Below are 57,671 nucleotides of genomic sequence, written 5' to 3'. Positions count from 1 at the left end.
ATTTATTACAATCAAAATTTAAGCAATAGGAATAACGCTGAAGATGTAGTTATTAATGATGTTAAAATGAAATATTCTAACGATATAAATATCGATGTTCGTAAAAGCGAAACAGGTAATGCTTATATCGAAATTAAAAGAACATCTGAAGGTAAAAAACGAAATAAAGCAAATGATAACGCTAAAGAAATTAACTATAATTTTAACATAACAAACAATACAATTATTTTTGATGCCTTCTTTTTAAGTGCTTATAAAAACATTTGGAAAGATGAAGAAATTAAAGCAACTGTTTATATTCCTGAAGGTACAACAGTTTATTTTGAAAATTCTTCTCGTAAATTTATTGATGATATTAAAAACACTCAAGATATTTATGACCGTGATATGGCAAATCATCATTTTAAAATGACTTCAAGAGGTTTTGAATGTCGTGATTGTAATTCTTCTAATAATTTCGATGATGGTGATGATGATGACAATTCTAACAGCAAAAATGAAAACAATAATGAAGAGATAAGTTTTTTGTTCGATAGTACCATTAATGATACAAAAGCAGAACTTATTATCACCAAAGAAACCACTAAAAATGAGCTTAATAAATTAGCTATTTGGTTTAAAAATAAAAAAGGAATTGATATTGATTTCTCAGAATCTAGCTTTTATGATGATGGAAAAATTAAAACATATTTACTACAAGTAAATTGTAATGACGGTTTTAAAGGAAAATCAAGCGATTCTAAAAGTATGGTAATCGGTAACGGAAAACATGGTTTTATTAGAAGTTATGGAGAAAATGATAGTCTGAATTTTAAAATTTGGTAATTTAAAATTATGGATACTATTTTTGACTTCTTCTTTAAAGGAAACTTTTTTATAAAATTTATAACATTATTATATGATTTAATTTCAAATTTATTTTAACTAAAAAAGCCAAAACATTACTGTTTTGGCTTTTTTATGTTTAATAACATAATTTTTAATCGTTACTATTTTATTTATAATCGTTTATATTTATCAAAAAAATAACAAAAGGATGTGTGCATTGCTACTCACATTCTTTTATTTGCTTTATCAAGAAAATTAATAAAATGAAAAAACAAATAGTTAGTGCTTTTAAAAAATCATTTAATTTTGATAAAAACCAATCCTCACGAGGTATTGGTATTGAATGTGAAATACCTATTGTTGATAAAAAAGGAAATGCAGTTTCTTTACCTATTATACAACAAATGTTTACTTATCTAGCAAGCCTAGGTTTTGAATTAGAAAAAGATGAATTTTCGGACTTATTTATCACTGCAAAAAAAACAAATAAAAAAAGCTCATCAAAATATAAATTCTGTACAGATTTAATTACTACAGATACTGGATACAGTATTATTGAAGTTGTTTTAGCTCCTCAAAATAATTTACAAGCTATTGAATCAAAGCTTATGAATTTATTGTTTTTATTAACTACTTTTTTTGATAGTCAGAATTGCTTGATGCTTGGCTATGGCATTCAACCACTTACCTACCCTTCTCGAAAAATGCAAATGCCTCAAGAACGGTATTCTTTTTTTGAAAAATTTTCAGCAAATAATATCATTCCAAAAAATAAAGGAACTGATTCTTCTTTTCTTAACATTACAGCTTCAAGTCAATGTCATATTGAAATAAGTGCAAATGATGCTATTACAGCAACCAACGTTTTAAATGCTTTTTCAGGCTTACAAATTGCGTTACACGCTAATTCACCAATATGGGGAGGCTCAATTGATACTAAACATAAAGCCAAAAGAGAAATAGTTTGGGATTTTTGTTTTCCTGATAGATTAAATCAAATTGGAATTCCTCCTGTATTTGATTCAAAAGAAATGTACATTGAATATTTACTTAATTTTAAACCCTTACTTATTAAGCGAAATCAAAAATACTATCAAGTTTTAAATAAAAATACATTTAATGATTTTTTAGAAAATACAACACCAACAATTGGCTATTCATTAAAAGGTGAAAAAATAAGAATTACACCAAATATTAATGATGTACAAGAATTAATTCCTTTTAGTTGGTTTAATGCTCGTTTAGTTCCTAAATATGGAACTATTGAAAGCCGAATGTGTTGCCAACAACCTTTAAGTGAAATGTTAACACCTGTTGCTTTAACTTTAGGATTAATTGAAAATTTAGAAGCTAGTAAAAAATTAATGGAAAAATATCCTATTGAAAAATGGAAAGATATAAGAAATAATACAGCTCAAAATACCTTAAATACTTTTATTGATGGAGAAAGTATTATTCCACTTCTTTTACAACTTGTTGATATTGCTAATGAAGGCTTAAAGAAAAGAAATTTACAAGAAGAAATATTTTTACAACCTTTATATAAAAGAATAAAAGAACGTAAATCTCCTGCTGACTTAGCTATTCAAGTTTTTAAAAACAAAGGAATAAATGGACTTATCGAGTATACTTCTTTTAAAAAAGAAGCTTTTAGTTCAAAGCATCAAAATTTATATAAGAATACTTTAAAAAGCGTAATTAACAATGACTAATCAAAATATAGTATCTCCTTCAAAAAAAATAGGTCAATTAAAAGACAATGATATTTTATTAGAAAAAATACCTGACCATATTTATAATAATATGATAAATATCTTTACTGATAAATATCATTTTAAAAATGGTGAGCAAATGAGAATTAGCAACTATTTTGTAAAAATTAGTCGCTCACTTTCAGATACTTTTGTTCAATTTATCGATGAAGTAACAAATCAATTAAATGACAATAAATATCCTAAAATACCAACACCTAATGGATTTAAACCTCATTCTGAAAATTTACTTGACGAAGAATTAAATAATGGATTTTCTTTAGGAAGTTTTGATATGGCTGTTTCAAATAATGGTTTAGAAAATATTGAATTTCAATCCGTAGCGACCTATCCTATTAGTGCCGCTAAACTTAACCAACATTTATTAGATAATTTAAATTTAGAAAACGCCTTTATTTTTGCAGATAATCCTAAAACAAATTGGGATGATTTTATTGAGATGTATAACACATTAATTACTGGAAATCAAAAAGATGGAATCGTACTTGTAGATAGAAAAATTAAAGAACAAAAAACTAATTTCGAATTTTTTGCAACTCAAAAAGAACTTAAAAATCCTATTGCAATAGTAGATATGGAAGATATCTATGAAGATAACGAAACACTTTTTTACACAAATAATTCGCAAAAATCTCCTGTAAAAATTAATCGATTCTATAACCGTATATTATTAGCTGAAGCTTTATTTGAGGATAATTATCCTGAAAATAACAATAAATGGAAATTTCGTTTTGATAAAAAATATAAATCTCTAAAATTTGTTAATCACCCAATAAAGCAATTTGATATTTCTAAACGACTTTCTCCGTTTATAAATCATCCTTGTAATCCTGGTTGTTTTCAATTATCGGAAGTTGTTGATGATTTTAAAAAAGGTAACTTAAAATATGAAGATTATGTTTGGAAACATAAATGGGGAGCTGCAGGACACAAACTTATTTTAGAACCAAATAAAGAAATTTTAGAAAGTTTATCTGATTTTTGGGAAGATTATATCGCACAAAAAAAAGTGAATTTTAAAATTTTTAAAACCGATGATAATCAAGAGAAAATAGTAGAACTACGTTTTATGACTGCTATCCAAAATAAAAAAACAATTATTGTTCCTATGGCTAGAATAGGTCAGGCTGTTAAAAATGAAAAAGGAGATACTATCTTTAAAATTCATTTTGGTGATAATAATAAAGAAGGTTACGGTTTTAGTCCTGTAATTATTTTTGATGATAAAAAATAAAGGAATTAAGTATTAAAAAACTAAATAAGAAATGAAATTCCCTAAAAAAGGAGCCCTTTCATTAGCAATAGCAACCTCTGGAATGATATTGCTTTTGGCAGGAATTAAATCAGAAATATTAACACATACCGCTTGGCACATAGCACTTGCAGGTTTTGAAGCGGCTGTTGTTGGTGGCTGTGCCGATTGGTTTGCTGTAAAAGCATTATTTGCCGAAATCCCAATACCTTTTATAAAAAAACATACTAATATTATTGTAAAATCAAGAACTAAAATTTCTAACGGAATTATTGATTTAGTTTCTAATGAATGGTTATCAAAAGAAAGTTTATCTGAAAAAATAAATTCAGTTGCTATTGCTGATAAAATATTAGATACTTTAAAAGATGATAAAAATGTTTCAAAAATCATTCATTTTTTACAAGATATACTTTTAAACATCTCAAAAAACACCAACTTTTCAGAACTTGCTCCTTATTTAGAAAAAATATTTAAAAAAGAATTAGACACAATTGAAATTGGAAAACCTTTGGGTGTTTGGCTACAAAAAGCACTAAAAAATAAAGAACATTCAGAATTATGGACAGTTGCTTTATCTAGTATTTCTAAAACTATTAATAATAATGAAACACGTGAAATGCTACTTAAAAATGTAACTAAACAATCTGAAAATATCAAAAAAGAAAGCACTTTTAAACTTTTAGCTGTAAATACAGCTCAAAAATTAGGCGGATTAAATAATGAATCTATAACTGATAAATTGATAAAATCAATAAATGATTTATTAACAGAAATAACTAAAGATAAACAACATCCGTTACGTAAAAAGTTAGATAATGAATTACTTGATTTTGCTAAAAAATTAGAAATTGGAAATCCAAATGCACTTGCTTCAGTTAAAAATATACAAAAAAAATTAATCGGTAATATTGAATCAAAAAGTATTGTTGCTAAATTATTAAATTCAACACAAAATAAATTAGAAACAGAATTAAGTGATAATAATAGTACTCTTATTCAATTTATCAAACAAAAAGGAATTCAAATTATAAATGATATTTCTAAAAACACCAAACTTATTGAAAAAGCAAATCAAAATTTAAAATCAGTATTTATTTCTATAATCAATAAAAATCATCATTTAATTGCAAATACTGTTTCCGATAGTTTAGAAAAATTAAATAATGAAGATTTAGTAAAACAAATAGAAGATAAAGTTGGTGATGACTTACAATATATTCGACTTAATGGCGCAATTGTTGGAGGTGTCGTTGGAATGATATTATATATCATAAAAACAACTGTTTTAAGTTTGTAATTTTTACAACAAAACAAATTACTTATTTTTGCTTAATGAAACAACTATTTTATTTATTAGTATTTTGTTCTTTTATTGCTAACGCACAAAAAAAAACACCTCTAAAAGAACAACAAAAACTTCCTAAAAATTTTTCGTATTTAAAAGATATAGCGCCTACTATTCAAAAAGAACTTCGATATTGTGCTGACAATAATTTTTTAGGAGCATCTGTAAATGGTTATGACGAAAGTATTGTTATTTGCACTACAAAAACAGCAATAGCTTTAAAAAAAGTACAAGCAGAGTTATTAAAAAAAGAATTGAGTCTTAAAATATTTGATGCTTATCGTCCGCAAACTGCGGTGAATCATTTTGTAAAATGGGCGCGTGTTATGAACGATACTTTAATGAAAGAAGAATATTATCCGAGTATCAATAAAAGACATTTATTTAAAAAAGGATATATTTCTTCGAGATCGGGACATTCTCGTGGTAGTACAGTCGATTTAACAATTATCGATTTAAAAACTAGAAATGAATTAGATATGGGAAGTCCTTTTGATTTCTTCGGAATTTCTTCACATATTTCTTATCAAAAATTAACTAAAAAACAAAAAGAAAATAGGCAATTATTACAATCTGTAATGCGCAAACATAATTTTAGACCCTACTCTAAAGAATGGTGGCATTTTACTTTAAGATTCGAGCCTTTTCCTAAAACTTATTTTAGTTTTCCTGTTAAATAAAAGATGTTATTTTCTTTGGCGTATTTTAGTTTTTAAAAAAGATAAAAAGTCTTTTAATTTTAGATAATTACAAAAAAACAGCAAAAATGCCTAGCCCCGATTGTAGCAATTGTTTGAGCTCTTTTTTATTTTTTTATTTTGAAAAATAAAAAAAGCGAGTGCGAAAAGCGGGAAATTGCTTCAAATAAATATGTTTTAACGATTTATTGAGAAATACAAAAAACAACGGCATTATATTTGTTCAGATTTCTTTTGATATGATAAAACAAACGATACATTTTTTTATAGTAATTTTTGCAGTAAGTATAAGCTCGCATGGTTTTGCACAACTTGATGCTTCTTTTGGAAATAATAAAAATAATACAGGTTCTTTTGAAAGCATCCCTTCCACTGCTAAAGAAGTTCAAAAACCAAAATCATTAGAATTTAAAAATAATGACGGTTTTAAAACGGCACATAATCAGCAACAAAAAGAATTTCAGAAAAAACAAGCCGAAAAAGATTTTGAAAATAAAGGTATTTTAACCAAAGCCAAACAAGCTGAAGAACAATATTTAAGTGCTTTTCAAAGAATAAAAGGAATGTATGAATATCCTATTATCGATCAAGATTTAGGAAGTTTTAGTACAAAAGATAAAACTGTTACGATTATTTGTCGCGATTTTCAATATCCTGATGGCGATAAAGTAACCATTTTGGTTAATAATATTTCTGTTGTTAGCAACTTAATTCTTAAACAAAGCTATCAATCTTTTAATATTCCTTTGGACGAAGGAATTAACACCATTGAAATTCTAGCCTTAAATCAAGGTTCTTCAGGACCAAATACCGCTGGATTTAAAATCTACAATGCTAGTGGTATGCTTATTTCTGCCAATCAATGGAATTTAGCCACAGGTGCAAAAGCATCAATTATAATAGCCAAACAAAAACAATAATTTAAAGAGTTTTAGAAATAAAAAAGCATTAATGCAATTTTTAACAAGAACTTTTTTAAAATTACTAAAAACTACTTACTTTTGTAGCTACGTTTTAAGAAAGACGCAACAAACAAACTTTAAATAAACAACTAATATATAATGAATAAAATCACCAAAGAAACCTATATCAACTGGTATAGAGACATGCTTTTCTGGAGAAAGTTTGAAGATAAGTTAGCAGCTGTTTACATTCAACAGAAGGTAAGAGGTTTTTTACACTTATATAACGGTCAAGAGGCTGTTTTAGCAGGTGCATTGCACGCTATGGATTTATCTAAGGATAAAATGATTACTGCATACCGTAACCATGTACAACCAATCGGTATGGGTGAAGATCCTAAACGTGTAATGGCTGAATTATATGGTAAAGTTACTGGTACCTCTAAAGGTATGGGTGGTTCAATGCATATTTTTTCTAAAGAATTTCGTTTTTATGGTGGTCACGGAATCGTTGGTGGTCAAATTCCATTAGGAGCTGGATTAGCTTTTGGTGATAAATATAAAGGAAATGATGCCGTAACATTATGTTGTTTTGGTGATGGTGCTGCTCGTCAGGGTTCATTACATGAAACATTTAACATGGCAATGACTTGGAAATTACCAGTAGTATTTATTGTTGAAAACAATGGATATGCTATGGGAACTTCTGTTGAAAGAACTGCAAATCATACTGATATCTGGAAACTAGGTTTAGGATACGAAATGCCTTGTGCTCCTGTTGATGGAATGAATCCTATTAAGGTTGCCGAAGCTATGGACGAAGCTATTCAAAGAGCTCGTCGTGGTGAAGGTCCAACTTTCTTAGAAATGAAAACTTACCGTTATAGAGGTCACTCAATGTCTGATGCACAACATTATCGTACAAAAGATGAAGTTGCTGAGTACAGAAAAATTGATCCTATTACACAAGTATTAGATATCATTAAAGAAAACAACTATGCTTCTGATGCTGAAATCGAAGCAATAAAGAAAGAAGTAAAAGAGTCGGTAAGTGAATGTGAAAAATTTGCTGAAGAATCTCCATATCCAGAAGTAAGTCAATTACACGATATGGTATACGAACAAGAAGATTATCCATTTATAAAATCTAAGTAAACCATGGCTACAATTATAAACATGCCTCGCTTAAGCGATACAATGGAAGAAGGAGTTGTTGCTTCTTGGTTAAAAAATGTAGGTGACAGAATTGAAGAAGGTGATATTTTAGCTGAAATCGAAACTGACAAAGCTACTATGGAATTTGAGTCTTTTCATGAAGGTGTTTTATTACACATTGGTGTTCAAGAAGGTGGATCTGCTCCTGTTGATACTTTATTAGCTATTGTTGGTGAACAAGGTGAAGATATTTCTGCTTTATTAAGCGGAGATACTGCTCCTGCACAAGTTGAAGAAGCTCCTAAAACTGAAACAACTTCTAACGAAGAAGTGACTGTAAAAAGTGAAGCAGTAGCAATGCCAGCAGGCGCTATTGTAATTAATATGCCACGTTTGAGTGATACCATGGAAGAAGGAACTGTTGCTTCTTGGTTGAAAAAAGTAGGTGACACTGTTGAAGAAGGTGATATTTTAGCTGAAATCGAAACTGATAAAGCTACTATGGAATTCGAATCTTTTAACGAAGGTGTTTTATTACACATTGGTGTTCAAGAAGGCGAAGCTGCTCCTGTAGATACTTTACTTGCTATTATTGGTAAAGAAGGTACAGATGTTGCTACCGTACTTGCTGCATTAAATTCAGGGAATACAGTTTCTACTGATACAAAATCAGAAGAAAAAACAGCTACTAAAAAAGAAGAAACTCCTAAAGAAGAAGTTAAAATAGCTACTACTGAAACAGTAACTACAACAACTTCTGGAGGAAGAATATTTGCTTCTCCATTAGCTAAAAAAATAGCAAAAGATAAAGGAATTAAATTAACAGCAATTAAAGGTTCTGGTGAAAACGGACGTATTGTTAAAAAGGATGTAGAAAACTACACACCTGCTGCTGTTAAAGTTGAAGCTCCTGTTAGTAATTCATCAGCAACCGCAACTAATTTTGCTATTGCTGGAGAAGAAAACACATCAGAAGTTAAAAATTCTCAAATGCGTAAAGCAATTGCGAAAGCATTAAAAAATTCTAAATTTGATGCGCCTCACTTCTACTTAAATATTGAAGTAGATATGGATAATGCAATGGCTTCTCGTAAAATAATTAATGCCGTTCCTGATACAAAAGTGTCATTTAACGACATGGTTGTAAAAGCCTGTGCGATGGCATTAAAAAAACATCCGAATGTAAATACTAGCTGGACGGATAATACGACATTATTCCACAGTCATGTTCATATTGGTGTTGCTGTTGCTGTTGATGAAGGTTTAGTAGTGCCTGTTGTAAAACATACAGATGCTTTAAGTTTAACTCAAATTGGTGCTTCGGTACGTGATTTAGCTGGTAAAGCTAGAAACAAGAAAATTGCTCCTGCTGAAATGCAAGGAAGTACTTTTACGGTTTCTAACTTAGGAATGTTTGGTATCGAAAGTTTTACTTCGATTATCAATCAGCCTAATTCTGCTATTTTATCTGTTGGTGCAATTGTACAAAAACCAGTTGTTAAAGACGGTCAAATTGTTGTTGGAAATACGATGAAATTAACTTTAGCCTGTGACCACAGAACGGTTGATGGTGCAGTTGGTGCTCAGTTCTTACAAACATTAAAAACTTTTGTTGAAAACCCTGTTACAATGTTAGCATAAATTTTTAACTTACATATATATAAAAGCTCGAGAAATATCTCGAGCTTTTTTTATTTACAAATATTCTTTGCTTGTACAATATGTCGTTGATTATGATTAATTACAAATCGAAAAGTATCTCCTAACCTAAATTTTAAAATAGGTAATGTTATAGCTGTTTTTATCTTTGTCAGATTTTTATTTTCTGCTAACTCAAGTAATTGTAATAATTCTTTTTGAAGTATAATAAAACGTTCTAAAACAACTTTTTTATCTAATTTTGAATAAATAGGATTCTTACTTTTAAAAGTATTCATTGTTTTCATTCCTTCTTTAGGCAACATATCTAAAGCAAATTTATTTCCTAAAAATCCAGCTTTAAAAACTGTTGATTTTTGATGTTTAGATTTCTCTATTCTTTTTCTGATTTCATTATTGTAAAATTCTGAATATAAATTCAAATGCTCTAAACATTCTAAAACAGACCACGATTTTGCTGTTTTTTTATATTGTAACTCTTCTGTAGTATTATTTTTTAAAGATTCTACATAATTAATATGAGAAACTACAGTTTGTTTTAATTCTGATAATAATTCTTTGGTATTAAAAAAGCTCATGTTTGAAATTTAATTCAAATATGAGCTTTTTTATAAAAATAAATATTGATGCTAATCAATATTTTTTAATATCCTAGATAATGTTTCTGGCGCCATTCTTAAATAAGACGCAATATATTTTTGAGGTATCTCTTGAAATACTTGCGGACTTCTTTTAAATACACGTTCAAAACGTTTTTGAAGAGAATAAGTAATTAAATCAATTTCTCTTTCTATTTGTTGATACATAAAATCATTTAAAAAAATATTCCAAACATCTTGATATTCTTTTTTAGAATTTATAAAATGCATAAAATTTATTTTTGAAATTACTTTCAAACTACATTTTTTAAGCGCTTGTATGTAAAAAGAAGTTGGTTTTTCAGTTAAAAAACAATCAAATGCTGTAATTATAGAATCTTTATATCCAAATCTAATGGTATGTTCTTCATTATCATCATCAATAAAAACTCGTAAACTTCCTTCTTTTACTAAATACAAATTGGTATTTAAATCTCCTTTATTTATCAGAAAATCATTTCTTTTAAGTGTTATTTCTTTATCCCATTCATCTTCTAATTTTTCTAAAAAAAAATGATAAAGAATTCTTCAAAACAAACTATTTTCTAATTAAAATTTACAACTATTAAACTGTACGCATTTTATCTATTAAATAAAAATCAGCTAAAACTAAAGCAGCTAAAGCCTCTACAATTGGTACAGCTCTTGGCACAACACAAGGATCATGACGACCTTTACCTTGAATTTCAGTTAATTCATTTTCTGAATTAATTGTTTGTTGATTTCTCATAATAGTAGCAACAGGCTTAAAAGCTACACTAAAATATACATCCATACCGTTTGAAATTCCTCCTTGAATTCCTCCAGATAAATTAGATTGCGTTGTTCCATCTTGATTAAAAACATCATTATGTTCTGAACCTTTCATTTTAGCACCGTTAAAACCACTTCCAAATTCAAAACCTTTAACAGCATTAATAGAAAGCATTGCTTTACCTAATTCTGCATGAAGTTTATGAAAAATAGGTTCTCCTAAACCAACAGGCATATTTTGTATAACACAAGTAATAGTACCTCCAATAGTATCACCAGCTTTACGGATTTCATGAATTTTATCAATCATTATCTCTGCCGATTTTTCATCAGGACAACGAACAATATTACTTTCAATTTTAGATAAATCTAACTCTTGGTATGGTTTATCAATAAAAATATCTCCTACTGATGATGTATAAGCATCAATACTAATATGTTTTATTAATTGTTTTGCTAATGCACCAGCAACTACCCAATTTGCAGTTTCACGTGCCGAAGTTCTACCTCCACCTCTATGATCTCTAACACCGTATTTTTTATCATATGTATAATCGGCATGTGAAGGACGATATACGTTTGTATTATGATTATAATCTTTACTTTTCTGATTGGTATTTTTTATAACAAAGCCAATAGAAGCACCTGTTGTTTTACCTTCAAAAACTCCTGATAAAAATTCAACCGTATCAGGTTCTTTACGCTGAGTTACAATTTTAGATTGCCCTGGTTTACGACGATCTAATTCTTGCTGAATAGCATCAAAATCTACTTCCATTCCTGCAGGAAAACCATCAATAACACCTCCTATTGCGGTTCCGTGTGACTCACCAAAAGTGGTTACTTTTAAAATATTTCCAAATGAATTAAACATGCTTCTTAATTTTACAACGAAAGTAATTTAAAATTTATAATTCTCTTAAAAAAAACACCAAAAACTAGTCAAATATGTATAAATATAACACTAATAGTATCTTTTGTATATCTATCTAAAATTAAAAATAAATGTTTTTATTCACATAACTTACTGATAAATAAAAAAATACAGTTCAAAAAAGTAAATAACAAATATTTTAATTAAAAAAACACAATTTTTATTTTTCAGAACTAAAAAAAGGTTGTAAATTTGCAACCGCATTTAGATTTATTTTAAATGTCTGTCTGGAGAAATGGCAGAGTGGTCGAATGCGGCGGTCTTGAAAACCGTTGTACTGCAAGGTACCGGGGGTTCGAATCCCTCTTTCTCCGCAAAAACCGAAACATTTATTTGTTTCGGTTTTTTTTGTGATAAAAATTAAACTAATATAAGGTCATATTAAAATTTATAAAAAAAGATTAAGTTAATTTGTTTTAATCAAAAAAAAGGTTGTAAATTTGCAACCGCATTTAGATTTATTTAAATGTCTGTCTGGAGAAATGGCAGAGTGGTCGAATGCGGCGGTCTTGAAAACCGTTGTACTGCAAGGTACCGGGGGTTCGAATCCCTCTTTCTCCGCAAAAACCGAAACATTTATTTGTTTCGGTTTTTTTATGCTCTTTTATTTTTAATAACTTAGCTTAGCTCATATTATATAAAGCCAAATATATTATGTCCTTTTTACTAATTATTTTCTTATTATTTATAATATTTCTCTTTTTTGCTATTAAATTAAAAGCATCAGCGGGTAGTATTATTAGTGCTATCATTCATTTAATCGCCTTTATTCCTTTTTTGTTTTGCTTGCTAGTTAGTGCTGAACATAACATAGCAATAGACCCAATAGACCAAGGCTATACTCCACTTGGGCAAAAAAACCTACTCACTGTTTTTGTTTTTTATATCTTATATGTTGTTTCTAAAATTTTAATTTGGAAAAAAAGCAAAACACTACCACCACTTACATGGGTTATTGCTACTATTTTTGTAATTATTGGTGTTATTTTAAACATTTTTATCATCCTTCAAACATCGTATTCAAATGATATGTTTGAATTCAATTCAGCATCACTTATTAATACCTCAACAAACAATAATACAATAACGTTGTTTTTATTTTATCCACTAATATCTAGTCTTAGTGCTATTTACATATTGGCTAAAAGCTTTAATATGGTTGCTAATCATTTTAATGAATATCAATACAAAAACTCGACATTAAATTATTTACATAAAACACTTTTCAAAATAAAATCATATCCTTTACTAATACTATTATTAATTTTCCCTGTTTTTTGTGTGATAACCATCATTTTAATGCTATTTGGGCAAGATGCTGACAGCATGATAAAAGTATTTACAGATACTACAACTTGGCGTTTTTCTCAACAATCACATCCACCAGCATTAGACCATAAAGGACACTATTTATGTACTATTGCAGCATGTGGAAATCCAACTATTGTAAAACCTATAAGAATAGGAAAAAGGCATGGAAAACCAATTGTAATAAATAGGCAATTAATGATTGCAAATGCTTTTGAAGATGTTATTCAGGTTCACTATCCGAAAATACATCATTTTATTCGTAAAAATTATGATACTTATGGTTATAACTTATCGAAAGTTATAAATACAACTTTAAAATCTGATATAACTTATATATTAATGAAACCACTAGAATGGTTATTTATCATTTTTCTATATCTATTTTGTACGAAACCAGAAGAGTTAATCAAAAGGCAATACAGATAAAATCTCTAAAAAACGAACACTTTTACATACTAATTATCAACAACTTAATATGAAAACATACCTAAAATTAACATTCTACATATCATTAATAGCTGTTTTATATAGTTGTAAAACCACAAAACCGATAGTAAAAGAAGTACCAAAAAATGACTATATTGAAACTAATATTACATTTAATAACTCATTAGATATTTCGCTTAAAAACTCAAAAAATCAATTAATAATAGAAAATTCTATTATTAATAAATTATCTGAAGAATTGATATTTAAAGATATTGCTCCAAGTTATTATATGAATATTGAAGGTATTTATACTATTCCTAAAAATATTAAGCAAATTACAAGTTCAACAACATATGATTTATACGATTACTATTTTGATAAAAAAGGCAGATTAGACTCTTTATATTCTAAAAGAAATGGCTCGTATAAAATTAATTATAATCAGAATGGTTTAATTGACTACATTAAAAATACTAAAGCCTACAAAAACTCTAAAAAGATAAAATCAACAAAATACTTAACATACTTTGCTACAGATAAAAATACGATTACAAAATATGAAACTAATAAAAAGAACTTAATAGTATCTAATAATAAATTTAGTCATAAATTTATTTATAATAATCAAGGAGAAATTATTAAAACAAATTACTTGGATTCAATGTTCTAACGCAACAAAGCGTTGTTAATTTTTGATGGTACTAAGCTATGTTTTTTATTTCAATATCCATCATTTCTTTAGGAGTTTTGTACGCTATAATTTTCCGAGGTCTATTGTTTAATTTTTGTTGAATAATTTGTAGTTGATTTTGGCTAATTTCATTAAAATTAGTACCCTTAGGCAGATATCGTCTAATGAGTCCATTTGTGTTTTCATTGGTGCCTCTTTCCCACGAAGAATATGGATGTGCAAAGTAAATTTTCATACCTGTTTTTTGTGTTATTTTTTGATGCCTTGCCATTTCAATTCCGTTGTCATATGTCATTGATTTTTTATAAATAGGATTTAATTTATTCAATATTTTACTAAACTGATTGGCAACTTCCATCGCTTTTTTCGATTTTAGTTTGATGATTAAAGTGAACCTTGTTTTGCGTTCAACAATTGTTCCGATAGCACTTTTATGGTCTTTTCCAATGATTAAGTCACCTTCCCAATGTCCAACTTCATCTCTAAGTTCAATATGCTTAGGTCTGTTGTCAATACTAACTTGATTGATTATTTTAGAGCCACCACCACGTTTTTTTTTATGAGGTCTCCGCCTTGTTTTTTTACGAACTAGAAGTTTTATTAATTTTTTATTTAAACTAGCTTGTGGTCTGGTGTAAATGTGTCTATAGATAGCTTCATGTGAAATAGACATTATTGGGTTGTTTGGATATAACTCTTTGAGTCTTCCTGAAATTTGTTCAGGAGTCCAGTTAGATAAAAGTCCTTTATAAACAAAAAATTTGAGTAGGGAATAGGTGCTTATTTTATCAAGGTTTCTTTTGTTCACATAATCATCTTTAGCGTTCCAATGTGCTAATTCAGCATCATATTTATCTTCTTTATTTTGTACCCATTTAGAGACTTCTCTAAAGATTGTTGAACGTGCTCTTTTTAATGTTTTAGCGATATAAGATTTAGACTTTTTTTCATTTAAAAGAGTCTGAATAATAACTCTTTCTTTTAGAGTTAAACGTCTATGCTTTTTTATTTCCATTTTACAAATCTATAATTTTAGATTTGTTGCGTTAAGTTATTGAATGGAGCTTATAATGAACCTATTGATAGTAACTTTATTGAATATTATACATTTAATAAAAATCTGTCAACTATAAAATTAATAAAAGCAATAGCTGGTACATATTTCTTTATTAAAGGATATAAATTAGATAATAATGGTAAAATTATAAATACTTATTTTACAAATTATGATATGGATTTAAATTCCAATTCGATAAAACTAGATGAAATTTTATACAAAGATGACGCTCCTGCTTTACTAACTAAATACGATAAAAACAAACGTGTTTTAGTAATTGAAAATGACAAAATCAAACATTTATATAAATATTATTAATCATTTATTCTTTCAAAAAAAAGAAAATAAAAAAGCTACATTACCTAAGTAATATAGCTTTTTTTTTTAAAAATAATGACGCTTATATTTTTTACTTCTTAAAAAGTTTAGCACTACCTTTAAAACCTTTTATTACTATTTTAGGTTCACCATATATTGCTATTTTACTTTTATCCTGAGCATATAAAGTTAAACTTTTATCTGTATATATAGAAGCATCTGCACTATCTGAAGTATATATATCTACTTCAGAAATTTTCATTCCTACAGCTTTCATATCGGCAGATTCTATTAAACTAAGTGTTGCTTTTTTAGCAGTTCCATCTAAACTTAAATCTGCTGATTTCATTAATTTAGCTGTAATATCATCACTTAAAACACCTGCTTTTAACCTTGCTTTGTCTGACATTAAAAAAGTTGTATTAGTCGCTTTTATTTTCAATATTCCTTTTGATTTCTGAAGCATATTTACAGTAACTTCTTCTGCTTTTAAATCTAATTCAAATTCACTTGAATTATAACTATCAATATGTATTACTTTTGAATTAAATATTCCTTCTCCTTTTATTTTAGCACCATTTTTTAATGTAATTTTTTCAAGATTTATAACATCTAATGATATTTTAAGTTTTTTTCTCCTTGATATTTTATGTGTTGTTGCTATTTTAAGAACACTATCTATTACTCTAAAATGAATAACTTCATGTAAATTTTCATCTGCAATTAGTGTATAACTATTTTTATCAGCCTGATTCATACTTAATTCTAATGCATCATCAATTTCAATTTTATTAAATGCTTTATCAATAGAATTACTCGTTGTTATTACTTGTTTATTTCCTTTAATTTTCTGTTTATTCTGAGCAAGTACTACTGTACTTACCATAACTGAAAATACTACTAAAATTATTTTTTTCATGATATTAATTTTATATTACACATAAGGTTATTAAACCATATTTAAGACCCCTAAACCATTGTTTAGTCACTAACTTTACATCTTTAAACAATAGTATTCTTATTTAAAAACACATAAAAAAACCTAATGCTTTTACACACTAGGTTTTATTGACTTTAAATATTATTATAAAACAGATACTACATTACCTTCTTCTTTTTTTATTTTTAGGTGTGCTGTATTTTTTAGTTTCTTTTGTATCAGTTTTAGACCCGCCATTATTTTGACCGTCTTTTGTATTTACTCTAGGTGCTCTATAGTTTTTATTTTTTCGTTGATTAAAAGGTACTTTTTCATCTAATTGATTTTTAGACCTTTTTGTATCTCTTCCAGCTATTTTAGGAGCTCTATAGTTCTTATTTTTTCGTTGATTAAAAGGCACAGCATCATCAAAAGTATTTTTAGTTGCTTCTGCTCCTTTATTCTTTTTCCATGAATTATTTTCAGGTAATAAAGCTTTTAATAAATCTTGTCGTCCTACTTTGTTCAATGTATTACGAATCCAATCTTTATTTTCTTTTTTATACCAGAAGAAAAATTTATGTTGATCTTCTTTTTCTTTAGCTGTTTTAGGAGTTTTTGTAGGTTTTAAAGTATAAGGATGATATCCACTATAATAAATTACCGTAGCAACTGTCATAGGTGTTGGCGTAAACCCTTGAACTTGTTCTAGCTGAAACCCCATATCTTTTGTTTCGGCAGCTAAATTTGCCATATCTTCTTTCTCACAAGCTGGATGACTTGATATAAAGTAAGGTATTAATTGTAGTTTTAATTTCTTTTTGATATTAATACGATCGAACCGTTTTTTAAACATATGAAAATATTTAAATGATGGTTTACGCATTAATTTTAAAACAGGATCAGATGTATGTTCTGGTGCTACTTTTAATCGCCCAGAAACATGATTTGTCATCACCTCTTCTGTATAAGCATCTAACTCTTTTGGATCGGCATTTTTATTAAATTCAGGTACTAACATATCATGTCGAATACCACTTCCAATAAATGATTTTTTTATCTTCGGATGCGCATCAACAGCTTTATAAAGGTCTGTTAATGGCTTGTGCGAAGTATCTAAATTACTACAAATTACAGGCGATATACAAGAAGGTGCAACACATTTATCACAAATAGATTGGATTTTTCCTTTCATCTGATACATATTCGCAGAAGGTCCACCAATATCTGATAAATATCCTTTAAAATCGTCCATTTTAGTAACGGTATCGACTTCTTTTAATACCGATTCTTGACTTCGACTAGCAATAAATTTTCCTTGATGTGCTGATATTGTACAAAAACTACATCCTCCAAAACATCCACGGTGAATATTTATTGAAAATTTAATCATTTCAAACGCAGGAATAGGTCCACGCTTGTCATATTTTGGATGCGGTAATCGTGTAAAAGGCAAATCAAAAGAAGCATCAATTTCTTTTTCGGTCATTGTTGCACACGGTGGATTAATCATCAGTTTTTTATTTCCAACCTTTTGAAAAATACGACGTGCATATAATTTATTCGACTCCTGCTCTATTACTTTAAAGTTAGATGCAAATGTTTTTTTATCTTTTAAACAAGCTTCATGAGAATTAATTTCTACATCTTCCCAATTTTTATTCTTCGGAACATTTTCATGTTCATCAATAAGAACAGCTGTTTGTTTTATCGTTTTTAAACTCGAAAACGGAACACCTTTTTGCAATAACTCAACAATTTCTCGTAAAGGTTGCTCTCCCATTCCATAAACTAACATATCTGCCTTAGAAGTTTCTAAAATAGTAGGTAATAGTTTATCTGACCAATAATCATAATGTGTTACCCTACGCAATGAAGCTTCGATACCACCAATTAAAACAGGTACATCTGGAAATTTTTCTTTTAATATTTTTGAATATACTGATGTTGCATAATCAGGTCGAAACCCTTTATCTCCATTTGGAGTGTAAGCATCTTTATCTCTACGGCGTTTACTTGCCGTATAATTACTTACCATCGGATCCATACATCCGCCCGTTACTCCGAAGAATAAACGTGGTTTTCCTAATTTCTCAAAATCTTGTAAATTATCATTTACACTAGGTTGTGGTACAATTGCTACTCGCAAACCATAACTTTCTAGTATTCGCCCTATTACTGCCGGACCAAATGATGGGTGATCTACATATGCATCTCCACTGAAGAGAATTACATCTAATTCTTCCCATCCTCTTAACTTAACCTCCTTATTTGTAGTCGGTAACCAATCTGAAACTCGTCTTATTCCCATGCCGCTGCAAAGGTACAACGTTTTAGTTGATATTACCAATCTAAAAAAACATGTTAAATTAGTATTTTTTTTTCAGAAATACGTTTTACTTTAACATATTATTAATAATCAACAAATACGAATTAAATAAATTAGACAAATTTTTTAAATCCAAATTTATGACTAAAAGAATACTATTACTTTTTGTAATTCTTTTTATTAATTTTTCATCCAAAGCAAATGCGCAATGGTTTAAAAAGAAAACGAATAAAAAAGAAATAAGTAAACCAAAATCTAAGCCCAATAAAAACGCTATAAAACCTTATAATAAAGTAGTTACACAAAAGCATAGTACGGACAACGGATTATTTAAAGTTCATCAAAAAGAACAACAATATTTATTTGAAATTCCAGATTCGTTACTTAATCGTGAAATGTTAATGGTTACTCGAATTGCTAAAACAGCTAGCGGTATCGGTTTTGGTGGCGGAAAACAAAATACACAAGTATTACGTTGGCAAAAAAAACAGAAAAATATTTTACTAAAAGTTGTTTCTTATAATGTTGTTGCAGATACCTTGCTTCCTATTCATAAAGCTGTGGTAAATTCTAATTTTGAACCCATTTTATATTCTTTTCCAATAAAAGCATTTAGTAAAGATTCTACGGCTACGGTAATTGATGTTTCTTCTTTATTTAATACTGATATAAAAGCAATTGGTTTTCCTCAAAGAAAAAGAAAGCAATATAAAATTTCTAAAATGGATAAAAATCGTTCTTATATAGAACGTATTAGTAGTTATCCTAAAAATATTGAAGTTCGACACGTAAAAACATACGTTTCTAGCGCACCGCCTTCTAATAAAAGTGTTGGTGCAGTTTCTATGGAATTAAGTAATTCAATGATTTTATTACCTAAAAAACCGATGAAACGCCGTTATTTTGATGAGCGTGTAGGATGGTTTGCAAGGTCTCAAACAGATTATGGTTTAGACGTTCAAAGAAGTAAATCTGTAAAATATCTTGACAGATGGCGTTTAGAAGTTAAAGATGAAGATATTGAAAAATTTAACAACGGAGAATTGGTTGAACCTAAAAAACAAATTGTTTATTATATTGATAGAGCTACTCCAAAAGAATGGCGAAAATATATAAAACAAGGAATAAATGATTGGCAAGGAGCTTTTGAAACTGCAGGTTTTAAAAATGCAATTATTGCAAAAGATGCACCTACCAAAGAAGAAAACCCTGATTGGAGCCCTGAAGATGTTCGTTATTCTGTGGTACGTTACTTAGCTTCTCCAATTCCAAATGCAAATGGTCCTCATGTAAGCGATCCTCGTTCTGGAGAAATTTTAGAATCGGATATTAACTGGTATCATAACGTAATGACTTTATTACATAACTGGTATTTTATTCAAACGGCGGCAATAAATCCTGATGCTAGAAGTACAAACTTTAAAGAAGAAACTATGGGACGTTTAATTCGTTTTGTCTCTGCTCATGAAGTTGGTCATACTCTTGGATTACCTCATAATATGGGAAGTTCTGTTGCTTATCCTGTTGATTCTTTACGCTCGGCAACTTTTACTAAAAAATACGGAACAGCACCTTCAATTATGGATTATGCTCGTTTTAATTACATCGCACAACCTGAAGATAAAGGCGTTGCTTTAATGCCAAATATTGGGCTTTACGATAAGTATGCCATCAATTGGGGATATCGTCCAATATTAAATACATCAGCAAAAAATGAAAAAAACATCTTAAATAAATGGATTCTTGACAAAGCAGGAAATCCTATTTACAGATTCGGACATCAGCAAGTTGTAAATGTTATCGACCCAAGTTCTCAAACTGAAGATTTAGGTGATGATGCCATAAAAGCAAGTGCCTACGGAATTAAAAACCTAAAACGTATTTTACCAAAATTAGAAGAATGGACTACTAAATATGGCGAAAATTACGACGAATTAAAAACCATGTACACGCAATTGTTATGGCAATTTAATCGATATATGGGACACGTAAGTTCTAATATTGGTGGTGTTTACGAAAACTACAAAACTGCAAATCAAGATGGAGCTGTATATACACACGTTCCTAAAAATCATCAAAAAAATGCTTTAAAATTTGTAAACGAGCAATTATTTAAAACGCCAACTTGGTTATTAGATAAAAATATTTTTGATAAAGTACAATTTTCTGGTGCCGATAAACGTATTGGCGAATTACAAGAAAGAACCTTAAATCATATTTTAAAAACGGGTAGAATGGCACGTTTAATCGAAAACGAAACTTTAAACGGAGCAAAATCCTACACGCTTGTAAATATGATGCAAGATTTACGCAAAGGAATTTGGAGCGAGTTATACACCAATAAATCCATTGATGCATATCGTAGAAATTTACAACGTGCGTATTTAGATCGTTTAGATTTTTTATTAAACAAAGCTAAAAATCAAAAAGGAACAAATAACGGAGGATATTTTAAACAAACGGCGGTAAATATTAGCCAATCAGATATTAAACCTGTTGTTAGAGGTGAATTAAAAAATTTAAAAAGAGATACAAAAAGAGCTTTAAGTGTTGCTAAAAACAACATTTCTCGTTATCATTTACAAGATGTTTTAGATAGAATCGACACAATTTTAGATCCTAAATAAACTAAAAATAATAAAAATGATTTGAAGCAATTTCCCGCTTTCCGCACTCGCTTTTTTTATTTTTTCGAAAAGAAAAATAAAAAAGAGCTCAAACAATTGCTTCAATCGGGGCTAGAAATTTTTACATTTTAAAAAACATAATATTTTAAAATGTAAATCCTATTTTTTAGTAACAATTTTCTAGAAGTTGTATTTAATCAGGTTTTTAAAATCTGTTTTCGTACAACTTCTTTTATTTATATTTACTTTCTAAAATAACCAAACCGCATGAAATTACTTCTTAATTTTTCACTATTTTTTCTACTTATAATAAGTAGTTGTACGCCAAAAAGTACCACTAAAACATCCGAAGAAAAAACACCTGTAAAAAGCACTTATGTAAAAGACAACTTCACTAAAAAAGAAGTGAAAATTACCATGAGAGATGGCGCAAAATTACACACCACTATTTACTCGCCAAAAGACACATCAAAAACATATCCTATTTTATTACAACGAACTCCGTATAGTTGTCGTCCTTACGGAAAAGATACTTTCAAAACTAAAATAGCTCCTAACCCTATTTTAATGAAAGAAGGAAATATTGTGGTTTATCAAGATGTTCGTGGTCGTTGGATGAGCGAAGGCGTTTACGACAATATGCGTGCTTACATTCCTAATAAAAAAGCCAAACAAACCGATGAAACTAGCGATACTTTTGATACAATTGATTGGTTAGTTAAAAACACAGCTAACAACAATGGAAATGTTGGAACTTGGGGAACTTCATACCCTGGGCATTATGCAACTATTTCAGCAATTGATGCACATCCTGCATTAAAAGCAGCATCTCCACAAGCTTGTATTGGCGATTTCTTTTTTGATGATTTTCATCATAATGGCGCATTTTTACTAAGTTATTTTAATGCGATTCCATTATTCGGAACTTATAAAGATCAGCCTACAGATTCTTCTTGGTATTCTTTTCCGAAGATGAAAACAAAAGACCAATATCAGTTTTTTTTAGACAAAGGTCCTTTAAAAAACTTAAACGAATATTTTCAATATGATAAATTAGATACTAAAATCGCTTCTGATAAAAACAAGAATACCGATAAAATTGATGATTTTTTCTGGAAAGAAATTGTTGAACATCCAAATTACGATAGCGTTTGGCAAAGCAAAGGAATTATTCAACATTTAAACAGAGTTCCATCTACAGTAGCAACAATGATTGTTGGTGGATGGTTTGATGCTGAAGATTTATACGGTCCTTTAGAAACGTATAAAAACATTGAAAAAAATCAACCAAATAATTACAACACTTTAGTTTTTGGTCCTTGGGATCACGGCGGATGGTCTAGAAATAAAGTAGCTAGTACAGTTGGAAATTATTATTTTGGAGATTCTATTTCATTAAATTTTCAAAAAAATATTGAAACTAAATTCTTCAATCATTTCTTAAAAGAAAACGGTTCAAAAAATAGCGGATTACCAGAAGCTTATGTTTTCGATACAGGAAAAAAAGAATGGAAATCATACGATGTTTGGCCTCCTAAAAGCGTAAAAAAACAATCTTTTTTCTTATCAGAAAATCAAGAATTAACTACGGATAAAAAAGGAAGTTCAAAAGTACAATTTGTAAGTGATGTTAAACATCCTGTTCCTTATTCTGAAGATATAAAAACTGTTTTCACACCAAGAAAATACATGACTGATGACCAGCGTTTTGCTGCCCGAAGACCTGATGTATTGGTTTATCAAACGGATATTTTAACCGAAGATTTTACTTTAGCAGGAGATATTTTAGCAAAACTAAACGTAGCAACAACAGGTTCAGCTGCCGATTGGATTGTAAAAGTTATTGATGTGCATCCTTCTGATATCAAAAATGATAATAAAGATATGCAAACGCATTTAAAATTAAGTAATTATCATATGATGGTTCGTAGTGAGGTGATGCGTGGGCGTTTTAGAAATAGTTTTTCAAAACCTGAACCGTTTACTCCAAACAAAAAAACAGCGGTAAATATTAAATTACAAGATGTTTTTCACACCTTTAAAAAAGGGCATAAATTACAAATTCAAGTGCAAAGTACGTGGTTTCCTTTAATTGATTTGAATCCACAAACTTATGTAGATAATATTTATAAAGCTGATAAAAAAGATTTTAAAAACCAAACACATACTATTTTTTCAGATTCTAGTATTGAGTTTTCTGTGTTAGAATAAACTTTTTTTGATATAATTTTAATGTAAAAAAACCTCGTGATGAAAATTACGGGGTTTATGTGTTTTAAGTTATGCTTTATGTAGAATTATTATAAAAATGGTAACTTTATAAAAAAACGAAATGAATAATTTTGATATTATTAAAAATAAGTGTGAAGAGATATCTGAAAAAATAAAAAAAATAGGTAAAGAAAATAACGAAAACTACGTGATTGATGGCATTATTAATCTAAATAAATATTTAGAAGCTAAAAATAAAATATTATGGATATTAAAAGAAGCTAATTCAGAAGGAAGTTCTTGGAGTTATATCAATAAATTTCAAGATAAAAAATGGCTTAATAAATGTGGAAAAAGTATTCCTACAATAAAACGAGTTATGTATACAACTTACGGAATACTTAGAAACCCTAAATGGGAAAATATTCCTGATGCAAAAGATGAAAAATGTTTTGAACCACTTCAAGAAATCGCTTTGTTAAATATAAAAAAAATACCAGGTGGCGGTAATTCAAACCCAAAATCAATTACTGAAGCTTATAATAGAAATTGTAAGTTATTAAACTTACAAGTTAAAACCTATAATCCTGATATTATAATTTTTGGAAATACATTTCAGTATTTTAAAACAGCTGATTTTCCAAATATAAAGGAAACTAAAAGGGAAATTTCTACTTTTGGTAATCATTCTTATAATACAGGTGATAAACTTTATATTCATACTTGGCATCCTGCTGTTAGAGGAAAAGGTTTTACTGATAAAGGATATGTAACAGATATTATTCAAATAGTCGAAAAATGGAAAAGTCAAAACACCCTATAACAACCCCAAAAAATCACTCCTATCAATTTCACGAGCACCTAAACTTTCTAGGTGTTCGTTATGAACTTGGCAATCTATTAATTTATATCCGCAGTTTTTAGCCAAATGAATAAACGCAACTTTACTCATATTACTTGCTTTGCTAAACATACTTTCGCCACAAAAAACACCGTTTTTTAAATCGATACCATACAAACCTGCAACTAAAATATCATCTTGCCAAACTTCTATTGATTTTGCAATTCCTTTATTGTGTAAATTGATATATGCCTTTTCCATATCATCAGTAATCCAAGTTCCTAACTGGTCATTTCTGTGGATATGTCGGCAATTAAAAATCACTTCTCGAAAAGCTTTATTCTCTGTAATTACAAAATTTGCTTTACGTAAAACTTGTTTCATCGATTTTGAAACTCTTACCTCAGCAGGAAATAAAACCATACGTTCTGGCGGAGCATACCAAACAATTGGTTCGCCCTCATTAAACCATGGGAAAATTCCATTTTTATAAGCAAACTCCAAACGTTCTGCCGATAAATCGCCTCCAAATGCCAAAACTCCTTCTTCATTTGCAAATTCATACGGTGGAAATACTATTTCTTCAGGTAACCAAATCATCTAAAAAACACTTATAAATATTAATAAACACCACAAATATAGTGTAGTTATTAGCAGTACGAATCAAAAAATAAAAACCTTCCTTCGATTTTTTATAATTCTTATCAAAATAAAAAGGTATCAATTCAAATTTCCATAATTTTGCAAAATGGTAAAAGAACTTCAACTACGCGTTAATTTAATAGAAGAAAAGAAAGCTGATATTTTAAAAAAGAAAGCTTCTAGAAAATTAGGAATCGATATTTCAGATATAACTACGGTAAAAGTGTTGCGTAAATCGATTGATGCACGTAAAAAAGACGTGATTTTCAATTATAAAGTAGCTGTTTATATAAATGAACCTTTGCCTGATACACCTGATTATATCTTTAATTATCAAGATGTTTCAAATGCAAAAGAAATTCATATTATTGGTTTTGGACCGGCTGGAATGTACGCCGCACTTCGTTGTATTGAACTAGGTTATAAACCGATTGTTTTAGAACGTGGAAAAAATGTACAAGATCGTCGTAGAGATTTACGTGCTATTAATCAAGAACATTTTGTAAATGAAGATTCTAATTACTGTTTTGGTGAAGGTGGCGCAGGAACGTATTCTGATGGAAAATTATATACTCGAAGTTTAAAACGTGGTGATGTTCGTCGAATATTTGAAAATTTAGTATATCATGGAGCTACAGAAGATATTTTAATTGATGCACATCCACATATTGGAACTAATAAATTACCTAAAATTATTCAAAATATTCGTGAGAATATTATAAAATATGGTGGAGAAGTTCATTTTGATACTCGTGTTACCGATTTTGTTATAAAAAGTAGCAAAATACAAGCATTACGATTAAATAATGGTAACGAAATGACTGTTAATTCTGTAATTTTAGCAACTGGTCATTCTGCTAGAGATATTTACGAATTATTAAACCGAAAAAATATTTTATTAAAAGCAAAATCATTTGCAATGGGAGTTCGTGTAGAACATCCTCAAGAAATTATTGACCAAATTCAATATAGTTGTGATGGTCAAAGAGATGAATTATTACCTGCCGCAGCTTATAGTTTAGTACAACAAGTAAATAATAGAGGTGTATATTCATTTTGTATGTGTCCTGGTGGATTTATTGTACCAGCTGCAACTGCAAATGGTGAAGTTGTTGTAAATGGAATGTCTCCATCTCGAAGAAATAATAAATTTGCAAACTCAGGAATTGTTGTTGAATTAAATATTGATAAAGATTTTAGAAAATACGAACATTTTGGTGCTTTAAAAGGATTAGAATTTCAAAGAGATTTAGAAAAATTAGCTTTTAATGCAGGAGGTAAAAGTCAAGTTGCACCAGCACAACGTTTAACTGATTTTGTTGAAGGTAATTTATCATCATCATTAAATGAAACTTCTTATCAACCTGGATTAAAATCATCGCCATTACACTCATTACTTCCAAAAATAATTGGAGGTAGATTACGTAAAGGCTTTGATGCTTTTGGTAAAAAAATGCACGGATATTATACATCCGAAGCAAATATTATAGGTGTTGAATCTCGTACCTCATCACCTGTAAATATCCCTAGAAAAGAAAATTTAGAACATCCACAATTAGACGGTTTATTTCCTTGTGGTGAAGGTGGTGGTTATGCTGGTGGAATTATTTCTGCAGCCATGGATGGTGAACGTTGTGCTGAAGCAGCTATTGCTAACTTATAATTAACGATATTTCTATTGATTTATCTGTAATTACCTTGTATTTTTGTCGTCTAAAAAGGCTTAGATAATTAAGCAACTATAAAGTGAAGAAAAAAAGAATCATAAAAAACAAAAAACCACACGTAAAACGTTTACACGTTTATTATCAACGTACTGGTTTTTACATGTTTATTTGGGAAAGTTTAAAAGCAGCTTTTTTACCGATAGTAATTGCTGTTATAGCTGTGTTTTTATTTAATAGATATGTTTATAATATTAATGACGGCTTACAAATAGTAACAGAAACGTTTTCTAGACTAGGAATTTTAACTACTTTTTTTGTTTCAGAAACAATATTAGGATTAATTCCACCTGAAATTTTTATTGCTTGGTCCAAGAAAACAGCAGACCCAATTTTAAATTTATCACTTTTAGCAACTTTATCATATTTAGGAGGATTAACGGCATATTTTATAGGAAGAGCTTCTTTAAAAATTAAATCGATAAAAAACTATCTAGAAGTTAAAATGGCTAAAAACCTTAAAAACACAAGCAAGTGGGGAGGTATTTTAATTTTAGTAGGAGCATTATTGCCCTTGCCTTTTGCTATTAGTTGTTTAACGGCTGGTATGATTAAGTATCCGTTTAAAAAAGTAGTACTTTTTGGGCTATTTCGTTTTTTACGCTTTGCTATTTATGCTTGGGCTATTTTCAGTATGGTTAATTAAATTAATATTATTAAAAACAAAATTATGGGAGGCTTATCAAACAACGATATATTTAAAAAATTAAGAGTAGCACACAAATTACGTGATACTGATATTGTTGAAATTTGTGCTTTAGTAGATTTTAAAGTTTCTAAAGGAGAATTAGGAGCACTTTTCAGAAATGAAGAACATCCTAAATACATGGAATGTGGTGATCAGATTCTTAGAAATTTTTTAAATGGACTAGTAATTCACTTAAGAGGTCCAATGCCTCCTAAGAAAAAAGTAGAACCGACAAAATAACTTACAATAAAAAACCTTCTGATTTCTCAGAAGGTTTTTACTTTTTTAAATACGTTATAATCATGTAGCTTTTTTATCTTTTATAGAAATCGTAGAATTATCGGTATGATAAATCATTTCAAAATCGGTATTTAAAGTACTAAACATGGTATTAAAGTTTTTATATCCATACTTTTTAGAATCAAAATCAGGATCTAATTGCTTAATTGACTCTGCTAATTGACTTAGTAAAACTTCTTCATTTTCTTGCTTAACTACAGATAAAGCATGCCTAAGAAAAGGAATATCTATTTTTTGTGTTTTTTTAATTTTTTCTTTTTTCTTCTTTTTAGACTTCTTATTTTTTGATTTTTTTAAAATTTCTTCAGATACTTCTTCGGATGATTCTTCAGATACTTCTTTTTTAAAACTTTCTGTAAACGTAAAAATATCACAAGCATTAGTAAATGATTTTGGCGTTTGTTTTTTACCAACTCCTATTACATTTAGTCCACTTTCTCGTATTCTATTCGCAATTCCAGTAAAATCACTATCACTTGAAACAAGACAAAAAGCATCAATTTCTTCTCTGTATAAAATATCCATTGCATCAATAACTAATGCAATATCTGTAGCATTTTTACCTTTGGTATATGCAAAATTCTGAATTGGTTTAAGGGAGTAAAGACTAAGTTTTTCTTTCCATTTTTTCATTCGATTTCCAGACCAATCACCGTAAATTCTCTTGATAGTTATTCTGCCATATTTTGATATTTCTTCTGTGATGTTTTGTAAATATTTAGCTTCAGCATTATCACCATCTATTAACATGGCTATGTTAATGTTTCTTTTTTTCATAAACTTATTTCGTTCTATTTCTATTTTTTTTCAATGCCCGAATACATCTTTAAATATAGAAAAAGAAATAATGAAATACTTAATTTAATAAAAAAATTAAAATTTTATCCAAAAAAAAGAGCGCATATAGCGCTCTTTTTTCTTACTTTTTATAAACCTTTGATTAAAAAGGTAAATCGTCTGGTTCGTTTGCAGATAAGTCTGGTGCTTGTTGAAAACTATCGACAGGTGGTACATTTTGAGGTGCCCCTTGTGCTAAACTCTCAATTCTCCATCCTTGAATAGCGTTAAAGTATTTTGCTACTCCTTCAGGATTAATCCACTCTCTACCTCTTAAGTTAATAGATACTTTTACATCTTGACCAACAGCATAACTATTTAAAAGATCACATTTATCCTGTACAAATTCGATTAAAATCATTTGAGGATACTGCTCATCTGTAGTTACAACTAATTCACGTTTTCTAAATCCGCTAGCTCCAAATGTTTGCGCTTCGTTAATTAATTTAATCTTTCCAATAACTTCCATATTCTTATCTATTTAATTAAAAGCACTTTCCAAGCACTTTCTACATCATTATTCTTTAAATACTGCTGTGCAAATGTATGTTTTTTTTCAATTGTAAGCGAAACATATTTTGGATGTTCTTTGGCAAAGTTATTAACAGCTTCTTCATTAGGTAATTGTGATACATTACCAAGCATTCCTAAATTATTACCTGTTAAAACAGTACTATTTCTAATTTCTGAAGGAATTTTATCTACTCCTATTCCTAATGTTGAAATTGGCTTAGCTATTTCAAAAAAACCATCTTTTGCACGTGTATAATAGCTTCCTCCTGCCCTAGCTACTAAATCTATTTTATGCTGATCAATACTTCCATCTTCGGATAAGATATTTTCATTGATGTGTAATTTAACTACTTCACAAATAATTAAATTCCCAGCTCCTCCTTCGTTTCCTGTATAAATAATATCTGTTACTTTACATTCAAATTGCACAGGCGATTCTGCTACTCTAAAAGGTGCTATTTTATCCGAAGGTAACATTGTAAAACCTGCTTTTTCAAACTCATTTATTCCTTTAGGATACATCGCACTACTTAATGACATTTGCTGTACAATATCATAATTAACCACATTTATAACCACTTCTTTTGTTTCTTCGGCATTTTCTAAGGTATGCTTTTTCGTATTGTCTCTTACACTTCTGGCTGGAGAAAAAATTAACATTGGCGGATTTGCTCCAAAAACATTAAAAAAACTAAAAGGTGATAAATTCGGATTTCCATCAGCATCCATAGTACTTGCAAAAGCAATAGGTCGTGGCGCTATAGCACCTAATAAATAACTATGTAATTTTGATACTGGTAATTCTTTAGGATCTAATGATAACATATTATTTTTTAGTGTAAATATACTACGCTTTCACAAATTAAGTTATTATAGCGAATATTATATATAACGAATGACAATTTTTAAGAATACTTATTGGGTAAAACGAATGACAATTTTCATTTCATTATTAATTGTTTCTTTTATTTTATGGAATACCTATGTGTTTTTTCAAAAATTTAAAGAAGAGGAAAGAGGAAAAATTGAAATTTTTGCTGCTGCTTTTAAAGAACTTGCTTCTAATCCTAATTTAGATGAAAACACCAATTTAATTAATAAAATATATCAAACTATTGAAGATATACCTACTATTTTGGTAAATGAAAGCGGAAGTATTGATTTATATCGAAATTTAGATACTCTTAGATCTGAAAAACCTGAATACCTAGAAGCACAATTAACAATTATGAAAGATCAAAATGATCCTATCATGATTGAATATTTTGGAATTACGCAATATCTTTATTATCGAAATTCAGATTTATTATACAAACTAAAATACTATCCTTTAGCCTTATTATTAATTTTAGGATTATTTTTAACCATTGTATTTATGGTTTATAAATCTAGTAAAGTTGCCGAACAAAATAAACTTTGGACAGGTATGGCAAAGGAAACTGCACATCAAATAGGTACGCCTTTATCATCATTATTAGGTTGGATAGCTATTTTAAGGTCTGAAAATGTTAATGAAGAATATATTATTGAAATTGAAAAAGATGTTGACCGATTAAATACGATTGCAAATCGTTTTTCTAAAATTGGTTCTTTACCTAAATTAAAAAAATACAATATTGTTTCAGAAACAGAAAAAGCCTTTAATTATTTAAAATCAAGAAGTTCTAAACAAATTAATTTTTCTTTTTCTTCGGATAAAAAAGAACTTTTCGCACAATTAAATATAGAATTATATGGTTGGGTTATAGAAAACTTAATTAAAAATGCTATTGATGCTATGCAAGGAAAAGGTAGTATATCTTTAAAAATTAAAGACACTCCTAAATATATAAAAATTACAGTTACAGATTCTGGTAAAGGAATTCAAAAATCAGAATTTAAACAAATATTCACCCCAGGTTTTACAACAAAAAAACGTGGTTGGGGCTTAGGTTTATCGCTCTCAAAACGTATTATTGAAGATTATCACAAAGGGAGAATAGCTGTTCAAAATTCAGAAATAAATAAAGGTACAACCTTTAAAATTTCATTAATTAAGGTTTAATAATACTTTATTTTTTACTCAAAATTACTTGATATCTTTTCTGTTAAAGCTAAAAATTCTTTTTCAGATAATTTTACTTTTTCAACAAACTGAATATCAGCCATAGTATTTAAAGGAATTAAATGTACGTGAACATGTGGTACTTCTAAACCAATCACACTCATTCCAACACGCTTGCAAGGAATCGTTTTTTCAATAGCTTTTGCTACACGAAAAGAAAAAGACATTAAATTAGTATATTCTTCTTTCGATAAATCAAAAAGCTTATTTTCTTCTTTTTTAGGCACTACTAAAGTGTGTCCTTTTGCATTCGGATTTATATCTAAAAAAGCAATAAAATTTTCATCCTCTGCAATTTTATATGAAGGAATTTCTCCTGAAATTATTTTAGTAAAAATACTTGCCATCTATTATATTATTTTAATGTTTAGTGTTTTGTAAAAATAAAAAAAGCATTGCAGATGCAATACTTTTATTAAAAAACATTATGTCTATATTGTTATCTAGAAATTTCCATAATTTCAAACTTCATAATACCACTAGGTACTTTAATTTCGGCAATATCGCCTAATTTTTTCCCTAACAATCCTTTTCCTATAGGTGAATTTACTGATAATTTACCATTCTTAATATCAGTTTCAGAATCTGCAACTAAAGTGTATGTAAACTCCATACCGTTAGTTGTATTTTTTAATTTTACGATAGAATGAATCAATACTTTAGATAAATCTAACTGACTCTCATCAATAATACGAGCGTTGGCAACTACATTTTTAAGCTTTGCAATTTTAGTTTCTAATAAAGACTGCTCTTCTTTTGCAGCATGATACTCTGCATTTTCACTTAAATCTCCTTTATCTATGGCATCACCAATTTCTTGAGAAACTCTTGGTCTTTCAACATGCTCTAGTTGTGATAACTCGTCTTTTAATTTTTTTAATCCTTCTGCACTATAATATGATACTTCACTCATAATTTTTAATTTAAAAATCTCATACCGATAGGAATGAGATTGCTTTACAAATATACAAAATATTTGTAAATTCGTGACTTTCCTTAATAAACTCAATTTTTAAATAATGAAAAAAATATTTTTCCTTTTTATTTTAATAATTACCATTAGCTGCTCTGATAACGTACCTGTTAACGATTGTTTTAGAAGTATAGAAATGAATGCGATTATCGACTTAACATTACCTGAATTTCAAGGACTATTAGTGCCAAGTGGTAGCTCTCAAAATAAAATTCAAGGACGTGATGTTTTTCTTTTTAGAACAGGAACTAGTGGTTATAAAGCTTTTGATCAGCAATGTCCAGAAAATACCTGTACTTCTTTAATGTCTTTTGATGGAATTCATATTAAATGTCCTTGTGATAATAAAAAATACAATTATTTAACTAACGGAGCACCTATTGATAACCAAGGATGTAGTGCTTTAATGTATTTTGTAACACCTATTAATAGCTCACAATTAAGATTATCTCGTTAATTTTATTTATACTAGACTTAAGATTCTTATTTTTGCAATAACAACAACACATTAAAATATTTATCCTTGAAAAATTACTTTTCTTCAGACTTTAAACTGGGTGTTCTCGGTGGCGGTCAATTAGGTAGAATGCTACTTACCGAAACACAAAAATTTGATATTTACACCGTTATTTTAGGTGATAACAACGAAGCGCCTTGTGCACAAATTTGTAATGAATTTCATCAAGGTGATTTATTTGATTTTGATACCGTTTACAATTTCGGTAAAAAAGTAGATGTATTAACTATTGAAATAGAAAATGTTAATATTGATGCACTTGATAAGTTAGAAGCTGAAGGTTTAACTATTTTTCCAAAACCTGCTAACTTAAGAATTATTCAAAATAAAGCACGTCAGAAAACTTTTTATAAAAAAAACCAAATTCCTACGGCTGATTTTTCTCGTTTTGCTTTTGTTGATGAATTAAAAAAAGCATACGAAAACAAACTTATTGAATTTCCTTTTGTTTGGAAAGCAGCACAATTTGGTTATGATGGTACGGGTGTAAAAGTTGTTCGTAATTCTGATGATTTACAATCTTTACCTGAAGGTGAATGTATTGCTGAAAAATTAGTCCCTTTTAAAAACGAATTAGCTGTTATAGTTGCTAGAAATTCTGATGGCGATATAAAAACATATCCTGTCGTTGAAATGGAATTTCATCCAGAAGCAAATCAGGTTGAATATGTTATTTGTCCTGCAAGAATAGATGAATCAGTAGCAAAAAAGGCACAAGAAGTTGCTTTAAAAGTTGCTAAAACTTTAGACTTCGTCGGATTATTAGCTGTTGAAATGTTTCAAACTTCAACTGATGAAATTTTAGTAAACGAAGTAGCTCCACGTACTCATAACTCTGGACATTATTCAATTGAGGCTAGTTATACCAATCAATTTGAACAACATTTACGTAGTATTTTAAATCTTCCTTTAGGAAATACTGATAGTAAAGTTGCCGGAATTATGGTAAATTTAGTTGGTGAAGAAGGATATACAGGTGATGTTGTGTATGAAAACATGAATACAATTTTAAAAATTGATGGTGTTACTCCACATATTTACGGAAAAAAGACTACAAAACCTTTCCGAAAAATGGGACACGTAACAATTGTTAATGAAGATATTGATATCGCAAGACAAGTTGCACAACAAGTAAAAGAAACAATTCGAGTTATTAGTAAATAATCTTTTTATTTAAATTAATTTAGATAAAACAATACATAAAATTATGGTAGGTATTATAATGGGAAGCGATTCTGATCTTCCAATCATGCAAGAAGCAATCGATATTTTAGAAAGCTTTGATATCAAAATAGAAGTAGATATTGTTTCTGCTCACAGAACTCCTGAAAAATTAGTTGACTATTCTAAAAATGCTCACAAACGTGGTATTCAAGTAATTATTGCAGGTGCAGGTGGAGCAGCTCATTTACCAGGAATGGTAGCATCTATGAGTCCGTTACCAATTATTGGAGTTCCTGTAAAAAGCAGAAATTCTATTGATGGATGGGATTCTGTTTTATCAATATTACAAATGCCAGGAGGAGTTCCTGTTGCAACTGTTGCTTTAGATGGTGCTAAAAATGCGGGTATTTTAGCAGCTCAAATTATTGGTGCTTCGGATGCTAAAGTTTTAGATAAAATTGTAGCTTACAAAGAAGAATTAAAACTAAAGGTTGAAAAAGCGTCTGAAAGAGTTCGTAAATAAAAAGTAAATCTTTATAAATATCAAACCTCATCAATTTTAATATTGGTGAGGTTTTTTACTTAGCGGTAATGATAACGACAAGCTGCTATTAATATTTGTTCATTTTCGTATTTATAAACCAATCGATGTTCTGATGTTATACGCCTTGACCAGTAACCTTGTAAATCTCCTTTTAAAGCCTCAGGTTTTCCGATACCTTCAAAAGGTGTTCGCATACAATTTTTAATGAGTTCATTAATTCGCTTTACTATTTTCTTATCGACTTTCTGCCAATATAAATAATCTTCCCAAGAAGAAGCAGACCAAGTTAATTTCATCTACTCGATTAAGTTTTTTTGAACACCTTTACCTTCCTCAAGTTCTTTGATAGAGTTTAACAAAATATCTCTGTTTTTTCCTGTTAACAAATAGGTCGTTTCCTTTAATGAGTTATATTCATCCAATGATATTAAAACTAAATCTTTACCGTTTTTACGCTTGATAATAATATCACTTACATCATTGACTACTTTATCGAACCAATATTTTAAATTTGAACGAAAGTCTGTATAATTTACTGTTTCCATATTACAAATATACAAAAAAGTACTTAAAAAAGTACTTTTATAAAAAAAACTTACGCAACAATACATTATTTACTACAAGTAAATTTCGTTATTTTTACTTTTTTATTCATTTTAAAAACAGTTATTTAATGAATCCTTTATTACAAGATTTTAAAACACCTCCTTTTTCTCAAATAGAAGAAAAACACTATAAACCAGCTATTGAAAAAGCAATCGAATTAGCAAAAGAAGAAATTAATACAATTGTTATAAATTCTGATGTTCCATCATTTGAAAATACAACTGTTGCTTTAGATTTTGCTGGGGAAAAATTAAATAAAATTACATCAATTTTTTTCAATTTAAATTCTGCTGAAACTAATGATGAAATTCAAAAAATAGCAAAAGAGCTTTCTCCTTTATTAAGTGAGTTCAGAAATGATATTACTTTAAATCAAGCTCTTTTTAATAGAGTAAAAAGTGTTTATCAAACTAAAGATTCTTTAAATTTAACACCCGAGCAAAATACTTTATTAGATAAACAATACAAGAGTTTTGCTAGAAATGGCGCTAATTTAAACGATGATGATAAAACAGAATTGCGTAAAATTGATGCAGAATTATCTAAATTATCATTACAATTTGGTGAAAATGTTTTAGCAGAAACCAATGCTTTTGAAATGCATTTAACTGATGAAAATGATTTATCAGGATTACCAGAAAGTGTAAAAGAAGCAGCTGCAGAAATTGCAAAATCAAAAGAAAAAGAAGGTTGGATTTTCACATTAGATTATCCAAGTTATATTCCTTTTATGACTTATGCTGATAACCGAGAATTACGTAAAAAATTCGCTATTTCAGCTGGTAAAAAAGCATTTCAAGACAACAAATATAACAATGAACAAGTCGTTTTAGATATTGTAAATCTTCGTTATAAAAGAGCTAATTTATTAGGTTATAAAACCCATGCTCATTTTGTTTTAGAAGAAAGAATGGCGGAAAATCCTGAAAAAGTTTTATCATTTTCTAACGATTTATTGAAAAAAGCAAAACCTGCTGCAAAACGTGAATTTGATAATTTAGAAGCCTATGCTAAAAAATTAGACGATATCGATGAGCTTCAAAAATGGGATGGCGCTTATTATTCTGAAAAATTGAAAAAAGAACTTTTTTCTTTAGATCAAGAATTATTGAAGCCTTATTTCAAATTAGAAAATGTAATTGATGGTGCTTTTGAAATAGCCAATAGATTATTCGATTTAAAATTTGAAGAAATTACATCAATAGATAAATATCACGAAGACGTAAAAACATACAATGTTACGGATACTAACGGAAATTTTGTATCTCATTTTTATGCCGATTTTCATCCAAGAAAAGGAAAAAGAAACGGTGCTTGGATGACTTCATATAAATCACAACAAATTAAAAATGATATTAACGAGCGTCCGCAAGTTTCTATTGTTTGTAATTTTACCAAACCAACCGAAACAAAACCTTCTTTATTAACTTTTAATGAAGTTACTACCCTATTCCATGAATTTGGGCATGCACTTCACGGAATGTTAGCAAACACAACTTACACAAGTTTATCAGGAACTTCGGTTTCTTGGGATTTTGTAGAGTTGCCAAGTCAGGTTTTAGAAAATTGGTGTTACGAAAAAGAAGCTTTAGAATTATTTGCAAAGCATTATGAAACTGGGGAAACAATCCCAATGGAATATGTTGAGAAAATTAAAGAATCGGCTAGTTTTCATGAAGGAATGCAAACTTTACGTCAGTTAAGTTTCGGGTTATTAGACATGCAATGGCACGGTAACGAATCACCAGAAACAATTAAATCGGTTAAAGAATTTGAAAATAATGCTTTTGCTGATACTAAATTATATCCTAAAGTTGATGAAAATTGTATGAGTACTGCTTTTTCTCATATTTTTCAAGGCGGATATTCTGCTGGATATTATTCATATAAATGGGCAGAAGTTTTAGATGCCGATGCTTTTGAATATTTCCTAGAAAAAGGAATTTTTAATAAAGAAGTGGCTACTAAATTTAAAGAAAATGTACTTTCAAAAGGAGGAACAGAAAAACCTATGGAATTATACAAACGTTTCCGAGGAAAAGAACCAAAACCAGATGCGCTTTTAAAACGTGCTGGATTAATTTCATAACAAATATGCAATTAATAATTACGAGTTATGAAATTATAGCTCGTAATTATTAATTTACAGCTACTTTTAAAGCATATATTCTTCTAAAAAAAATTAGAAGAATATTGTGTATAATAATAATAACTATTTTTATCAAATATTAATAAAAATAAAAAATTATGAAAAATTTACTTTTAGGAAGTTTACTAGTTTTAACTTCTTTAACATTTGCAAACGAAAAAAAAGATACTAAGGTTGAAAAAAAGGAAATTGTAAAAAATATTATTAAGGAAACAAAAGATAATAATGTTAAACCTTTCTGCTACTTTTGGAAAAGAAGAAGTAGTGTAGGTTACAAAGGAACTAGAATTATTACTATGGTAACAAACTGTATTACAGGAGAAACAAGAATGTATTAATTTATGAATTTATCCATTAACTTTTCGATATTATTATTTTTAGTTACATCATTTTGTAATGCTCAAGGTGTCAATTATAAAATTACTTATAAAGAAATCATTGGAGAAGATATTGTTTACGATATAAGAAAAGGTATTATTTATGACTCAATTACAGTACCTAAATCAACACAAAATGGTTTTTTAATAGGTAATACTAAAAGAGCTACTTATCATTCAGATTTTCTTCTTATTTCTACAAAAAAAGGTAAATTACCTGATGGTGCCACTTATGTAGATACAAGACATAATTTAGGCGTATGTATTTTTAAAGATTTTATAACTAAAAAGCAAATTTTTGAAACATTAGGTAATCCTGAATTTGATGATCCTGATATTGTAGTGTTTAGAGATTTAAATTATTATAAGTGGACATTAAAAAATGAAACACGAAAAATAGGAAAATTCAATTGTAAAAAAGCTGTAGGTATTAATCAACTTAATGAAAAAGCTACTTGTTGGTACACCGATGAATTAGGTATTATTGGAGCACCTAAGTGTTTTGATGGCATACCAGGCTTAGCTATACAAGTTAAAAGTGAGTATAAAAACACACTCTTTGAATTAATTAAAATTGAATATCCAAAAACAATTAAGTTTAAAAAAAGAAGTAAAGACTTTGAAATAGTTTCAGAACAAAAATATCGCAATCCACCTACAATAATAAGTGAAGAAATTATACAAATGCATTAATATAATGAGCCTTATTTATTACATTTCAGGGCTTATAACTCAATAATAATTTATGAGATTAGTGTACTTTTTTATAGCGTTTAACGCTATTCAACTTTACAGTCAAACAAAAATTAACGGCGTTGTTGTAAATAAAATCAACAACGCTATTGGTTTTGCTTCTGTTCAATTAGTAGATAAACAAACCGATTTAACTCAAAACTATACAACTACGAATCAAAAAGGTGTTTTTTCTTTAGAAATACCATCGATTAAAAAACAATATTATTTAAAAGTTAGGCTTCTAGGTTATCAACCAAAAAACATACAACTTACAAACTTTAATAAACTTAATATAACACTTCAAGAAAATACTAATGAATTAGAAGAAGTTGTAGTTAAAGGATATTTAAGTGATTTTAAAATATCAAAAGATAGTATTACTTATAACCTTTCTAAAATTATTGATAGTACAGAAATCAACCTAAAAGATATTATCGAAAAGCTTCCAGGTTTATCTATCGATGACCAAAAAAAAATAAAATTCCAAGGAAATAGAATAGAAAAAGTAAGTATTGATGGGCAAGATTTTTTTGGTAAAAAGCACGAAATGGCTACTGAAAATTTAAGTGCAGAAGCAATTAAAGGGATACAGTTATTAAAGAATCATAAAGATTTTGATGATATTTCTACAAAAAAAACAGGTAAAATTGTATTAAATATTACACTTAATAAAAAATACAAAAATAAAATTGTTGGTAATATAGCAGGTAAATTAGGGGTACTTGAAAAACATCAAGCACATTTAAATCTTTTTAAATTTTTAAATAAAGGTAATTTTGCCCTTATTTCGGAAGCTAATAATATTGGTGAAACCGCTATAAATATGATTGATTATATTGAAATGAGAGGCGGTATAAAAAATTTCACTAAAAATAATTTATCAGATGGCTCAGGCGTAGTCGAAATAGACCATTCTAAAACACCCCGTTTTGTATTTGTAAATAAAAATGTAGATGAAAGAAAAACACTTTTTAATTCGATAAATTTCACAAATACGTTATCAGAAAAATCAAAAATTAATGGCTATATAACTGTCGATAAAACAAAAATAGAAGAATTTCAGAGCGGTACAAAAAAATATATTTCCGAAGATGTTATTGCCATTAACGAAGATAAAAAAAACACATCTAACAGTTATTTAGGTAATTCATTTTTTAATTTTTCATACAAAAAGAATAAAAAGGAAGTAGTTTCTTACAACTTAAAATTTAATATAATTGATGACAAATCAATTAGCACTATTAATCAATTATTTAATATAAAATCAAGAAATAAAAATAAAGGATTTTCTATTGGGCAGAATTTATCTTATAAAAAACAATTTAACTCTAAATATTATACCGAAATAGCTGTTTATCACGATATAAAAAACATCGAAAACAACCTATTTATAATTGCAAATAAACCTTTTTTAGGTTTGAATTTTACGAATAAATATTCACTAAAAAATGTAGAAAATGATAAATTAAATAGTTTAAATTTTGATTTTTTGAATTATTATAAATTCAATAGAAAAACAAATTTAGAATCAAAAATATCTTATATCCATAGTAATAAGAATATATTAAATACATCTACACAAAATAATTTGAGTTTCAATTTAAAAAATACAAAGAAGCAGTTTAGACTAAAAAACACCATTAATCATCGAATTAATAGACACTTTTACACAAAACTTAGGCTAAATTATCTTATTAATGATATAACTGTAAACTCAAAAAATAAAAAACAATATTGGCTACTTCCCTACATATTATTAAAATACAAGCATAATAATCAGAAATCTATAAATTTTAGTTTTTTTCAAAACAAACAAAATATTCCTATTTTTCAAACCAATACAAATCAAACTATACTTGATTTTCAAACAAAGATAAATTCAAATACAGCTGTTTTTACGCCAATTAGTAAACAAAATTTTAATTTAAACTATAACAATTATAACCCACTAACAAATAGTATGTTTACTATAAAAGGTACTTATTCTATTTCTAAAAATAATATTAGTTTCAACACATTGTTTAAAGATAATTATATTGAACAAAGTTATATTAGAGTTCCCGAAAAAGGTTTTGGTCTTGATTTTTCGTATCATAAAACTATAAAATATTTAAAACTTAAATATAATTTATCCAGTCTTTATAAACATATCAATACTATTTCATATTTTAATGGTGATAAAAACATAAAAAATAACACTTCTTACCAATTAAGATTAAACTTAAATTCAATTTTAAAAAAAAGTAGTGTACAAGCTAAATGTAAACTACAATATACTACTATAATCGATAAAAATAATTTCTATGAATTAAATTATGCTATTCATAAAATAAATATTTCTCCTGAAATATATGGAAATTATCATGAAATTCGTTGGAATATTGGAAACTCATACACAAACACTATTTCTAATTCTGAAAAACAACATATTAATTCTTTAAACTTTTCTTTATCTTATAAACTCAATAAAAAAATTGAACTATTTTGTAAAGGAAATAATATTTTGAATCTTAAAAGTAATCAAATTATCAGTTATCTTAATACCAAATATTTTTATCAATTTACCAAATCGGAACAACTAGAAGGAAATATTTTAGCTGGTTTACTATATCATTTTTAAAACTAAACTTTATTCTTAGCTTCAATCCACTTGCTCATATATTTTGTAGCTTGTAATGTTTGATGCTGTAATAAACTTCCAAGGAAATTTTTTGTTCGATGTTCGTCTAAGTTTTCTTGGATTTTTTTTAGCTGATTTATAAAAAGAACTTCAATTTTTTCTTTATCATAAATAGTATTGATGATTTCTATACCGTTTTTTTGTGATGCTTTCCAAAGGTTTTCATCTGAATAAAGTGTAACAGCTTTATTGGCAAATTCTTCAAAATCACCTTCAATAAAACCATTCCACTGAAAACTATCGTGCATTCCTTCTGCGCCAATATTTGTAGTAACACTTGGCGTTCCGCAAATCATTGCTTCGGTTAATTTCCCTTTTATTCCTGCTCCAAAACGTATCGGAGCTAAAACAATTTTTGCATTTTTTACAACTTCTATAGCATCCGTAGCAAAACCTTTTACTAAAAATCCATCTTTTTTATTATGTAATTGATTTATTTGCTGAGTTGCATAAGCTCCATAAATATGTATTTCAGCTTTTGGAATTTGTTTCCGAATCAATTGCCAAACTTCATTTTTTAATTGTAAAACTGCATCAACATTTGGAGCGTGAAAAAAATTTCCGATAAATATAAAATGTGATCGCTCATCAAAAGGTTTCCAATTATTGATGATTTTATCATCGATTTTATCTAATAGAAAAGGCAAATGATACAGTAAATTTTCATCGATTTTAAAAACATCTTTAAGCAATTTCATTTCATACGTAGAAATAATCAAACTCAAATCACATCTTAAAATTGAAGCAATTTCTCGTTTTGCATCGACAGATTTTAATAAAACATCCGTAGAGAAATTTTGACCTTTTTTTAATTGTTGATGACGAGTTTTACGTAAAAAATGTAAATCTTCAGTATCTAAAATTCGAAGTGCATCAGGGCAATTTTCGGCAACACGCCAACCAAATTGTTCTTCCATCATAAAACGATCGAACAATACAATAGCAGGATTTAAGTTTTTAATAAAATCATCAAAAGAAGCCGAATTTAATTGAATATAAGTTTCATTTACCTCAATTTCTGATAAATTAAATGCCTTTTCGCCTTTTTGTGCTGGCGATGCAAAGGTTATTTTATAATTATTTTTTTTAAATAATTCTATTAATTGTAACATTCTGCTTCCTGCAGCCGAAGAATTTGGTTCTACCCAAACATAACCGATAATTAATAATTGCTTCATAAAGCTCAAAGTTAGCGTATTTAATGTTATTTTTTGATAAAAAGTAATCGAATACATACTTCAACAAATCAACTTTTATATGTAATTTTGCATCTATTATTACAAAAAACTAAATATAAACTGATAAAATAGTAAGTTTTATCAGATATACATAAATAATAAAAATACAACTTATGAAATACGATTTAATCGTTATCGGTTCTGGTCCTGGTGGATATATTTCTGCCATTAGAGCCGCTCAATTAGGATCAAAAGTAGCTATTATCGAAAAATACTCAACTTTAGGAGGTACTTGTTTAAATGTAGGATGTATTCCTTCTAAAGCTTTATTAGATTCTTCTCATCATTATTATGATGCTGTGAATCATTTTGATGAGCATGGAATTACAGTAGAAAAGCCATCTTTCGATTTCGGAAAAATGGTAGATCGTAAAGCTAAAATTGTAGAAACTACAACTGGAGGAATTAAATATTTAATGGACAAAAACTTAATTACTGTTCATGAAGGTTTAGGTTCTTTTGAAGATGCTACACATGTAAAAGTTACTAAAAATGATGGAACTTCTGAAGTAATTGAAGGAACTAACATTATTATTGCTACAGGTTCTAAACCTAGTACATTACCTTTTATCAAATTAGATAAAGAGCGTGTTATTACTTCTACTGAAGCTTTGAAATTAAAAGAAGTTCCTAAGCACTTATTAGTTATTGGTGGTGGAGTTATTGGATTAGAATTAGGTTCTGTTTACAAGCGTTTAGGTGCTGATGTAACAGTAATTGAATATGCCCCAAAAATTACACCTACTATGGATGCTGATGTTTCTAAAGAACTTACTAAAGTTTTAAAGAAACAAGGTATGAAGATTAACGCCAATCATGGTGTTACTTCTGTTGAAAGAAACGGTGATGAAGTTATCCTAAAAGCTACTAACAAAAAAGGTGAAGAAGTTACTTTTACTGGTGATTACTGTTTAGTTGCTGTTGGTCGTAAAGCTTATACTGAAGGTTTAGGGTTAGAAAAAGCTGGTGTAAAAGTTACTGAAAGAGGAATGGTTGATGTAAATGACCATTTACAAACAAGTGTTTCTAATATTTATGCTATTGGTGATGTTGTTCGTGGAGCAATGTTAGCGCATAAAGCGGAAGAAGAGGGTGTTGTTGTTGCTGAATACTTAGCAGGACAAAAACCTCATATTGATTATAATTTAATTCCTGGTATTGTTTATACTTGGCCAGAAGTTGCGGCTGTTGGTAAAACAGAACAAGAATTAAAAGATGCTGATGTTGCTTATAAAGTTGGTAAATTTTCTATGCGTGCTTTAGGTCGTTCTAGAGCTAGTGGAGATTTAGACGGTTTTGTAAAAGTTTTAGCTGATAAAAATACTGATGAAATTTTAGGAGTTCATATGGTTGGTGCACGTGTTGCCGATTTAATTATGGAAGCTGCCGTTGCAATGGAATTTAGAGCATCTGCTGAAGATTTAGCAAGAATTTGTCATGGTCACCCGACATATTCAGAAGCTGTTAAAGAAGCTGCAAAAGGAGCTTGGGATGGTAAGCCTTTAAATGCTTAGAATATTTTAAAATACATTTTTTTAAAAGGCAATCTCGTTAGAGATTGTCTTTTTTTTTGAAGCTATTTCCCGCTTTCCGCACTCGCTTTTTTTATTTTTTCAAAAGAAAAATAAAAAAGAGCTCAAACAATTGCTTCAATCGGGGCTAGGCATATTAACTAAATTACAAAAAGCGTTAAATAGTTTTTAATACTACTAATAACTTAATTAAAAATACTTTATATCTAAAAAACAGAATCTCTCAAACTAAATTTATTTCAGTTTCATATGCTGATTTGCCGTAGTTCTTCTCTTTATGCGATGCTTAAATAAATTCAGCATGACGTTTAGATATAAAAAAATACTTTAGTCAAAATTTAAATAGGTTCTAAAAAAAAACCGAACTAAATAAGTTCGGCTTTTTTATAAAATTAATTTATATAACTACTAAATTCCGTAGAAAGAAGTCATGTTATCTTGAATGTCAGACGCTTTTTTAATAGCTTCATACATTTGAAAAGTTTTATTTTTTCTTTCGTTAACTAAACGATTTCTAAAAGAATCATAGTTTGGTAAAGCTGTTGGTAATTTTTTAGAAACTACTTCAAAAGCAAAAACTCCTTTATCACCTGAAACATTTTTAACAACTGTATTTTCTTTAGCGTTAAGCATTGCTCCTACTATTTTAGGCTCATACCCTACACCAGAAATTGTTGGAGACTGTAAGTTTACATCCGTAGCATTTTTAACTGTTACAGAAACCGATTTAGCTATCTCATCTAAAGTAGCTCCATTAATTTTTGCTTCAATTAATTCTGCTTTTCTTTGATTTGTTAAAATAGGACGTACTTTTGAAGTTGCTTTTTCAGCAGACATTAAACCTTTTTTAGTTTTATTAGTTAAAGTAGCTACTACATATCCTCCTTCAATATCAAAACGTTTAGAACTACCTTCTTTAACATCTTTATCAAAAGACCAAGTAATAATTTCTCTTTCGTTACCAATACCTGCAACTGTTTCATCTAAAGGCTTTAAACCAATTGCTGGCTGAGAAGTTAATTTTTTATCTTTTACAACTTCTTCAAAACTTTTACCATTTGCTAATTCTAAAGCAAAAGCTTCAGCATTTTGAAAAACAACATTTTCTGTTGCTTCAGAAGCAACTATTTTACGTCCAAATGTAGCTAATTTAACAACTGATTGAAAATTCTTCTGACCATCAATTTTAATTACATGAAAACCAAATTGAGATTTTACAACTCCTACAGCATCTTTTTTACCTTCAAAAACGAAATCTCTAAAAGATGGCACCATTCTATTGTAACCAAACCAATCATAAAAACCACCTTTTTCAGCAGAACCTTTATCCGAAGAAAATTGTTTTGCTAAATCAGCAAATTTTGCTTTACTTTCTTTTACTATTGCTAATAAACTATCAGCAGTTTGTTTTGCTTCTACTTCTGTTTGAGTAACTGTAGCATCTGCACTAGAAGCTCCAACAAAAGGAATTAAAATATGACTTGCCTTAGCAGAATCTGGTAATTGAACAACTGCTGTTATTTTTGATAATTTAAATTGATTTGCATCTTTATAAGGACCAAAAACATCGCCTTGTTTACCTGTAAAAATAGCTTCAGCAATTCCTTGTGGTACTTGAGATTTAAATTTATAGTTAGTATCTAATGTTACATCAGAATCATTTTCTGATAAAAACGTAGTATAATCAGTAGTATTTTTTAATCCTTTTACAGAAACATTTGCTTTAGTAACTGAATCTTCAATTAATTTAGCAACTTGTGCTTTAATAGATGCTTCATCTTCAGTTGTAGCTTTAATGTCAAACTTTACAAAGTTAATATCTCTTGAGGCAGGCACTTGAAATTCTTGTGAATGCTTCGTAATATAACTTTTAATATCGCTTTGTTTTAAATCTACTAAATCATCAGCAATTGAAGTATAAGGAACATATACATATTTACCAGAAATTTTAGTATTTTCAATTAAATACTGTGCTTCTCCTTCTTTTAATGAAGCTCCTAAACCAGCAGCAACAAGATTGTCGTATGCTGTTTTTTCAAGATTATTTTTTAGTGAAGACATGTAGTTTTGCCAATTTCTCCAATCAGCACCATTCTCTTCTTTAATTGTAGCTAAATAACTTTTCAGTTTATTTTTATCTAAAATATTAGATGTTTGAAACTTTGGATCATTTTGTATGAATTCAGTTTCATATAACTTATTCATAATATCAGCATCACCTACAGTAATTCCTGCTTCCTCTAACTGAGTTTTATAAATTCGTTGTCTAATAATGTTACCCCAAACAGTTTTTGCTGCTTGCATTTCAGAAACACGGTTACCAGTTTGTGTTTTATATGCATCTAAAGCTTCTGCAAATTCTTGACGAGAGATAGTTTCTCCGTTTACTTCGCCAATTTCATTTACTTTACTTGCATTAAAAAAGTCTGATATTGTAGAAGGGTCTAATACAAAAGCAAAAAGTGCTAAACCAATTACAAGAATTAAGAACATTGAACGTTCTCTAATTTTCGATAAGATTGCCATACGTTATTTATTTTATTAACAGTGAGCGAAAATACAATTTCACTTTAAATAAAACAATGTTTTTTAAAGCTGTTTTTCAAGGAACTATACTTTATAACTATTCGTGTTTTTTAAAATCGTCTTTATCTATTACTTTTAAATACAGATCGTCAATTTTTGTGGCACTTACTTTTAATATTTTTATATACAATTTATCTAGCTGTAAAACATCGCCTTGCTCAGGTATTGTTTCGGTATGATTTATAATAAAACCACCTAAAGTTTCGTATGCTTCTTCTTTTGGAATATTTAAATCGTACTCTTCATTTAAATAATCGACCTCTAAACGTGCCGAAAAATTAAATTCATGATTATTAATCTTTTCTTCTAAAAACTCTTGATTATCGTGTTCATCTTCAATTTCGCCAAATAACTCTTCAACTACATCTTCAACAGTAATAATACCTGAAGTACCACCATATTCATCAACAACAACAGCAATACTTTTTCTTTTTTTCATCAAACTATTTAAAACATCGTTGATAATCATTGATTCTGGCACAAACTCAACAGGTAACAATATTGATTTAATTGATATCGGGTTTTTAAATAATTCAAAAGCATTTACGTATCCTAAAATATCATCTAATGAATTTTTATAAACCAAAATTTTAGATAAACCAGTTGTTATAAATATATTTTTAAGCGTTTCTACCGATTCATGCATATCAATAGCCATAATTTCGGTTCGAGGCACCATAATTTCACGAGCTTTTACCTTATGAAATTCTAATGCATTTTGAAAAATCTGAATTTCAGAATCAACAGTATCATCATCGTTTCCTCTATCTAATTCTTCTAAAATATAATTTCTTAACTCTTCTTTACTAAACTCGGTTTTAAGTTCATCTTCTTTTATTCTGAAGATAAGAAAAAGAAAAAAATCTGAAATTTGAGTTATAACCCAAGTAATTCCGTAAAATAATAAATAAAAAATATATGCAGGAAACACAAAAAATTTAAGCATTTCGTTCGCATAAATTCGAAACATTGTTTTAGGTAAAAATTCTGCTGTTACTAAAATAACGATTGTAGAAATTATTGTTTGAGTTAATAAACTTAAATCATCTAACAAATAATTTATAAAAGTAATATTACTTGGTAACGCCATTTGAAACCAATTCATTAATAATCTCCCCATAAAATAACTATAAATTACCAACGCAACATTATTACCAACCAACATTGTGGTTATAAACTTTGAAGATTTTTCGGTAAGTACAGCTAATATTTTAGGTAAAAAACCTGCTCTTTTTTTTTCTAACTCAATATGTAATTTATTGGCAGAAATAAAAGCTATTTCCATTCCTGAAAAAAAGGCTGAAAATAATATAGATGCAAAAATTACAATGATTTCAAATTCCATTATTTTTGTTGATTTCTCTTTGCTATTTTTTTTCTAAAATGACGTTTAAAAAAGAAAATTAAAGTAATAAAGATACCAAAACCAAACATAATAAATGCTTCTTGTCTATCAGAATTAAATTTTAAAATTCCTTCAACAAAAAAAATCACTCCAATAACTAAGTAACCGTATTGTAAATATTTCCAAAAAGTGTTCATCTATTTTATTTATTTTTGATTTGCTTGCAGATTACCTGTAATATCTTTAGCAATCCATTTTGTTAAATTTTCTTTTGATTCAAATCCAAAACCATTAATAGTGTCTTGTAATGTTGTCAATCTAAAACCATCTTCTGTAAAGAAATAATGTTCTTTTTGATCCCAAAATAATTGATTCGTTTCTAACTTGGTATTTTCGTTATAATTTAAAATAACTACATTTCCTTTAATTTCAGAAATTGCAGTTTTATTATATGTTATCGCATAATTTCCTGTAATACTTGTTGAATCTTTTTCTGATTTATCAATAGAAATAATTTCAATTCCTTTAGGAAACTCAGTATACGGATGTTGTTTACGATTAGAAAAATCGTGAAAAATAGGTGCTTTTGTTTTCGACGTTATTTTTCCTGAATCTTTTTTAATGTGATAAATATTTTTGGCAGTTCCTACTGGCATATTCTTATCTGCTAAAAAATCTCGAACCTCTTTTTTAGAGTTCACACAAGAAAAAAGCATTGCTACCAAAAAGACGGTAGCAATGCTATTATATATATTTGTTACGTATGATTTCATTTATTATGGAATACGAACAGTTTCACCAATCCAACATCCAATTTTATGAGTTGCTCCTGAAGCAACACCTTTTTGGAAAATTAATTTTTTTGATGGCATATTTTTTCTATAACTAGAAATATATCTACCAGCACCACATCCTGGATCTACTTTTTCCGCTTTTTGTGCTTTGTTTAAAGCTGCTACGTATACCATTCTTTTTTCAAATTCATCACTACCACAAGAGTTTGCGCTTTTTTGATATAAGCTAGCTATTAATAAATAAGCTTTCCCCATATTAGGATTGTACTTTAAAGCTTCATAAGCTAAAGCTCTAGCTCTACTACCTCCTGTACTTTGCGCTTCTCTTAGTTTATACTTTGCTTTTTTAAATGGATCTGTTTCTAACTCAAAAGCTTTGTTTTTCATTTCAGCAGCTCCTTTTCTATCTCCATTTTTAGCTAAAACTCCTGCTAAGAAATTATAAGCATCAGCAGATTGCGTAGTTTCAGCATATGCATTTGCTAACTTTTCAAATAACGGATCTGTTTGACATCCTTTGTTATACATTCTTGAAACAGCTCTTTTTAACCAAACTCCATCAGTTTTATTTCCTTCAAAATCTCTAGTATAAATAGGAATCAACCTATCACATGTTGCTATTTTAGAAATCATTGCATCTAAACCTCCTTCTACTTGACCTAAAGAAGTAGAGTTAATTGTAAAAGCTTTTAAATTTCTTTTTTCTCTAGCTCCAATAGTTCCTAAAGAGTCTTTAGCTTGTAATTTAGCTATCTTTTTATTATAATCTTCTAATTTTTCTTCTACAGATTCCATTACGTCATCATAAGTATCAAAAACTTTTTGAGGATTTGTATCTTTATTTGTTTCTGCGATTGTTTCAAAATATCTAAAGATATTTTTTACACTCATATCTTTAGGAGAAATATCGTATGCTTTTTTTAAGTATACAAAAACTTCTTCATCTGTAGCTAATTTATTTTTCACTAAGTAAGTAGCATAATCACTGTGTGCTTTTGCAGCTCCTTTTACAGGGAAATTAACTAATCTAGCTTCATAAATTCTTTTAGCTAATACAGGATCTTTTGTTTTTATTGCAATTTTTTCTCCGTATTTATAAATATTAACAGATAGTTTAGGACAATTTGTTAATAGGTACTCTAAATTCGTTTTGGCAGCATCATACTTCTTTGTCTTAGTGTCTCCTTTAAAAAGATTGTATTTCATATTACAATCTTGACTCGCTTGTGCCTTAACACCATTTACGGCTACAAACAAAAATAATCCTGTTAGCAAATACGTAATTTTTTTCATCCTATTATTCGTTTTTATTTGATTAATCTATTTTTCTTTTATTGAACCACTTCACACTATTCAAAGATAAACTCAACCTAACGTTAAAATATTTTTCTTTGATTAAATTATTGTTAGTTGTTCCTCTTTGCCCGTACTCAAACCCAATGTTTACATTTGATAATTGTCTTGGCAGTGGTAAACCTACACCAACATTTATGCCAAAATCTTTTATTACAGTAAAATCAGTTCCTGTTTGTATCAATAAACCTGTGTCTTCAAAACGTAAACCTCCTCTATAGGTAACTCTGTCCCAATAGTTTGATATTGAATTTATTTTAGGAATAAAATATCCTCCTATTGATAATTTACTTGAATCATCATATTTATATCTACTTCCATCAGAAACCAATGAATTATTAGTACTTAAAGCACTTTGAAACTCCTGATTAACACCTACATACCATTTATTCTCTTTACCTAAACCAAAACCAAAAACACTTTTTAAAGGAATAGTTACGTCTCCGTTTACAGGTCTATTAAATAATTCATCTCTCACTATTTCTTGCCCTGAACTAGTCAAGCTAAGTGAGTACATCTTTTCGTTTCCTTTAGCAGAAAAATCGCTTTTCAATGTAAAAGAAGCACCTGTATATAAGTTTATTTTATCTTTTAATTCTCTTTTATATTGTGCACCTAATTTAAACTCTCCACCTCTTACATCTACTTCTTCTTGATGTTTTGTAGCTAAAGCAGTGCTAGTTCTTTGATTTAAAGTACTTTTTTCTAAATTACCAAAAACATAACCAGCCTCTAATCCTACTGAAAGTCCTTCAATAACATACATACCAAAACTAGCATATATTTTATTTGCTCCTCCTTCTCCTGTAAACAATGTAACATTATCTTCATTTTGAGAATCTCTCATAGAATATCCTACAGATGTAAATGGCTGTAAACCTACAGATAAACCCGCTTTTTTACCTAACGGAAAACCTAAAGAAACATATCTTAAACTTGTTGAACTTCCTGATTGAGATATGTTTTCTTTTTCAAGTGTTAAAAAATTTGAACTACCACCAATAGCGTAAGTAGCGACTCTTAAATCTGCATTTGCTGCGGGATTTATAAAGTTTAAGTGATGTTTTTCTTTTAAAGCAACTCCAATTCCTCCCATAGATGCTTGTTCTACAGTTACTGCTTCAAAGGTTTCACCAATTCCAAAGTAAGAATAAGGTGATGCACTATTTTTTTGTGCAGATATTGTTATTGCGCTAAATACAAGTACTACGCCTATCAGTTTCTTAATCATTCGTTAAATTATATTTCAAAACAGTATGTAATCCTTCCAAAACAAAATTTGGATGGGCAAATATGCCACTTTTTAATTGTTTAGCCAAGAAATATGTGTCTCCTCCTGTTAAAACAACTGTTAAATTGCCATACTTTTTTTTATATTGATCGATAACACCGTCTATTTCATTGCATACGCCATTTATAACTCCCGAATGTATAGACGTATTTGTATTGATTCCAATCAAATTAGAAGATGTTTCTAAAGTTAATAAAGGTAATTTAGATGTAAAATGATGCAAAGCTTTATATCGCATGGCAATACCTGGAGAAATTGCACCTCCTAAATACTCATTTTTATTGTTTATAAAATCAAAAGTAATACAAGTTCCCGCATCAATAACTAAAACATTTTTCTTCGGATACATTTTTACAGCAGCTGCTGCGAGCGCAATTCTATCAACACCCAAAGTTTTTGGAGTTCCGTAACAGTTTTTAAAAGGTACTTTTGTCTGAGAGTTTAAAAAAACCGGATGTAAGAGTTCAATTATTTCGTTTTGTGTTTTTTCTGAAATTGTTGCCACAGAAGACATAATACTAGCTGAAACAGAAAATTTTAAAATATTTTTTTTTATTTCTGACACTATTTTTTCTTTATCAAAAACAATAACTTCTATCAACTTATCCTGCTCAAAAACAGCTAACTTACCTCTTGTATTTCCTATATCAATAATCAAATTCATCTTTAAAAATATTTAGATTCCAAATTTACACTACATTTTTTTAATAAAAATATGTTTAAAAAATTTGGTAAAGTGAAAAAGTGTTGTATATTTGCACCCGCTAAACGAAAGTAGCAAACTGGTGCCTTAGCTCAGTTGGTAGAGCAAAGGACTGAAAATCCTTGTGTCCCTGGTTCGATTCCTGGAGGCACCACAATAATTTTTTCAATTGCAAAATTGCTAAATTTATTTGTTACTTTTATATAAGCACAACGGTGCCTTAGCTCAGTTGGTAGAGCAAAGGACTGAAAATCCTTGTGTCCCTGGTTCGATTCCTGGAGGCACCACCGCAAAAACCTGAACATTTATTTGTTCAGGTTTTTTTGTTTTTAACAACTTCTTTCCTTTATCATCATCATAAAAAGAATTCTTAAAATGTTAAAAAGTGTTAATATTTATTTTAAGTTTAAACCATTAAAAAAAATACTAGTCATAGATATATAAAAAATTTAAATTTTATCAAAATGAAAAAAATAATAACAGTATTAGTTTTAGCACTTGGATTTACTTTAACAACACAGGCTCAAAAAGGAAAACATCATAAATTAGAACAATTTACAATAGAACAACAAACAACACTTGCTGTTAAAAGAATGACTTTAAAGTTAGATTTAACCACTACTCAACAACGTCAAATAAAGCCTTTATTAGCTGATAAAATTGCAAAACGTAAAGTAATGCATCAAAAAAGAAAAGCTATGAAAGATGCTAATAAAAAACATTTAAAATTATCAGCAAACAAACGTTTTAATAAAGAAATACAAATGTTAGATGCTAAAATTGCATTTAAAGCCGAAATGAAACGTATTTTAAATAAAGAACAATACGAACGTTTTGAAAAAATGAGTGATAGAAGAATGCATAAAAAACGTAAGCATCATAAAAATAATAAAAAAGAAAAAAGAGAAAAACACAGAGAATAATAAACTTAAAAATCCCCTTTTTATTAAAAAGTCCCTTTTCTAAAAATAGAAAAGGGTTTTTTATTTATAATAACCAATTGAATTATTTTTTACTTTTATTCAAAAAAAATATAAAAAACTATTCATCCTCTTTAAACCAGCTTGAATACTCTACATAATTATTCGCGATTCTATCAATTTCTCCAGAAATTAATTCTTTTGATATATCTTTTACTTTTTTAGCAGGAACACCCGCATAAATACTTCCACTTTCTACACGAGTATTTTTAGTAACTACAGCACCTGCGGCAATAATTGAGTTTGATTCTACAACACAATCATCCATAATAATACTTCCCATACCAATTAAAACATTGTCATGAATAGTACAACCATGTACAATTGCATTATGTCCTACTGACACATTATTTCCTATGGTTGTTGGCGATTTTTGATAGGTTGCATGAATTATTGCTCCATCTTGAATGTTTACTTTATCGCCCATTTTTATATAATGTACATCACCTCTAATTACGGCATTAAACCAAACACTACACTCTTTTCCCATTTGTACATCGCCAACAATTGTTGCATTTTCTGCTACATAACAATCTGAAGGAATTTGCGGAGTTTTTCCGTTTACTGTTTTTATAATTTTCATCTGTTTTTGTTCTTTTAAAATATAATTTTACAGTTTTTTGATTAAATAACAATCAAAAAAAGTCGTTATTCTGAGAAAAACCTCGAATAACGACTTTTTTAATATTTATAAAAAACTATTTTTAGTTAACTACTAATTTTTCACCAATACTTATACTATTATCAGTAAGACTGTTAAATCTTTTTAAATCACTAACCGATATTTGATATTTTCTAGCAATAGAATACAAAGTATCTCCTTTTTTAACACTATGATAAGCTACTTTTGATATTGTTTTTTTAGCTTGTATTGAAGGGTTTTTAATTCTGTCATATTTTGATAAATTATATTTATTGATAATCGATATTAATTTCTGTGGATATCGTTTATCTGTTGCATAACCTGCTTTTCTTAATCCATAAGCCCAACCTTTATAATTGGTATGTCCTAATTTAAATAAACTTGCATAACGACTTCTCGAAATTAAAAACTGCGAATGATCTTCATAAGAAGTTTGCGGATATTTATATTTTCTAAAACACTCTCCTATCTCATCATCATCATGTGTTACACTTTTTCCTTGCCAACCTTTATGACATTTTATTCCAAAATGATTATTTGAACGAATAGCCAAAGCACTTCTTCCACTTCCTGATTCTAAAACACCTTGTGCTAAAGTAATACTTGCAGGAATATTGTGTTCGTGCATTTTTTTAACAGCAATAGGTGCAAATTTTTGAATATACGCTTCAGTATGATTTGCATTCGTTTTTAACGGTGTATTAATTATTTGCTCTAACTGATGTATTTCAGGAACAACTTCTTCTTTAGGTTGAATTACTACTTTTTTTCGAGGTTTTGAAACTATGTTTTTGTTTGAACCACAACTTACTAAAAAAAATATACTTACTACGATATAAAAAACTGACTGTATTCTCATTAAATTATAATTAACTCTTTATTTTTACGCTTTAATTTTTGATTTACTCCTCTAATACCTTGTAAACCTCCTGTATGAATTGCTAAAATTCGGCTATTTTCTTCAAAAAAATCTTTTTTAATCATTTCTAAAATTCCGTACAGCATTTTACCTGTATAAATAGGGTCTAGTGGAATATTAGTTGCTAATTTAAACTCATTTATAAAATGAATTAATTCTTCATTGTATTTTCCGTAACCTCCAAAATGATATTCAGTTTGTAGACGCCAATTATTTTGAATACTTACTAAATCTTCAACTTCTTTTTGTAAAAAATCACCTTTTAAAGCAGGAAAACCAAATACTTTTTGATGTTCTTTAGCTGAATTTATCAAACCTGAAATAGTTCCTCCAGTTCCTATTGCACTACAAATATAATCGAATTTATTGTCTTGTTCAGTTAAGATTTCTTCACAACCTTTAATTGCCAGAGTATTTGTACCACCTTCAGGAATTAAATAAAAATTACCAAATTCATTTTTCAATTCTTGTATAAATTCTTCGGATGTTTTATTTCGATAAATTTCTCTTGAAACAAACTTAAATTCCATCCCATTTTGATGCGCTTCTTTTAAACTTGAGTTTCCTGATAATGTCTTTTCAAAATCTTTTCCTAATTCATCACCACGGATAATTCCAATAGTTTTAAAACCTGCTAAATTTCCTGCTACGGCAGTTGCTACAATATGATTTGAAAATGCACCTCCAAAAGTTAACAATGTTTTTTTTTGCTGATTTTTGGCTTCTTCAATATTATATTTTAATTTCCGAAACTTATTCCCTGAAACAAATGGGTGAATTTCATCTTCTCTTTTAAGAAACAATTCAATATTTTTTTCTTTCAAAATGGGCAAAAAAACCTGTTGATTTTCACTTCTAAAAATCTGCTGAAACAAAAGTTCATTATTAGTATTCAATACCTCTTTATTTTTTGCTAAAATACTAGAAATATCATTTAATCAATCACTATTACAGTTTTGATTTTTTATCAAAAAAAGATGAAATACATTTATTTTTAGTGCTTTTTATAAAAATATAAACATTTAAGCATCAGTAATAAAATTGATTTATTGATAAAAAAACACGAACTTAGCTTTATGCGTTAATTTTATTTTAATGCTAAACATCAAAAAAAAGAAATGGAAAATAAATTTAATATAGCAGTACTTATAGACGGAGACAATGCACAACCCAAATTATTAAAGGAAATTATAGAAGAAGTATCAAAATACGGAAAAGCAACTATCCGAAGAATTTATGGTGATTGGACAACTCCGCAAATGAATACTTGGAAGGCTATTATTAATCAACATTCTATCAGCCCAATTCAAAAATTTTCTTATACTACTGGTAAAAACTCTACGGATGGCTCATTAATTATTGATGCTATGGATATTTTACACGGAAAAAACACAGAAGGTTTTTGCATTGTTTCTAGTGATAGCGATTACACAGGACTTGCAAAACGAATTAGAGAGGAAGGACTTTTTGTAATGGGAATTGGCGAGAAAAAAACTCCTGAGGCTTTTGTAAAATCTTGTGAAGTTTTCACGTTTACTGAAAACCTAAAAAATGAACAAATTATTCAAAATGAATCAAATAATCAAAATAAAACTGTAAAATCAATAAAACAAAATACCAATATAAAAAGTAAAGAAATTATAGAGAAAGTAAGATTATCAAGAACAGATTTAAAAACGATTGATAAGGCTTTTGATATTTCTACAAACGAAGAGGAAAATGCCTATATTTCTACGTTAGGTTTAAATATTAGAAAAATTGACCCAAGTTTTGATCCTAGAAGTTATGGTTTTAAAAACCTAACCAGACTTTTTGAAAATATTGATAAATATGAAGTTATTAAAAATGAAGTTGGAGGTTTAAATCATCCGTTATTACGAATTAAGTAGTTTCTAACTACTTAATTTTCTAATAAAAAATAAAAATATCATCAGCTTCAATTAAAAATGAAAAAAATATATCAAATATTAAAAGAAGAAATTGGCTTAACTAAAAATGAATGTGATAATTTCAGTAGTAAATTAAAGCGAACAAAAATTAAAGCAAAAACAGTTATCGTTAAAGAAGGTAGTGTTGCTCATAATTTATATTTTATTGAATCTGGATTATTAAGAACTTATCATTTACAAGACGGCAAAGAAATCAACACCTATTTTGCTTGTGACGAACAAATTATCGCTGTTTTTTCAAGTTTTATTAGGCAAAAAGCGTCTTTTGAAACTTTGGAAACTATTGAAGACAGTATTGTTTATGAATTATCATACCAAACCATGACAACACTATATAAAACTTCCATAAATTTTGAAAAATTAGGAAGAATTTTAGCCGAAAAAAATTACTTATGTGTACTTGATAGAACTTATTCAATGCAAACAAAAACAGCTAAACAAAAATATTTAGATTTTATAAAAAATTATAATAAAAAAATTACTCAAAGAGTTCCTCAACATCAAATAGCAAGTTTTCTTGGAATAGCTCCTGAATCATTAAGTAGAGTTCGAAAAGAAATTACTAGTTCTTAACAAATGTCAATGCAGGTAAATTTCTCGTGATGTTCCTTTGTGTCTTAAAATAAACATAACATTATGAGAAATTTAAAATTCTTCCTATTATTCGTTTTCATTATTAGTATTCTGGTCTTTATTCAGTCCTGTAAGGCAACAATTGATGTTTCAAAATACCAAGTGCCTACTTTTTCAAAAACCTCCTATCCTTTAAATAAAGATATTAAATTTTCACTCTCAATTATTGAAACTGGCTTTGCAAAAACTCCTGAAGCATTTGTTTTTAGAGCTGGTAATTTATTCAAAACACGCAGGCTTTCACATGTATCTATATTAATTCAGCATCCAAAAGGAACCTTTGTATTAGATACTGGTTTGGGAAGTCAAATTAAAGAACAATATCAAAAACACTTTTCTTTTATAGACCGTCAACTATTTAAATTCACTAAGTTAAATTCATTAAAAGAAAACTTGGTTAAAAATAAATTTAACCCAGATGCTATTGATTTTATCATACCATCACATCTTCATTTTGATCATGCAAGTGGTATCGAAGAT

The 57,671-nt window shown here is 28.5% G+C and carries 55 protein-coding genes and 4 tRNA genes (2 of these 59 running past the window's edge); 34 read left to right on the top strand and 25 right to left on the bottom strand.

Features of this window, described 5'->3' with window-relative positions:
* From AB0T67_RS10260 to AB0T67_RS10225, 8 genes are all read left to right on the top strand, one after another.
* Positions 1 to 825: the 3' portion of a PspC domain-containing protein gene (locus AB0T67_RS10260; RefSeq protein WP_369220220.1), read on the top strand. 1,164 nt of this gene lie to the left of the window's left edge; the window shows 825 of its 1,989 coding nt (coding positions 1,165-1,989); its start codon lies off the left edge, out of view; the stop codon is at positions 823 to 825.
* Between the two features lie 266 nt (positions 826 to 1,091).
* Positions 1,092 to 2,540 carry a glutamate-cysteine ligase family protein gene (locus AB0T67_RS10255; protein ID WP_369220219.1) on the top strand — a complete coding sequence of 483 codons (1,449 nt, stop codon included), beginning with the start codon at positions 1,092 to 1,094 and terminating at the stop codon, positions 2,538 to 2,540.
* Positions 2,533 to 3,834: a hypothetical protein gene (locus AB0T67_RS10250; RefSeq protein ID WP_369220218.1), complete on the top strand. Its 1,302-nt coding sequence runs from the start codon at positions 2,533 to 2,535 to the stop codon at positions 3,832 to 3,834. Before AB0T67_RS10255 ends, AB0T67_RS10250 begins: the two co-directional genes overlap by 8 nt.
* 31 nt (positions 3,835 to 3,865) lie before the next feature.
* Entirely contained in the window at positions 3,866 to 5,152 is a 1,287-nt protein-coding gene (locus tag AB0T67_RS10245; protein WP_369220217.1) for a DUF445 domain-containing protein, read from the top strand.
* 35 nt (positions 5,153 to 5,187) lie between these two features.
* Entirely contained in the window at positions 5,188 to 5,880 is a 693-nt protein-coding gene (locus AB0T67_RS10240; RefSeq protein ID WP_369220216.1) for a M15 family metallopeptidase, read from the top strand.
* A gap of 257 nt (positions 5,881 to 6,137) precedes the next feature.
* A complete protein-coding gene (locus AB0T67_RS10235; protein ID WP_369220215.1) occupies positions 6,138 to 6,818 on the top strand; it encodes a hypothetical protein in 681 nt (226 codons plus the stop codon).
* Positions 6,819 to 6,959: 141 nt separating this feature from the next.
* Positions 6,960 to 7,955 (top strand): pyruvate dehydrogenase (acetyl-transferring) E1 component subunit alpha, encoded by a 996-nt coding sequence (pdhA, locus tag AB0T67_RS10230; RefSeq protein WP_369220214.1) that lies wholly within the window; start codon positions 6,960 to 6,962, stop codon positions 7,953 to 7,955.
* A 3-nt stretch (positions 7,956 to 7,958) separates the two neighbouring features.
* On the top strand, positions 7,959 to 9,596 hold the full coding sequence (locus AB0T67_RS10225) for a pyruvate dehydrogenase complex dihydrolipoamide acetyltransferase (RefSeq protein ID WP_369220213.1): 1,638 nt from the start codon (positions 7,959 to 7,961) through the stop codon (positions 9,594 to 9,596).
* A gap of 50 nt (positions 9,597 to 9,646) precedes the next feature.
* On the opposite strand, the gene AB0T67_RS10220 is transcribed toward AB0T67_RS10225, so the two are convergent.
* The 3 genes from AB0T67_RS10220 to aroC form a co-directional block, all read right to left on the bottom strand.
* Positions 9,647 to 10,192, bottom strand: coding sequence for a DinB family protein (locus tag AB0T67_RS10220; protein ID WP_369220212.1), 546 nt, complete (start codon positions 10,190 to 10,192; stop codon positions 9,647 to 9,649).
* 51 nt (positions 10,193 to 10,243) lie between these two features.
* Entirely contained in the window at positions 10,244 to 10,726 is a 483-nt protein-coding gene (locus AB0T67_RS10215) for a Crp/Fnr family transcriptional regulator (protein WP_369220508.1), read from the bottom strand.
* 91 nt (positions 10,727 to 10,817) lie between these two features.
* A complete protein-coding gene (gene aroC, locus AB0T67_RS10210) occupies positions 10,818 to 11,879 on the bottom strand; it encodes a chorismate synthase (RefSeq protein WP_369220211.1) in 1,062 nt (353 codons plus the stop codon).
* 289 nt (positions 11,880 to 12,168) lie between these two features.
* Here aroC and AB0T67_RS10205 point away from each other — a divergent pair.
* The 4 genes from AB0T67_RS10205 to AB0T67_RS10190 all read left to right on the top strand — a co-directional run bounded on the left by AB0T67_RS10205 (position 12,169) and on the right by AB0T67_RS10190 (position 14,349).
* Positions 12,169 to 12,253: transfer RNA gene (locus AB0T67_RS10205), tRNA-Ser, on the top strand.
* A gap of 162 nt (positions 12,254 to 12,415) precedes the next feature.
* Positions 12,416 to 12,500 (top strand) — tRNA-Ser (locus AB0T67_RS10200).
* A 93-nt stretch (positions 12,501 to 12,593) separates the two neighbouring features.
* Positions 12,594 to 13,676: a DUF6688 domain-containing protein gene (locus AB0T67_RS10195; RefSeq protein WP_369220210.1), complete on the top strand. Its 1,083-nt coding sequence runs from the start codon at positions 12,594 to 12,596 to the stop codon at positions 13,674 to 13,676.
* Between the two features lie 49 nt (positions 13,677 to 13,725).
* The gene (locus tag AB0T67_RS10190; RefSeq protein WP_369220209.1) at positions 13,726 to 14,349 is read left to right on the top strand and encodes a hypothetical protein; all 624 of its coding nucleotides are present in this window, start codon (positions 13,726 to 13,728) and stop codon (positions 14,347 to 14,349) included.
* A gap of 31 nt (positions 14,350 to 14,380) precedes the next feature.
* On the opposite strand, the gene AB0T67_RS10185 is transcribed toward AB0T67_RS10190, so the two are convergent.
* Positions 14,381 to 15,385 (bottom strand): IS30 family transposase, encoded by a 1,005-nt coding sequence (locus tag AB0T67_RS10185; RefSeq protein ID WP_369220208.1) that lies wholly within the window; start codon positions 15,383 to 15,385, stop codon positions 14,381 to 14,383.
* 39 nt (positions 15,386 to 15,424) lie between these two features.
* On the opposite strand from AB0T67_RS10185, the gene AB0T67_RS10180 reads away from it, so the two are divergent.
* Positions 15,425 to 15,745: a hypothetical protein gene (locus AB0T67_RS10180; protein ID WP_369220207.1), complete on the top strand. Its 321-nt coding sequence runs from the start codon at positions 15,425 to 15,427 to the stop codon at positions 15,743 to 15,745.
* 91 nt (positions 15,746 to 15,836) lie between these two features.
* Here AB0T67_RS10180 and AB0T67_RS10175 read toward each other — a convergent pair whose 3' ends face one another.
* Together AB0T67_RS10175 and AB0T67_RS10170 are read right to left on the bottom strand one after the other, a co-directional pair.
* Positions 15,837 to 16,664, bottom strand: a complete 828-nt coding sequence (locus AB0T67_RS10175) for a GIN domain-containing protein (protein WP_369220206.1) — start codon at positions 16,662 to 16,664, stop codon at positions 15,837 to 15,839.
* A gap of 184 nt (positions 16,665 to 16,848) precedes the next feature.
* Positions 16,849 to 18,975, bottom strand: coding sequence for a YgiQ family radical SAM protein (locus tag AB0T67_RS10170; protein WP_369220205.1), 2,127 nt, complete (start codon positions 18,973 to 18,975; stop codon positions 16,849 to 16,851).
* A 158-nt stretch (positions 18,976 to 19,133) separates the two neighbouring features.
* Between AB0T67_RS10170 and AB0T67_RS10165 the strand changes: the two genes are divergently transcribed.
* The 3 genes from AB0T67_RS10165 (at position 19,134) to AB0T67_RS10155 (ending at position 24,654) form a co-directional block, all read left to right on the top strand.
* Positions 19,134 to 21,620 carry a zinc-dependent metalloprotease gene (locus AB0T67_RS10165; RefSeq protein WP_369220204.1) on the top strand — a complete coding sequence of 829 codons (2,487 nt, stop codon included), beginning with the start codon at positions 19,134 to 19,136 and terminating at the stop codon, positions 21,618 to 21,620.
* Between the two features lie 267 nt (positions 21,621 to 21,887).
* Positions 21,888 to 23,831 (top strand): CocE/NonD family hydrolase, encoded by a 1,944-nt coding sequence (locus AB0T67_RS10160; protein WP_369220203.1) that lies wholly within the window; start codon positions 21,888 to 21,890, stop codon positions 23,829 to 23,831.
* Between the two features lie 121 nt (positions 23,832 to 23,952).
* Positions 23,953 to 24,654 carry a hypothetical protein gene (locus tag AB0T67_RS10155; RefSeq protein WP_369220202.1) on the top strand — a complete coding sequence of 234 codons (702 nt, stop codon included), beginning with the start codon at positions 23,953 to 23,955 and terminating at the stop codon, positions 24,652 to 24,654.
* On the opposite strand, the gene aat is transcribed toward AB0T67_RS10155, so the two are convergent.
* Positions 24,649 to 25,272 (bottom strand): leucyl/phenylalanyl-tRNA--protein transferase, encoded by a 624-nt coding sequence (gene aat, locus AB0T67_RS10150; RefSeq protein WP_369220201.1) that lies wholly within the window; start codon positions 25,270 to 25,272, stop codon positions 24,649 to 24,651. The genes AB0T67_RS10155 and aat overlap by 6 nt on opposite strands.
* A 148-nt stretch (positions 25,273 to 25,420) precedes the next feature.
* Between aat and AB0T67_RS10145 the strand changes: the two genes are divergently transcribed.
* From AB0T67_RS10145 to AB0T67_RS10135, 3 genes are all read left to right on the top strand, one after another.
* Positions 25,421 to 26,977, top strand: coding sequence for an NAD(P)/FAD-dependent oxidoreductase (locus AB0T67_RS10145; protein WP_369220200.1), 1,557 nt, complete (start codon positions 25,421 to 25,423; stop codon positions 26,975 to 26,977).
* An 83-nt stretch (positions 26,978 to 27,060) separates the two neighbouring features.
* A complete protein-coding gene (locus tag AB0T67_RS10140) occupies positions 27,061 to 27,684 on the top strand; it encodes a YqaA family protein (RefSeq protein WP_408648488.1) in 624 nt (207 codons plus the stop codon).
* Positions 27,685 to 27,708: 24 nt separating this feature from the next.
* Complete coding sequence (locus AB0T67_RS10135; RefSeq protein WP_271230630.1) at positions 27,709 to 27,966, top strand: DUF1456 family protein; 258 nt, start codon at positions 27,709 to 27,711, stop codon at positions 27,964 to 27,966.
* Between the two features lie 60 nt (positions 27,967 to 28,026).
* Here the strand turns inward: AB0T67_RS10135 and AB0T67_RS10130 are convergent, their stop codons facing one another.
* The 3 genes from AB0T67_RS10130 to AB0T67_RS10120 all read right to left on the bottom strand — a co-directional run bounded on the left by AB0T67_RS10130 (position 28,027) and on the right by AB0T67_RS10120 (position 30,201).
* The gene (locus tag AB0T67_RS10130; RefSeq protein WP_369220199.1) at positions 28,027 to 28,803 is read right to left on the bottom strand and encodes an NYN domain-containing protein; all 777 of its coding nucleotides are present in this window, start codon (positions 28,801 to 28,803) and stop codon (positions 28,027 to 28,029) included.
* Positions 28,804 to 28,966: 163 nt separating this feature from the next.
* Positions 28,967 to 29,332: a DUF3127 domain-containing protein gene (locus AB0T67_RS10125; RefSeq protein ID WP_271230632.1), complete on the bottom strand. Its 366-nt coding sequence runs from the start codon at positions 29,330 to 29,332 to the stop codon at positions 28,967 to 28,969.
* An 8-nt stretch (positions 29,333 to 29,340) separates the two neighbouring features.
* Entirely contained in the window at positions 29,341 to 30,201 is an 861-nt protein-coding gene (locus AB0T67_RS10120) for a flavin reductase family protein (RefSeq protein ID WP_369220198.1), read from the bottom strand.
* A 70-nt stretch (positions 30,202 to 30,271) separates the two neighbouring features.
* Here AB0T67_RS10120 and AB0T67_RS10115 point away from each other — a divergent pair, with 70 nt between their 5' ends.
* Positions 30,272 to 31,420, top strand: coding sequence for a sensor histidine kinase (locus tag AB0T67_RS10115; protein WP_408648489.1), 1,149 nt, complete (start codon positions 30,272 to 30,274; stop codon positions 31,418 to 31,420).
* A 14-nt stretch (positions 31,421 to 31,434) separates the two neighbouring features.
* Here AB0T67_RS10115 and AB0T67_RS10110 read toward each other — a convergent pair whose 3' ends face one another.
* Together AB0T67_RS10110 and greA are read right to left on the bottom strand one after the other, a co-directional pair.
* Entirely contained in the window at positions 31,435 to 31,827 is a 393-nt protein-coding gene (locus AB0T67_RS10110) for an HIT family protein (RefSeq protein ID WP_369220197.1), read from the bottom strand.
* 92 nt (positions 31,828 to 31,919) lie between these two features.
* The gene (greA, locus tag AB0T67_RS10105; protein ID WP_271230636.1) at positions 31,920 to 32,393 is read right to left on the bottom strand and encodes a transcription elongation factor GreA; all 474 of its coding nucleotides are present in this window, start codon (positions 32,391 to 32,393) and stop codon (positions 31,920 to 31,922) included.
* 106 nt (positions 32,394 to 32,499) lie between these two features.
* Here greA and AB0T67_RS10100 point away from each other — a divergent pair, with 106 nt between their 5' ends.
* The 3 genes from AB0T67_RS10100 to purE all read left to right on the top strand — a co-directional run bounded on the left by AB0T67_RS10100 (position 32,500) and on the right by purE (position 34,657).
* Complete coding sequence (locus AB0T67_RS10100) at positions 32,500 to 32,910, top strand: Rieske (2Fe-2S) protein (protein ID WP_271230637.1); 411 nt, start codon at positions 32,500 to 32,502, stop codon at positions 32,908 to 32,910.
* 66 nt (positions 32,911 to 32,976) lie between these two features.
* Entirely contained in the window at positions 32,977 to 34,134 is a 1,158-nt protein-coding gene (locus AB0T67_RS10095) for a 5-(carboxyamino)imidazole ribonucleotide synthase (protein WP_369220196.1), read from the top strand.
* A gap of 43 nt (positions 34,135 to 34,177) precedes the next feature.
* Entirely contained in the window at positions 34,178 to 34,657 is a 480-nt protein-coding gene (gene purE, locus AB0T67_RS10090) for a 5-(carboxyamino)imidazole ribonucleotide mutase (RefSeq protein WP_214984972.1), read from the top strand.
* Between the two features lie 59 nt (positions 34,658 to 34,716).
* Here purE and AB0T67_RS10085 read toward each other — a convergent pair whose 3' ends face one another.
* Positions 34,717 to 34,974 (bottom strand): Txe/YoeB family addiction module toxin, encoded by a 258-nt coding sequence (locus tag AB0T67_RS10085; protein WP_369220195.1) that lies wholly within the window; start codon positions 34,972 to 34,974, stop codon positions 34,717 to 34,719.
* The gene (locus AB0T67_RS10080; protein ID WP_369220194.1) at positions 34,975 to 35,223 is read right to left on the bottom strand and encodes a type II toxin-antitoxin system Phd/YefM family antitoxin; all 249 of its coding nucleotides are present in this window, start codon (positions 35,221 to 35,223) and stop codon (positions 34,975 to 34,977) included.
* Between the two features lie 128 nt (positions 35,224 to 35,351).
* Here AB0T67_RS10080 and AB0T67_RS10075 point away from each other — a divergent pair, with 128 nt between their 5' ends.
* The 4 genes from AB0T67_RS10075 to AB0T67_RS10060 all read left to right on the top strand — a co-directional run bounded on the left by AB0T67_RS10075 (position 35,352) and on the right by AB0T67_RS10060 (position 41,165).
* Entirely contained in the window at positions 35,352 to 37,373 is a 2,022-nt protein-coding gene (locus AB0T67_RS10075; RefSeq protein WP_369220193.1) for a M3 family metallopeptidase, read from the top strand.
* Between the two features lie 158 nt (positions 37,374 to 37,531).
* On the top strand, positions 37,532 to 37,771 hold the full coding sequence (locus AB0T67_RS10070) for a hypothetical protein (protein WP_369220192.1): 240 nt from the start codon (positions 37,532 to 37,534) through the stop codon (positions 37,769 to 37,771).
* Positions 37,772 to 37,774: 3 nt separating this feature from the next.
* A complete protein-coding gene (locus tag AB0T67_RS10065) occupies positions 37,775 to 38,503 on the top strand; it encodes a GLPGLI family protein (RefSeq protein ID WP_369220191.1) in 729 nt (242 codons plus the stop codon).
* Positions 38,504 to 38,555: 52 nt separating this feature from the next.
* Positions 38,556 to 41,165, top strand: coding sequence for a carboxypeptidase-like regulatory domain-containing protein (locus AB0T67_RS10060; protein WP_369220190.1), 2,610 nt, complete (start codon positions 38,556 to 38,558; stop codon positions 41,163 to 41,165).
* 2 nt (positions 41,166 to 41,167) lie between these two features.
* Here AB0T67_RS10060 and AB0T67_RS10055 read toward each other — a convergent pair whose 3' ends face one another.
* On the bottom strand, positions 41,168 to 42,403 hold the full coding sequence (locus tag AB0T67_RS10055) for a glycosyltransferase (RefSeq protein ID WP_369220189.1): 1,236 nt from the start codon (positions 42,401 to 42,403) through the stop codon (positions 41,168 to 41,170).
* A 173-nt stretch (positions 42,404 to 42,576) separates the two neighbouring features.
* On the opposite strand from AB0T67_RS10055, the gene lpdA reads away from it, so the two are divergent.
* Complete coding sequence (lpdA, locus tag AB0T67_RS10050; protein WP_369220188.1) at positions 42,577 to 43,977, top strand: dihydrolipoyl dehydrogenase; 1,401 nt, start codon at positions 42,577 to 42,579, stop codon at positions 43,975 to 43,977.
* A 426-nt stretch (positions 43,978 to 44,403) separates the two neighbouring features.
* Here the strand turns inward: lpdA and AB0T67_RS10045 are convergent, their stop codons facing one another.
* The 7 genes from AB0T67_RS10045 to AB0T67_RS10015 all read right to left on the bottom strand — a co-directional run bounded on the left by AB0T67_RS10045 (position 44,404) and on the right by AB0T67_RS10015 (position 52,028).
* Positions 44,404 to 46,521, bottom strand: coding sequence for a peptidylprolyl isomerase (locus AB0T67_RS10045; protein ID WP_369220187.1), 2,118 nt, complete (start codon positions 46,519 to 46,521; stop codon positions 44,404 to 44,406).
* A gap of 97 nt (positions 46,522 to 46,618) precedes the next feature.
* Positions 46,619 to 47,926 (bottom strand): hemolysin family protein, encoded by a 1,308-nt coding sequence (locus AB0T67_RS10040; RefSeq protein ID WP_369220186.1) that lies wholly within the window; start codon positions 47,924 to 47,926, stop codon positions 46,619 to 46,621.
* Positions 47,926 to 48,123, bottom strand: a complete 198-nt coding sequence (locus AB0T67_RS10035) for a hypothetical protein (RefSeq protein ID WP_271230644.1) — start codon at positions 48,121 to 48,123, stop codon at positions 47,926 to 47,928. Before AB0T67_RS10035 ends, AB0T67_RS10040 begins: the two co-directional genes overlap by 1 nt.
* Positions 48,124 to 48,132: 9 nt before the next feature.
* Positions 48,133 to 48,699 (bottom strand): LPS export ABC transporter periplasmic protein LptC, encoded by a 567-nt coding sequence (lptC, locus tag AB0T67_RS10030; protein WP_369220185.1) that lies wholly within the window; start codon positions 48,697 to 48,699, stop codon positions 48,133 to 48,135.
* Positions 48,700 to 48,702: 3 nt separating this feature from the next.
* Positions 48,703 to 50,013: a hypothetical protein gene (locus AB0T67_RS10025; RefSeq protein WP_369220184.1), complete on the bottom strand. Its 1,311-nt coding sequence runs from the start codon at positions 50,011 to 50,013 to the stop codon at positions 48,703 to 48,705.
* A 22-nt stretch (positions 50,014 to 50,035) separates the two neighbouring features.
* Positions 50,036 to 51,304 (bottom strand): PorV/PorQ family protein, encoded by a 1,269-nt coding sequence (locus AB0T67_RS10020; RefSeq protein WP_369220183.1) that lies wholly within the window; start codon positions 51,302 to 51,304, stop codon positions 50,036 to 50,038.
* A complete protein-coding gene (locus AB0T67_RS10015; protein WP_369220182.1) occupies positions 51,297 to 52,028 on the bottom strand; it encodes a type III pantothenate kinase in 732 nt (243 codons plus the stop codon). The genes AB0T67_RS10020 and AB0T67_RS10015 overlap by 8 nt, the downstream gene beginning before the upstream one ends.
* A gap of 120 nt (positions 52,029 to 52,148) precedes the next feature.
* On the opposite strand from AB0T67_RS10015, the gene AB0T67_RS10010 reads away from it, so the two are divergent.
* From AB0T67_RS10010 to AB0T67_RS10000, 3 genes are all read left to right on the top strand, one after another.
* A tRNA-Phe gene (locus AB0T67_RS10010) sits at positions 52,149 to 52,221 on the top strand.
* A 60-nt stretch (positions 52,222 to 52,281) separates the two neighbouring features.
* A tRNA-Phe gene (locus AB0T67_RS10005) sits at positions 52,282 to 52,354 on the top strand.
* A 177-nt stretch (positions 52,355 to 52,531) separates the two neighbouring features.
* Complete coding sequence (locus AB0T67_RS10000) at positions 52,532 to 52,990, top strand: hypothetical protein (protein ID WP_369220181.1); 459 nt, start codon at positions 52,532 to 52,534, stop codon at positions 52,988 to 52,990.
* Positions 52,991 to 53,108: 118 nt separating this feature from the next.
* Here the strand turns inward: AB0T67_RS10000 and AB0T67_RS09995 are convergent, their stop codons facing one another.
* The 3 genes from AB0T67_RS09995 to AB0T67_RS09985 form a co-directional block, all read right to left on the bottom strand.
* The gene (locus tag AB0T67_RS09995; RefSeq protein WP_369220180.1) at positions 53,109 to 53,630 is read right to left on the bottom strand and encodes a gamma carbonic anhydrase family protein; all 522 of its coding nucleotides are present in this window, start codon (positions 53,628 to 53,630) and stop codon (positions 53,109 to 53,111) included.
* A 121-nt stretch (positions 53,631 to 53,751) separates the two neighbouring features.
* On the bottom strand, positions 53,752 to 54,549 hold the full coding sequence (locus tag AB0T67_RS09990; protein ID WP_369220179.1) for a glucosaminidase domain-containing protein: 798 nt from the start codon (positions 54,547 to 54,549) through the stop codon (positions 53,752 to 53,754).
* A complete protein-coding gene (locus tag AB0T67_RS09985; RefSeq protein WP_271232165.1) occupies positions 54,549 to 55,472 on the bottom strand; it encodes a 1-aminocyclopropane-1-carboxylate deaminase/D-cysteine desulfhydrase in 924 nt (307 codons plus the stop codon). The genes AB0T67_RS09990 and AB0T67_RS09985 overlap by 1 nt, the downstream gene beginning before the upstream one ends.
* 255 nt (positions 55,473 to 55,727) lie before the next feature.
* On the opposite strand from AB0T67_RS09985, the gene AB0T67_RS09980 reads away from it, so the two are divergent.
* From AB0T67_RS09980 to AB0T67_RS09970, 3 genes are all read left to right on the top strand, one after another.
* Positions 55,728 to 56,498, top strand: coding sequence for an NYN domain-containing protein (locus tag AB0T67_RS09980; RefSeq protein ID WP_271230652.1), 771 nt, complete (start codon positions 55,728 to 55,730; stop codon positions 56,496 to 56,498).
* A gap of 57 nt (positions 56,499 to 56,555) precedes the next feature.
* Positions 56,556 to 57,131, top strand: coding sequence for a Crp/Fnr family transcriptional regulator (locus AB0T67_RS09975; RefSeq protein WP_369220178.1), 576 nt, complete (start codon positions 56,556 to 56,558; stop codon positions 57,129 to 57,131).
* Between the two features lie 63 nt (positions 57,132 to 57,194).
* Positions 57,195 to 57,671, top strand: partial view of an MBL fold metallo-hydrolase gene (locus AB0T67_RS09970; RefSeq protein WP_369220177.1) — the start only. It continues 486 nt past the right edge of the window; only the first 477 of its 963 coding nucleotides appear in the window; its start codon is at positions 57,195 to 57,197; its stop codon lies beyond the right edge, outside the window.

The organism is Tenacibaculum salmonis (assembly GCF_041053065.1).
Lineage (GTDB): Bacteria > Bacteroidota > Bacteroidia > Flavobacteriales > Flavobacteriaceae > Polaribacter > Polaribacter pacificus_A.
This window is presented reverse-complemented; position numbering and strand designations above follow the sequence as displayed.

Excerpts from the sequence above, each read along its gene's own strand:
- AB0T67_RS10060 (WP_369220190.1), top strand. The coding sequence starts at position 38,556 with ATGAGATTAGTGTACTTTTTTATAGCGTTTAACGCTATTCAACTTTAC.
- AB0T67_RS10000 (WP_369220181.1), top strand. The coding sequence starts at position 52,532 with ATGAAAAAAATAATAACAGTATTAGTTTTAGCACTTGGATTTACTTTA.
- AB0T67_RS10190 (WP_369220209.1), top strand. The coding sequence starts at position 13,726 with ATGAAAACATACCTAAAATTAACATTCTACATATCATTAATAGCTGTT.
- AB0T67_RS09990 (WP_369220179.1), bottom strand. The coding sequence starts at position 54,549 with ATGAGAATACAGTCAGTTTTTTATATCGTAGTAAGTATATTTTTTTTA.
- AB0T67_RS10255 (WP_369220219.1), top strand. The coding sequence starts at position 1,092 with ATGAAAAAACAAATAGTTAGTGCTTTTAAAAAATCATTTAATTTTGAT.
- AB0T67_RS10240 (WP_369220216.1), top strand. The coding sequence starts at position 5,188 with ATGAAACAACTATTTTATTTATTAGTATTTTGTTCTTTTATTGCTAAC.
- AB0T67_RS10245 (WP_369220217.1), top strand. The coding sequence starts at position 3,866 with ATGAAATTCCCTAAAAAAGGAGCCCTTTCATTAGCAATAGCAACCTCT.
- AB0T67_RS10025 (WP_369220184.1), bottom strand. The coding sequence starts at position 50,013 with ATGAAAAAAATTACGTATTTGCTAACAGGATTATTTTTGTTTGTAGCC.
- aat (WP_369220201.1), bottom strand. The coding sequence starts at position 25,272 with ATGATTTGGTTACCTGAAGAAATAGTATTTCCACCGTATGAATTTGCA.
- AB0T67_RS10120 (WP_369220198.1), bottom strand. The coding sequence starts at position 30,201 with ATGTTATCATTAGATCCTAAAGAATTACCAGTATCAAAATTACATAGT.
- AB0T67_RS09975 (WP_369220178.1), top strand. The coding sequence starts at position 56,556 with ATGAAAAAAATATATCAAATATTAAAAGAAGAAATTGGCTTAACTAAA.
- AB0T67_RS10085 (WP_369220195.1), bottom strand. The coding sequence starts at position 34,974 with ATGAAATTAACTTGGTCTGCTTCTTCTTGGGAAGATTATTTATATTGG.
- AB0T67_RS10185 (WP_369220208.1), bottom strand. The coding sequence starts at position 15,385 with ATGGAAATAAAAAAGCATAGACGTTTAACTCTAAAAGAAAGAGTTATT.
- lptC (WP_369220185.1), bottom strand. The coding sequence starts at position 48,699 with ATGAAATCATACGTAACAAATATATATAATAGCATTGCTACCGTCTTT.
- AB0T67_RS10070 (WP_369220192.1), top strand. The coding sequence starts at position 37,532 with ATGAAAAATTTACTTTTAGGAAGTTTACTAGTTTTAACTTCTTTAACA.
- AB0T67_RS10160 (WP_369220203.1), top strand. The coding sequence starts at position 21,888 with ATGAAATTACTTCTTAATTTTTCACTATTTTTTCTACTTATAATAAGT.
- AB0T67_RS10235 (WP_369220215.1), top strand. The coding sequence starts at position 6,138 with ATGATAAAACAAACGATACATTTTTTTATAGTAATTTTTGCAGTAAGT.
- AB0T67_RS10015 (WP_369220182.1), bottom strand. The coding sequence starts at position 52,028 with ATGAATTTGATTATTGATATAGGAAATACAAGAGGTAAGTTAGCTGTT.
- AB0T67_RS10040 (WP_369220186.1), bottom strand. The coding sequence starts at position 47,926 with ATGGAATTTGAAATCATTGTAATTTTTGCATCTATATTATTTTCAGCC.
- AB0T67_RS10125 (WP_271230632.1), bottom strand. The coding sequence starts at position 29,332 with ATGGAAGTTATTGGAAAGATTAAATTAATTAACGAAGCGCAAACATTT.
- pdhA (WP_369220214.1), top strand. The coding sequence starts at position 6,960 with ATGAATAAAATCACCAAAGAAACCTATATCAACTGGTATAGAGACATG.
- AB0T67_RS10055 (WP_369220189.1), bottom strand. The coding sequence starts at position 42,403 with ATGAAGCAATTATTAATTATCGGTTATGTTTGGGTAGAACCAAATTCT.
- AB0T67_RS10145 (WP_369220200.1), top strand. The coding sequence starts at position 25,421 with ATGGTAAAAGAACTTCAACTACGCGTTAATTTAATAGAAGAAAAGAAA.
- AB0T67_RS10195 (WP_369220210.1), top strand. The coding sequence starts at position 12,594 with ATGTCCTTTTTACTAATTATTTTCTTATTATTTATAATATTTCTCTTT.
- AB0T67_RS10020 (WP_369220183.1), bottom strand. The coding sequence starts at position 51,304 with ATGATTAAGAAACTGATAGGCGTAGTACTTGTATTTAGCGCAATAACA.
- AB0T67_RS10130 (WP_369220199.1), bottom strand. The coding sequence starts at position 28,803 with ATGAAAAAAAGAAACATTAACATAGCCATGTTAATAGATGGTGATAAT.
- AB0T67_RS10045 (WP_369220187.1), bottom strand. The coding sequence starts at position 46,521 with ATGGCAATCTTATCGAAAATTAGAGAACGTTCAATGTTCTTAATTCTT.
- AB0T67_RS10165 (WP_369220204.1), top strand. The coding sequence starts at position 19,134 with ATGACTAAAAGAATACTATTACTTTTTGTAATTCTTTTTATTAATTTT.
- AB0T67_RS10250 (WP_369220218.1), top strand. The coding sequence starts at position 2,533 with ATGACTAATCAAAATATAGTATCTCCTTCAAAAAAAATAGGTCAATTA.
- AB0T67_RS10135 (WP_271230630.1), top strand. The coding sequence starts at position 27,709 with ATGGGAGGCTTATCAAACAACGATATATTTAAAAAATTAAGAGTAGCA.
- AB0T67_RS10170 (WP_369220205.1), bottom strand. The coding sequence starts at position 18,975 with ATGGGAATAAGACGAGTTTCAGATTGGTTACCGACTACAAATAAGGAG.
- purE (WP_214984972.1), top strand. The coding sequence starts at position 34,178 with ATGGTAGGTATTATAATGGGAAGCGATTCTGATCTTCCAATCATGCAA.
- AB0T67_RS10065 (WP_369220191.1), top strand. The coding sequence starts at position 37,775 with ATGAATTTATCCATTAACTTTTCGATATTATTATTTTTAGTTACATCA.
- AB0T67_RS10035 (WP_271230644.1), bottom strand. The coding sequence starts at position 48,123 with ATGAACACTTTTTGGAAATATTTACAATACGGTTACTTAGTTATTGGA.
- AB0T67_RS09995 (WP_369220180.1), bottom strand. The coding sequence starts at position 53,630 with ATGAAAATTATAAAAACAGTAAACGGAAAAACTCCGCAAATTCCTTCA.
- AB0T67_RS10100 (WP_271230637.1), top strand. The coding sequence starts at position 32,500 with ATGAAAAAAATATTTTTCCTTTTTATTTTAATAATTACCATTAGCTGC.
- AB0T67_RS10080 (WP_369220194.1), bottom strand. The coding sequence starts at position 35,223 with ATGGAAACAGTAAATTATACAGACTTTCGTTCAAATTTAAAATATTGG.
- greA (WP_271230636.1), bottom strand. The coding sequence starts at position 32,393 with ATGAGTGAAGTATCATATTATAGTGCAGAAGGATTAAAAAAATTAAAA.
- lpdA (WP_369220188.1), top strand. The coding sequence starts at position 42,577 with ATGAAATACGATTTAATCGTTATCGGTTCTGGTCCTGGTGGATATATT.
- aroC (WP_369220211.1), bottom strand. The coding sequence starts at position 11,879 with ATGTTTAATTCATTTGGAAATATTTTAAAAGTAACCACTTTTGGTGAG.
- AB0T67_RS10175 (WP_369220206.1), bottom strand. The coding sequence starts at position 16,664 with ATGAAAAAAATAATTTTAGTAGTATTTTCAGTTATGGTAAGTACAGTA.
- AB0T67_RS09980 (WP_271230652.1), top strand. The coding sequence starts at position 55,728 with ATGGAAAATAAATTTAATATAGCAGTACTTATAGACGGAGACAATGCA.
- AB0T67_RS10075 (WP_369220193.1), top strand. The coding sequence starts at position 35,352 with ATGAATCCTTTATTACAAGATTTTAAAACACCTCCTTTTTCTCAAATA.
- AB0T67_RS10115 (WP_408648489.1), top strand. The coding sequence starts at position 30,272 with ATGACAATTTTTAAGAATACTTATTGGGTAAAACGAATGACAATTTTC.
- AB0T67_RS10225 (WP_369220213.1), top strand. The coding sequence starts at position 7,959 with ATGGCTACAATTATAAACATGCCTCGCTTAAGCGATACAATGGAAGAA.
- AB0T67_RS10155 (WP_369220202.1), top strand. The coding sequence starts at position 23,953 with ATGAATAATTTTGATATTATTAAAAATAAGTGTGAAGAGATATCTGAA.
- AB0T67_RS10220 (WP_369220212.1), bottom strand. The coding sequence starts at position 10,192 with ATGAGCTTTTTTAATACCAAAGAATTATTATCAGAATTAAAACAAACT.
- AB0T67_RS10110 (WP_369220197.1), bottom strand. The coding sequence starts at position 31,827 with ATGGCAAGTATTTTTACTAAAATAATTTCAGGAGAAATTCCTTCATAT.